Below are 56,522 nucleotides of genomic sequence, written 5' to 3'. Positions count from 1 at the left end.
CCCGACCGACATGACGCACTTCGTCAAACAGGCGGTCGGCGTCTTCGCCACGTCCGAGGCCGCCGGCCGGGCGTATCACCGCGTCGTCGACCGGACCGTCGGCTGCAACGGCCAGACCAGCGCGATGCACCTCGACAACGGCGCCACCCAGGTGTGGAGCTTCACGGGCGGGCCCGCCGGTGCCGACCAGGCCGACTGGGTCAAACAGGAAGTCGGAGCCGACCGGCGCTGCTTCGTCACCACCCGGCTGCGCGAGAACGTCCTGCTGCAGGCCAAGGTGTGCCAATCGGGCAACGGCGGACCCGCCGTCAACGTGCTCGCCGGCGCGATCCAGAACACCCTGGGCCAGTAACGCTGCGGGTCCCGGCGGGCACGTCATAGGTGTGTCACGCCGCGGACGGGGAAATTGTCGGTGCGTTCTGGAAGATAAAAGGGAAGACTCGTCTTCGCAGATCGTCAACGATGGAAAGAGGGCGGCTCATATGGCCCGCACCATGCCGTGCGACGTTTCCGCCGGCGACACCCTGGCCAGCGCCGAAGCCGCCGCCGAACGCCTCGTCGGCAGCTGTCTGGTCGACGGGCCCGTCGGCGGAGTCGGCCTCGAGGTCGAGGCGCACTGCTTCGTTCTGGCCGATCCCGCGCGCCGTCCCGGTTGGGATGAGCTGACTGCGACGATCGCGACTCTTCCCCGTCTGCCCGGCGGCAGCGTGGTCACCGTGGAGCCCGGCGGCGCGGTCGAGCTGTCAGGGCCGCCGGCGGCCGACCCCGCCGCCGCGATCGCGGCGATGCGTTCGGATCGCGCGGCGCTGCGCACGGCATTCCGCCGGGAGGGCCTGGGTCTGGTGCTCCTCGGTGCCGACCCGCTGCGGCCGCCCCAGCGGGTCAACCCCGGCGGCCGCTACCAGGCCATGGAGACGTTCTTCTCGACCAGCGGCACCGGGGAGGCGGGTGCGGCGATGATGACGTCGACGGCGTCGATCCAGGTCAACCTCGAGGCGGGTCCGCGTTCCCAGTGGGCGGACCGGGTCCGGCTGGCCCATGCGCTCGGTCCGACCATGGTCGCCGTCGCGGCGAATTCGCCGGTGCTGGCGGGCGCCTTCACCGGCTGGCAGTCCAGCCGTCAGCGGGTGTGGTCGCAGCTGGACTCGGCGCGCTGCGGGCCCGTGCTGGGCGCCAGCGGGGACGATCCGGCCAGCGACTGGGCGCGTTACGCCCTGCGGGCACCGGTCATGCTGGTGCACACCCCCGACCCGGAACCGGTCACCGAATGGGTGCCGTTCGCGGACTGGGCCGACGGTCGGGTGCTGCTCGGCGGCCGACGGCCCACCAAAGCCGACCTGGACTACCACCTGACCACGCTGTTTCCCCCGGTGCGTCCCCGCGGGTTCCTGGAGATCCGCTATCTGGACAGCGTGCCGGACGAACTGTGGCCCGCGGTGGCGTGGACACTTGCGACACTTCTCGACGATCCGATCGCGGCTGACATCGCGGCCGAAGCCACCGAGGAGGTCGCGACGGCGTGGGATCGCGCGGCCCGTGTGGGCCTGGCTGATCGTCATCTGCACGCGGCCGCGCTCACCTGTGTGACCGCCGCCGCCGAACGGGCGCCGTCGGAGGTGGCGGAGTCCGTGGAGATGCTGGTGCGTGCGGTCGAGCGAGGCCGCTGTGCCGCCGACGACGTCGCCGACCGCGTGGTGGCGACCGGCATCGCCGGAGCGATCACCCACCTGGCAGAAGGAGAACTGTGACCGCGCGCGAGGTGCTCGCCGAGGAATTGATCACCGCCCGCGACCGAACCCTGCGGTTGGTCGACTTCGACGACGCCGAGGTGCGCCGCCAGTACGACCCGTTGATGAGCCCGCTGGTCTGGGACCTCGCCCACATCGGCCAGCAGGAAGAGCTGTGGCTGCTGCGGGGCGGCAACCCCGACCGGCCGGGGATGCTGTCGCGCCAGGTCGACCAGCTCTATGACGCGTTCGTGCATTCCCGGGCCAGCCGGGTCGACCTGCCGCTGCTGCCGCCCGCCGACGCCCGCGCGTACTGCGCCACGGTGCGCAACAAGGTTCTCGACGCGCTGGATGCGCTGCCCGACGATCATCCCGAGGCCTTCACGTTCGCAATGGTGGCCAGCCACGAGAACCAGCACGACGAGACCATGCTGCAGGCGCTGAACCTGCGCTCAGGTGCGCCGCTGCTCGACCGTGGCTGCGCGCTGCCCGAAGGCCGCGCCGGGCTGGCCGGGACATGGGTCGAGGTGCCCGCGGGTGAGTTCGTGCTCGGCGTCGACCCGGCCACCGAGCCCTTCTCGCTGGACAACGAGCGGCCCGCGCACACCGTCGACGTTCCCGCGTTCCGCATCGGCCGGGTCCCCGTCACCAACGCCGAATGGCAACAGTTCATCGACGACGGCGGATACGACGAGCGTCGCTGGTGGACGGATGCCGGGTGGGCCCATCGGCAGCAGGCCGGGCTGACCGCGCCGCAATTCTGGAACACCGGCACTCTGGCCGGTACCCGCACCCGCTTCGGCCACGTCGAGGACATCCCCGCCGACGAGCCCGTTCAGCACGTCGACTTCCACGAAGCGCAGGCCTACGCGGCGTGGTCCGGTGCCCGCCTGCCCACGGAGGTCGAATGGGAGAAGGCGTGCGCATGGGACCCTGCGGCCGGTCGGCGCCGGCGCTACCCCTGGGGATCGCACGCGCCGTCTGCCGAGCGGGTCAACCTCGGGGGCACCGCGCTGCGGCCGGCTCCGGTCGGCGCATACCCCGGCGGTGCGTCGGCCTACGGCGCCGAACAGATGCTGGGTGACGTGTGGGAGTGGACCACCTCGACGTTGCGGCCGTGGCCGGGGTTCACGCCGATGGTGTACGAGCAGTACTCGTCCCCGTTCTTCGACGGGATCACCTCGGGGGAGTACCGCGTCCTGCGCGGCGGCTCCTGGGCGGTGGCGCCCGGAATCCTGCGGCCGAGCTTCCGCAACTGGGATCATCCGATCCGCCGACAGATCTTCTCGGGCGTGCGGTTGGCCTGGGATGTGTAGGCACCTGGCCTGGTTGGGCGGCCCGGTCACGCTGGCGTCGCTGATGCTCGACCCGCCGTCCGGGCTGCTGGTGCAGTCCTATGCGCCGCGCCGGCAGAAACACGGACTGATGAACGCAGACGGTTGGGGCGCAGGGTTTTTCGACGGTGGGCAGCCCCGACGGTGGCGCAGCGCCGCACCGCTGTGGGGTGATGCGTCGTTCGCGTCGGTGGCGCCTGCGCTGAGAAGTTCCTGCGTGGTCGCCGCGGTGCGCTCGGCCAGCGTCGGGATGCCGATCGAGCCCTCGGCGGCGGCGCCATTCACCGACGGCACCTGGCTGCTCTCGCACAACGGGGTGGTCGATCGCGCAGTCCTGCCGTTGTCCTCGCACGCCGAATCGACAAACGACAGCGCTCTGCTGGCCGCGCTGATCTTCGATCGGGGACTCGACCGGCTCGGCGACACCGTGGCCTCGGTGGCCGCCGACGATCCCAACGCCCGGTTGAACATCTTGGCCGGCAACGGTTCTGCCCTGCTGGCCACCACGTGGGGCGACACCCTGTCGGTACTGCGCCGCCCCGACGGCGTGGTGGTGGCCAGCGAACCCTACGACGACGACCCGGCGTGGCAGGAGATCCCCGATCGCCACCTCGTGTCGGTGACCGGCAACGGGATCGACGCTCGGGTCGACCTCACCCCGCTGAAAGGATCGTGATGACGTTCTCGCTGGAGAACTACCTGGCCGCCGACGCCGCCGAGGCGGCCTTGCGTCGCGATGTCCGCGACGGATTGACCGGTGCGCCGAAGTCGTTGCCGCCCAAGTGGTTCTACGACTCGGTGGGCAGCGACCTGTTCGACCAGATCACCCGGCTGCCCGAGTACTACCCGACGCGTGCGGAAGCGCAGATCCTCGCGGCGCGCGCCGCGGAGATCGCGGCCGCCTCCGGCGCCGACACCCTGGTCGAACTGGGCAGCGGCACGTCGGAGAAGACCCGCCGACTACTCGACGCGATGCGCGAGCGCGGCGCACTGCGCAGATTCATCCCGTTCGACGTCGACGCGACGGTGCTCGAGGCGGCGGGCGCCGCGATCGCCGACGAATACCCGGGCATCGAGATCGCCGCGGTGTGCGGGGATTTCGAGGAGCATCTGGGCAAGATCCCGGCCGCCGGCCGCCGCCTGATCGCGTTCCTGGGTTCCACCATCGGCAACCTCACCGCCGGCCCCCGTGCCGAATTCCTGTCGTCGGTGGCGGCGATGATGCAGCCGGGCGACACCCTGCTGCTGGGCACCGATCTGGTCAAGGACACCGAGCGGCTGGTGCGCGCCTACGACGACGCCGCCGGGGTGACGGCCCGGTTCAACCTGAACGTGCTCGCCGTCGTGAACCGGGAACTGGGTGCGGATTTCGACGCCACCGCATTCACCCATGTGGCCCGCTGGAACCCCGACGAGGAGCGCATCGAGATGTGGCTGCGGTCGGCTCGCGCGCAGCGCGTGAGCATCCCGGCGCTCGGCCTGACAGTCGACTTCGCCGACGGCGAGGAGATGCTCACCGAAGTGTCGTGCAAGTTCCGGCCCGCGGGCGTGGACGCCGAACTCCGCGCGGCCGGCCTGACCCGCACACAGTGGTGGACCGATGAGGCAGGCGACTTCGGCCTGTCGTTGGCGGTCAAGTGACACTCGCGCAGGAGTGGCGGGCCGCGCGCCCCCCGGCGGCCGGAGTGCACCTGGACAGCGCCGCATGCTCGCGTCAGAGTGTCGCGGCCCTCGAGGCGGCGGCACGACACGCGCAGCACGAAGCCGAGGTCGGCGGCTATGTCGCTGCCGTCGCGGCGGCCCCGGTGCTGGCCGCGGGCCGCGCCGCGGTGCGAGCGATGGCCGGGATGGCCGACGCCGAGGTGTTCTTCACCACGGGGTCCAACCACGCATTCGACATCCTGCTCGCGGACTGGACCGGTGACCGGGTGATCGCCTGCCTGACCGGCGAATACGGTCCCAACCTCGCGATCATGGCCCGCCACGGCTTCGAGATCCGGGACCTGCCCGTCGACGGTTTCGGTCGGCTCGACCTCGACGCCGTCGGCGCGGCGCTCTCCAACGATCCGCCCGCGCTGGTGCACCTGACGATGCTGGGCAGCCACAGCGGGGTGGTCCAGCCGGCGCTCGAACTGGCCGGTGCGTGCCGCAGCCAGGGGTTGCCGCTGATCGTGGACGCGGCACAAGGTTTCGCGCACCTCGACTGCACGGACATCGGCGCTGATGCGATCTACACGTCGTCGCGCAAATGGTCGGCCGGGCCGCGCGGCGTGGGTGTGCTGGCCACCCGCCCCGGGTTGCTGTCGGACGGCACGCAGCAGCGGATCGCGCACGCTGAAGCCAGCGTCGCCTCGCACGTCGGTTTGTCGGTGGCGCTCGGCGAGCACCTCGCCGCAGGCCCGGCGGACATCCAGGCCCGGCTGCGCGAGGTGGGGGCTCAGACCCGCCGCGCGCTGACCGACGTCGCGGGCTGGCACGTACGGGAGAACGTCGACGAACCGAGCGCGATCACGACGCTGACCCCGCCCGACGTCGTCGACGCCGCAGCGGTGCGGGAGGAGCTGATCGCCGAGCACCGCATCCTGACCACGTTCGTCGGCGTCGAGCGCGCGCCGAAGGAGTTGACCCGTCCCGCCCTGCGCGTCTCGCCGCACGTCGACGTGACCGACGACGACCTGGCGATCCTGGCCTCCGCATTGGCGGTCGTGACCAGGGTGTGACGCGGGGCACTTCTGGTTATCCCTGCTTCACCATCACTGGAGGGGGATGCCGAGCATGACCGCCACCGACGCCGACGAATCCGGACCGCAGAGAACAGAGAAGCCGGAGAAGAAGCGCGACCGCACGCACTGGCTCTACCTCATGGTGATCGCCGCGGTCATCGCCGGCGTCGTCGTCGGCCTGGTGGCGCCCGAGGTGGCCGGATCGCTCGGCGTGCTGGGGGAGCTGTTCGTCAAGCTGATCAAGATGATGATCGTCCCGGTCATCTTCTGCACCGTCGTCCTGGGCATCGGCAAGGTGAAGGCCGCGACCGCGGTGGGCAAGGTCGGCGGGCTCGCCATCGCCTACTTCTTGGTGATGTCCACGGTGGCGCTGGCCATCGGCCTCGTGGTCGGCAACATCATCAGTCCCGGCACCGGGCTCAATGTGCCCAACGACCCCGGCAAGGGTGTCGAGCTGGCCGGTGAGGCCGAATCTGCCGGCGGCACAATGGACTTCATCGCCAACATCATCCCGTCGACGTTGTTCTCGTCGGTGACCGAGGGCAACGTGCTGCAGGCGCTGTTCGTGGCGCTGCTCGTCGGTTTCGGTATCCAGTCGCTGGGCACCGCGGGGGAGCCGTTGCTGCGCGGCATCGAGGCGCTGCAGAAGCTGGTGTTCAAGATCCTGATCGGCGTGCTCTGGCTCGCGCCGATCGGTGCCTTCGGCGCGATCGCGGCCGTGGTGGGCGACACCGGCTTCGAGGCGGTGATCCAGCTGGGCGTGCTGATGGCGGCCTTCTACCTGACCTGCGTGATCTTCGTCTTCGGGGTGCTCGGCGCCCTGTTGTGGACCGTGGCGCGGGTGTCGGTGTTCAAGCTCGCCCGGTACCTGGCCCGCGAATATCTGCTGATCGTCGCGACGTCGTCGTCTGAATCGGCGCTGCCGCGGCTGATCGCGAAGATGGAGCACGCCGGGGTCAAACCCGCGACCGTCGGCATCGTCGTGCCCACCGGCTACTCCTTCAACCTCGACGGCACCGCGATCTACCTGACCATGGCGTCGCTGTTCATCGCCGACGCCCTGGGCGACCCGCTGTCCATCCCCGAACAACTCGGCTTGCTCGCGTTCATGATCGTCGCCTCCAAGGGTGCCGCCGGCGTCAGCGGCGCCGGGCTGGCCACGCTCGCGGCCGGGCTGCAGAGCCACCGACCCGAACTGCTCGACGGCGTCGGGATCATCGTCGGCATCGACCGGTTCATGTCCGAGGCGCGCGCGTTGACCAACTTCTCCGGCAACGCCGTCGCCACCCTGCTGGTCGGGCACTGGACGCACAGCGTCGACGAGGAGCGGCTGCGCGACGTCCTCGACGGCCACCGCCCGTTCGACGAATCCACGATGGTCGACGACCACGACACCAGCGACCGGCCCAAGGAGACCTCTCCGACCGGGTAGGTAGGGCCCTGCCCGCCCGTCCGCACTTGCGCTGCCCGACGATTCGGTTGTGCCCGGCAAGTGTTCTGTCGGTCACATCTGCCGTGCCATGGTGGTCCCCGACACCACCGGCAGCACCGCAGAGAGGACCCCGCCATGAAGGTCGAAGATCTTCTGAAGCCCTTCCCCATCAAGGAGTTTCACCCGTTCCCCCGCGCCATGATGGGGCCCGGCGCGCATGAGATGGTCGGCCCGGAGGCCCTCAAGATGGGTTTCAAGCGGGTCCTGCTGATGAGCTCGGGCCTGCGCGGCACCGACATCGTGCACAACATGGCCGAGTCGCTGAAATGGCACGGCCTCGAGGTCGTCGTCTACGACAAGGTGGAGTCCAACCCCAAGGACTACAACGTCATGGACTCGGTGAAGCTCTACCAGGAGAACGAGTGCGACAGCTTCATCTCCATCGGCGGCGGTTCCACCCACGACGCGTGCAAGGGCGCCCGCATCTCGATCGCCCATGACGGCCGCAACGTCAACGACTTCGAGGGCTTCAACAAGAGCGAGAACCCGAAGAACCCGCCGCACATCGCGATCTCCACCACCGCGGGCACCGGCTCGGAGACCTCGTGGGCCTACGTCATCACCGACACCACCACCGATCCCGACAACCCGCACAAGTACGTGGCATTCGACGATGCGTCGGTGGCGACGCTGGCCGTCGACGACCCGGTGCTGTACTACGAATGCCCGACCGACTACACCGCGCAGTGCGGCTTCGACGTGCTCGCGCACGCCTCGGAACCCTATGTGTCACGGCTCAACTTCGAACCGTCGCTGGGCAACGCGATCCGCGCGATCAAGCTGACCGCCGAGAACCTGCGCGAAGCCACCTGGAACGGAACGGATCTCAAGGGCCGTGAGGGCATGATGTACGCCCAGTACATCGCCGCGCAGGCGTTCAACTCCGGTGGCCTCGGCATCATCCACTCGATCTCGCACGCGGTGAGCGCGTTCTACGACACCCACCACGGCCTCAACAACGCGATCGCGCTGCCCCGGGTGTGGGCGTTCAACATGCCGGTGGCCTACAAGCGCTTCGCCGACATCGCCCAGGCGATGGGCGTGGACACCTACGGCATGACCGACGTGCAGGCCGCCGACGCCGCACTGGCCGCGGCGATCCGCCTGCTGCGCGACGTCAACATCATCGAGCGCTTCGTCGACGTCAAGCAGGACAGCTACTCGAAGAACCGGCTGGGCAAGGGCCCCACCAAGTTCTACGAGAACGCACCGGTGATCAAGGGCGACGAGGCCGACGTCGACCGCATCACCAACCACGTCCTCGGTGATGCCTGCACGCCGGGCAACGCCAAGGAGTGCACGTTCGACACCGTGCGCCCGGTGGTCGAGCACTGCATGACCGGCAGCCTCGACGAGCTGCTGCCGTAACGATGTTCGCGACCGTGGAGGAGGTGCGCGAGGCGCTCGCCGGGCAGGGTTACATCGCCGACGAGCGCCTGGCCACCACCGTGTTCTTGCAGATCCGCCTGGACAAGCCGCTGCTGATCGAGGGGCCCGCCGGGGTCGGCAAGACCGAATTGGCCAAGATGCTGGCGGCTGCGACTGGCCGCCGGCTGCTGCGCCTGCAGTGCTACGAAGGCCAGGACGAGACCAAGGCGCTCTACGAATGGGATTACGGCAAGCAGCTGCTGTACACCCAGATCCTTCGCGAGAAGATCGGGCAGCTGGTGGCCGATGCGACGGATCTCGACGAGGCCGTCGAGCGCATCGGTACCCAGGAGAGCGTGTTCTTCTCCGATCGCTTCCTGGCGCCGCGCCCCCTGCTGGAGGCGGTCCGGTCCGACGAACCGGTGGTACTGCTGATCGACGAGATCGACCGCGCCGACGAGGCATTGGAGGCGGTCCTGCTCGAACTGCTCGGCGAATATCAGGTTTCGGTTCCCGAACTGGGCACCTTCACCGCCACCCACGTGCCCTACGTGATCCTCACGTCGAACAACACCCGGGATCTCGCGGCAGCGCTCAAGAGGCGGTGCCTTCACCTGTTCCTCGACTATCCGGCCGCCGAGCGGGAACTGCAGATCGTGCAGTCGAAGAACACCGGCCTGTCCGACGCGCTGGCCACCCAGCTCGTCGATGTCGTGCGCGGGTTGCGGGACCTGGAACTTCGCAAGGCGCCCAGCATCTCCGAGACCATCGACTGGGCCCGCACGCTGGCCGTCCTGGGTGTCGACGAGCTGACCGCCCAGGTGCTCTCGGACACCGTGTCGGTGGTGGTCAAATACGACAAGGACGTCCGCAAGGCACTCGATGCGCTGCCGCGGCTGGTCGACCCGAACGCGAAAGTACCGGAGCACCATCACCATTCGCACGGTCATCCGCACGGGCACGACCACCGTCACGACCACGATCACCATGATCACGGCGGCGACGGTCGGACCGCCCGGCTGGCCAAGGACAAACCCGGCCGCTTCACGGACGGCTACTACGGCACGCCCAAGAAGTCGGAGCAGTCGGAGACGACCCTGCTGGGCCGACGCCGCGCCCTGTAGTCATGGAAGCCACGCTGCACCGCTTCGTCCGACTCCTACGCCTGGGCGGCGTACGGGTCTCGATCCCCGAGGCGACCGACGCGATGCGGTGCGCTGCGCAACCCGGGGTGCTGTCCTCCCGGGCCGTGCTGCGCACCGCACTGCGCGTCGCGCTGATCAAGGACGAGCGCGACGGGCCGGTCTTCGACGAGATCTTCGATGCGTTCTTCCACCTCGTGCGGGTGGGTGACGACGCCTCCGGGCACGGGCACTCCCACGCCCACGACGACCTCGTCGACACCGGCGAGCTCGAATCCTTCACGCTCTCAGAGCAACCCAGCGACACCCCGGAGCAGGGTCACGAGCACGGGAAGCCATCGAGCATCCGCGACTACTTCAAACAGGAGGACCTCGCCCAGCGCTACAACATGCACCAGGAGGCCAACAAGATCGACCTGGCCGCCTTGACCGACGAGATCGCGTTCAGCGATCAGGCCCGCACGGGCGCCGATGACGCCTACCGGGTGCAGCTGTCCACCGACCGGCTGAGCGGTGCGCCCACCGTCGGCACGCTCTCGACGTCGGCCGGTACCCCCGTGGACGCGGAGCTGACCATCGCCCAGCAGGAGGCCCTACTCGGTTGGCTGGACGGCGAATTCGGTACCCAGGACGGGGACCAAGGTGACGCCGCGGCGATGCGCAGGCGGCTGGCAGGGGTCCTGGAGAATCTGCCGCAGGCACTGAGGCGTCACCTGGAGGCGCTACTGGCGCTGGAAACCGCGATCGTCGAGACGCGGGAGCGGCGCGAAGCCCGGGTGGACCGGATCGGGGAGGCCGAACGCGCCGACCTCGAGGACTCGCTGCGCCGGCTCGCCCGCACCCTGCACGGCGCGCTGACCCACCGGCGCCGGATCGCGGCCGCGGGGCGCGTCGACTCCGGCCAGACCATGCGCCGCAACATGCGCTTCGACGGGGTGCCGTTCATGCCGGTGACCGTGCGGCGCGCCGAGGACCGGCCCCGGCTGGTCGTACTGGCCGACGTGAGCCTGTCGGTGCGAGCCACGTCGCGGTTCACCCTGAGCCTCGTGCACGGACTGCAGGACCTGTTCACCCAGGTCCGATCGTTCGTGTTCGTCGCCGACATCGCCGAGACCACAGAACTGTTCCGCGAGCTGCCCGACGATCGAGCCCTCGGGCAGATCTTCGGCGGCGATGTCGTCGACACGGCGGCGAACTCCGACTACGGCGCCGTGTTCGGCGAGTTCCTGGCCGAGCACTCGTCGGCCGTGACCCGGCGCACCACGGTGCTGGTGCTCGGAGACGGTCGCACCAACGGCCGCGATCCCAACCTGGCCGCGTTCGAGGAGATCACCCGCCGCGCGCGCGAAACCGTGTGGCTCACCCCGGAGCCGCGCTACTCGTGGGGTCTGGGCAGCTGCGATCTGCCCCGGTACGCCGAGTTCTGCGACCGGGTGCGGGTGGTGGCCGACCTGACGGGTCTGGAAAGCGCCGCCCACGATTTCGCGGCGGAAGCGGTCGGCAGGTGACCTGCGGGTCGTACCCTGGAAACGCCCGGTCACAGCACGTGACCGGCGCGAGGGTTGGCGAGGCGAGAAGGTGACGACAGGACACACGCACACGGCGGTGGAGTCACGCCTGCTGAAGTTCCACGCCCCGGAGATCGTGTTCGGGGTGTCCTCGATGGTCGAGGCCGCGCACGCGGCGATGCGGCTCGGGGCGATGCGGCCGATGCTGGTGACCGACCCCGGCCTCATCGAGGCCGGCTGGGCCGACGAGATGGTCGGACACCTCGCCGACCAGGGCATCGCGACCCGGCTGTGGCACGACCTGACGCCCAACCCCAAGGACCACGAGATCGCCGCGGGGTTCGAGCGCTACGCCGAGTCCGGCTGCGACGTGCTGGTGGCCGTCGGTGGCGGATCGGTGATAGACGCCGCCAAAGGCGTGGCGATCCTGGCCGCCAACGGCGGGAACATCCTCGACTACGAGGGTGTGGACAAGGCCGAGATGCCGATTCCGCCACTGGTGGTGGTGCCGTCCACGTCCGGCACCGGCGCCGACGTCTCGCAGTTCTGCATCGTCACAGACACCACCCGCAACACCAAGATCACGATCCTCGGCAGGGCGCTGGTGCCCGACATCACGGTGATCGATCCGCGGCTGCTCACCACGATGCCGGACTGGCTCAACGCGGCCACCGGTCTGGACGCCCTCACCCACGGCATCGAGGCGTTCGTCTCCCTGGGCCACAACCAGCTCACCGACCACCACGCGCTGCGCGCCGTGCAGATGGTGACCGACAACCTGGCCCACACCCTGGCGCGCCCGGACGAGATGCCGGCGCGTGTGCACATGGCCCAGGCCGCGCTGGAAGCGGGCCTGGCGTTCACCAACGCGATCCTCGGCGCCACGCACGCGATGAGCCATCAGGTGGGCGGGCTGCTCGACCTGCCGCACGGTGTCGTCAACGGTGTGCTGCTGCCGCACGTGATCCGGTTCAACGCCGAAACCGACCCCGAGCCGTACAAGACCATCGCGACGTTCCTCGGGGTGGCCGATCACGGCATGCCTGCCGCCGAAGCAGCACTCGCGCTGGCCGACCGCATCGACAGGCTGGCCCGCGACGTCGGAGTGCCCCGCGGGCTCGCCGAACTCGGTGTGCGGCACGAAGATCTGCCCCGGCTGGCGACGACCGCGCTGTCCGACGCGTGTATGAGCACCAATCCGCGGCCCGCGGATGTGGCGCAGATGCAGGCGTTGTTCCAGGCGGCGATGTGAGATGACGGCCGCCGACGCCGGCCAACCCGATCTGGCCAGGCTCACCGGCCTACGCTCGGGCAAGGGTCGCTTCTACTCCGAGTTGCGCGTCACCGCAGCGCGATTGGACCGGGTCATCGCGGCCCTGGACACCATCTCCCGCGCTCTGGTCCAGACGATCGACGGTCCGGAGAAGCTCGTGCGTGCGGTGGCCGAGGCGGCGCGAGCCACGCTGGACGCCGACTGGGTGCTGCTGGCCCTGGCCGACGGCGCGCTACCCGAAGCTAGTGTGCGACATCTGATCCTGGATTCCGCGGGCGTGGCCTACGCCTTCGAAGGCCTCTGCGACGCCACCGATCCGGGTGCGGCGCTGCCGGATGCGGTCCTCAACCGACTCAACGACATCCTGCGCGGACAGCTGGCCGCGTTCCGGTTGCCGGTGATGGAGAGCCGGCATGCCCACGTACCGATCGAGTTGGACGGCACGGTGATCGGGGCATTCGCGGCATGGACCTCGCCGCACCGGACCCTCGACGGCACCGATGCGATGGTGATGCGCATCCTCGCCGGTCAGACCGCGGTGGCGCTGCAGAATTCGGCGCTGTTCACCAAATCGGTGACGCTCTTGGAGCAGTCCGAGGCGCGCAACGCCGAACTGCTGGCCACCCAGCGCGAACTCGGAGCCGTCCAGCGCCACCAGGTCCTCAACTCCGAACGTCACCGTATCGCCCGCGAACTGCACGACAGCGTCGCGCAGACGGTGCTCTCGGCCGGAATGCAGATCGAAGTTTGCCGCAGTGAGATCGCCGAGCAGTCAACCGAACTCGCGGGGCGGCTCGATCTGGCCAAGGAGCTCACCCGCTCAGCCACCGAACAGCTGCGCTCGGCGATCTATGCGTTGAACCAGCCCGCCGACGCGCAGCGGTCCAGCCTGGCCGCAATGCTGGGGCAGCTCGCCACCGTGCACATGCCCGAGGATCTCCGGGTGAGCCTGCGCGTCGACGGGCACGCACGGGAGCTGCCCAGCGATGTCGAGCACGCCCTGCTGCGCATCGCGGGGGAGGCGCTGTTCAACACCGCGATGCACGGCAACGCCACCCGTGCCATCGTGCGGCTCACGTACCGCGCGGACGCGGTGTCACTCTCGATCGCCGACGACGGCACGGGCGATCCCCACAAGATCCGGCTCATGCTGAGGATGGCGGAGGCCGCCGATGTCGACGGCCGCCACCGCGGTCTGGCCAACATGGCCGCCCGCGCGACCGGACACGGCGGCGGCTTCGATGTGCACCGATCCCGCCTCGGCGGGGTCCGCGTCGTGGCTCGCATCCCGTATCGCGCAGCAGTTCTCGAAGAAAGTGGGATGCCATGACACCCATCAGGCTGGTCCTCGTCGACGACCACGCGATCCTGCGCCAAGGTCTGCGGTCGGTGCTCGAACGCGCCGACGACCTCGTGGTCGTCGGCGAGGCGGCCTCGGAGGCCGAGGCCGAAGCGGTTGTGCGCGCCACCTCGCCCGACGTCGTGCTGCTCGACCTCAAACTCTCGGCGGGCTCGGAGTTCGAAGGACTGACGCTGTGCGGCAAGCTCTCCGCCGCCTATCCCGGCCTGGGCCTGCTGATCCTCACCACATTCCTCGACGAGGACCTGGTGGTGCGCGCCGTCCATGCCGGCGCCCGCGGCTACGTCGTCAAGGACGTCGACACCACCGAGCTGGTCCGCGCGATCCGCGCGATCTCCGCCGGGGACAGCGCGTTCGACTCGCGCAGCGCCGCGGCGGTGGTCCGCTCCCTGTCGGGCCGCGGTGAACCCAAGGCGCAGCTGACCGACCGGGAGGTCGAGGTGTTGCGGCTGCTGGCGGCGGGGCTGTCCAACAACAAGATCGGCGAGAAGCTCTACATCTCTGCGACGACGGCGAAGTTCCACGTCAGCAACATCATGCGCAAGCTCGAGGTGAGCAGACGGGCCGAGGCGGTGTACGCCGCGAGCAAGCGGGGCCTGATCTAACGGTCGAGGATCAGCCAGCCGCCGTGGAACTCGAAGGTGCGTGCGGAGATTCCGCGATGGCGGCGCATCAGGTCGTCGGCCAGACCCTGCATGCGTGAGCGGTCGAAGCGCTGCAGGTGTCCGTAGCAGGCGCGTGGCTCGTCTTCGAAGGGGACGGCGATCACCACCCGGCGGCGCGCCAGGCGCAGCGCCTCGTCGCAGACCGCGATCATCACCGCGTCCGGGAGATGTTCGATCAGGTGCAGCACGGTGACGGTGTCTGCGCTGCCCGACGGCAGCGGCACGGCTGTCGCATCGCAGGCCAGCGTGGTCAGCGGACGCTGTAGCCGTGGGCTCACGGCGGCGAGGAGTCGCATGGTCGAGGCGCTGAGATCGGTTGCGGTGACCTCGATGTGGCGGGCCATGCGCAGGGGAAAGAAGCCGAAACACGATCCCAGATCGAGCAATCGGGTGCCGAGCACCTGCGCCTGCGCTTCGGCGTGGATGGGCCCGAAGGCAGTGGCACCGCGGTCGAGGGCAGCCAGCGAATTGCGATAGAACCGCAGCCAGGATGCCACGCTGCCGTCGACGGTCGAGCGGACCACCCCGGTGAAGACCAGCTCGAACTCCGCCTGTCCGCGCAGTACCTCGGTGTCGACGAGGTGCTCGGTCAGCAGCGAGGTCAGCGCGTCGGACAGCTCCGCGGGACCCAGATCGTGCTCGACACTGAGCAGTTCGTCACGCCGCTGCACACAGAACCTGCCCGCGCACACCGTTGCCGCGCTGCGGTGGGGTCGGTGCGGGCCCCGCCGGCGACTGACCCGGATGCCGTGGCTGCTCCACAGGCCCCGGGGCGACGGTGCTAGCGGATCGAGTTGAGCTGCTTGCATATTCGCTGACGCTAGGAGATGGTGGGCGGTGCTCGCGTGCCCCGATCGGGTGCGATGTGCGGGCCGCCCGGGTGGGTGGGTACTGTCCGATCGGCGAGTTCTGGCGCCTCGGTCGGGCTTCTACCGTGGACGGCACCGAGATGCAGAGGAGTCACCATGGCCGCCTGGTTCGAGACAGTCGCCGACGCGCAACGACGAGCCCGGAAGCGACTGCCACCCAGCGTGTACAGCGCACTCGTCGCCGGTTCCGAGAAGGGCGTCACGGTATCGGACAACACGGCGGCGTTCGCCGAGCTGGGATTCGCACCGCACGTGGCCGGCCTGTCCGGTAAGCGTGACGTGGCGACCACGGTGATGGGACAGGCGATCTCGCTTCCCGTGCTGATCTCTCCGACCGGCGTACAGGCGGTCCATCCGGACGGCGAGGTGGCGGTGGCCCGCGCGGCGGCCGCCCGCGGCACCGCGATCGGTCTGTCGTCGTTCGCGAGCAAGCCGATCGAGGAGGTCACGCTCGCCAACCCGGCCACGTTCTTCCAGATGTACTGGACCGGCGGCCGGGACAAGCTGCTGGCCCGCATGGAGCGAGCGCGCCGCGCGGGCGCGGCGGGCCTGATCATCACCACCGACTGGTCCTTCTCCAACGGCAGAGACTGGGGCAGCCCGGCCATCCCGGAACGGATGGACCTCAAGGCGATGCTGCGCTTCGCTCCCGAAGGGCTCCGCAGGCCGCGGTGGCTTCTCGAGTTCGCGAAGACGGGACGGGTGCCGGACCTGACCGCGCCCAACCTCGCCGACGGCGGCGCCGCGCCGACCTTCTTCGGCGCCTACGGCGAATGGATGCAGACGCCGCTGCCGACCTGGGACGACATCGCCTGGCTGCGGGAACAGTGGGGCGGGCCCTTCATGCTCAAGGGCGTGATGCGCGTCGACGACGCCCGGCGCGCCGTCGACGCCGGCGTCACCGCGATCTCGGTGTCCAACCACGGCGGCAACAACCTGGACGGCACCCCGGCAGCGATCCGTGCGCTGCCCGCCATCGCCGAGGCGGTCGGCGACCAGCTGGAGATCGTGCTCGACGGCGGCATCCGTCGCGGGTCCGACGTCGTCAAGGCCGTCGCCCTCGGCGCGCGGGCGGTGATGATCGGGCGCGCGTACCTGTGGGGGCTGGCCGCCGGCGGGCAGGCCGGCGTCGAGAACGTCCTCGACATCTTGCGCGGCGGAATCGATTCCGCGCTACTCGGCCTCGGGTTGTCGTCCATTCAAGAACTGCAGCCCGCCAGTGTCATTGTGCCAGAGGGCTTTCGGCGCGACCTCGGAGTGTAGCGGGGGTCTGCCGGAGACTACTGCGACTTGTGTGCGGTGAGCAGGAACGCGCTCATCTTCGCGCGTCCCTTGTCGTCACGCGCATGCGGCGGCAGGGGGACCTCGGCAGGCATCTTCGCGTGGATGAAGGCCGGTCGCACCTCGTCGATCTCCCAGTATCTGCCGACCACCTCGCGCAGCTCGTCCTCGGTGACCTCGTTGGGCTTCTGGTCGACGTCGGGCGGGAACGCACCCGCGGCGAACACCAGGATGAAGTAGTTCGCCCCCGGCGCTGCGGCGCGGTGCACCGATCGCACGTACCCGTCGCGGCCGTCGACGGGCAAGGAGTGGAACAGCGTCGAGTCCATCACCGTGGAGAACCGGCCGTCGAAGCCGGTGATGTTCGTGATGTCCGCGGCCAGGAACGTCGCCCCGGTCAGGCCGCGGTCCTGCGCCGCCGCCGTCGCAGCGGCGACCGCGGTCGGGGAGAGGTCGATCCCGGTCACGGTGTAGCCCTGGGCCGCCAGCGCCAGCGACAACTCGGCGTGCCCGCAGCCGGCGTCGAGCACCTCACTGCGGACCTTGCCCGCCGCGATCAGAGCGGCGAGTTCGGGCTGCGGTTCACCGATGTTCCAGGGCGGCTCGCCGCCGAAGTCGGTCTCGCCCCGATACGCGCTGTCCCAGTCCATGTTATGGAGGTTGTCGGCCATGAGCGCCAAGGTACGCGTCGTGCGGGAAGTTTCGACCGGCCTCGCGGCTTGAAGAAGGAGACAGGTTCACCGAATCCGGTTCACCGACGGACGGACACACCATGACGATCAGGCCCCTGAGCATCCCCCGCGGTTCCTTCGATCTCGCAGGACTGCTGCACCTGCCCGACGACCAGCGCCCGGGCCCGGCTGTCGTCCTGTCGACGCCCGGCAGCAGCGTGAAGGAACAGATCGGCGCCAATTATGCGTCCCGATTGGCGGCCAGGGGCGTCGCCGCCCTCGTGTTCGACCCGGCGTACCAGGGTGAGAGCGGTGGCACGCCGCGCGACCTCGAGGATCCGTACCGGCGCGGCGAGGACATCTCGTTCGCCATCGACGCGCTCCAGCAGGTGCCCGGCATCGATGCCGATCGCATCGGAGTGCTCGGCATCTGCGCCGGCGGCGGCTACGCCGTGCACACGGCCCGCACCGACCACCGCATCCGCGCGATCGGCACCGTGGTCGCCGGCAACATGGGCGACAGCTGGCGGTCGCCCGCATTCTCTCCCGACGGTCCGGCGGCGGCGCTGGACCGTCTGGCGGCGGAGCGCACCCGCGAAGTCCGGACCGGCCGCCTCGAGCGGCTCACCTGGCTGCCCGACACCGCGGAAGACGCTGTCGCCGCGGGCATCACCGACATCGACAACACCCAGGCGATCGAGTACTACCGGACGCCGCGGGGCGGTCACCCGCGGTCGACCAATCGACGGCTGGCCCGGGGCGACACCCTGCTGATCGGGTACGACGCGTTCCACCTCGTGGATCAGTTGCTGACCCAGCCGCTGCAGGTCATCCTGGCTGGACGCCGAGGCGTGACGGGGTCCTACGAGGCGGGCATGAAACTCTGGCAGCTCGCCCCGAATCCGGTCGACCTGATGGTGATCGAGGGCGCCGGCCACTACGAGATGTACGACGTGGCCGAATACGTCGATCAAGCGGTCGACCGGCTGGCCGACTTCTACCGCGAGCACCTACCCGCCACGTGACCTGCCCGAGCCGCTAGGTCGGCACCTCCCAGGTGTGCACCGGATCGTTGGTGTGCATGTGTTCGCAGTACAGGCGCAGCATCTCGGCCAGCGCCGCGGGCCGGCTCAGGCCGCGGTCCTGCAGCGCTGCCACCGCGGCGGTCTGCCAGACCGCGCCGTTGCGGCCCGACTTGGCGCGCCCCTCGATCACCCCGAGGTAGCGGTCCCGCACCTCGGCGGCCACCTCCCAGCGACGCAATCCCTCATCGGCCAACGGCAGCAGGTGGCGCAGCACCAGTTCGTCCGGGGTGACCTCGCCGGCGCCCGGCCAGTAGAGGCGGGCATCCAGCCCGTGCTGGGCGGCGGCCTCGAAATTCGCCCGGGCCGTGGCGAAACTGAGCTTGGTCCACAGGGGGCGATCCTCTTCGGACAGTGCTCGCAGCGCGCCGTAGTAGAACGCGGCGTTGGCCATCATGTCGACCACCGTGGGTCCCGCGGGCAGCACCCGGTTCTCGACCCGAAGGTGCGGACGACCCGCCACGACGTCGTAGACGGGGCGGTTCCAGCGGTAGATGGTGCCGTTGTGCAGCCGCAGCTCCGACAGCGTCGGCGTGCGGCCGGCGGCGAGTTCGGCAACCGGATCCTCGTCGGACAGCTCGGGCAGCAGCGACGGGAAGTACCTCACGTTCTCCTCGAACAGGTCGAATATCGAGGTGATCCAGCGTTCCCCGAACCACACCCGCGGCCGCACACCCTGGGTCTTCAACTCGTCGGGGCGCGTGTCGGTGGCCTGGGCGAAGAGTTCGATGCGCGTCTCGGCCCACAGCCGGTGGCCGAAGAAGAACGGTGAGTTGGCGCCCAGGGCGAGCTGCGGCCCGGCCAGCACCTGCGCGGCGTTCCAGTTGTCGGCGAAGTCGCCGGGGGAGACCTGCAGATGCAATTGCATGCTGGTGCAGGCGGATTCGGGTGCGATCGACGCGGTCTGCAGGCTCAGGCGTTCCGGACCGGCGATGTCGATGTCGATGTCCTCACCGCGCGCGGTGAAGATCGAGTCGTTGAGTGCCTGGTAGCGGGTCGACTCGCTCATCCAGTGGCCGGCCAGGTGCTGGGGCATCAACGTCGGCAGGATGCCGACCATCACGATGTGCGAGCCGTCGGTGTTGGCCTTGGCCTCCGCGGCGTTCAGGCTGGCCCGCACCTCGGCCTCCAGGTCGAGCCCGGCGCGGCCGGGCAGCCGGCGCGGCGGCACGTTGAACTCGATGTTGTAGGCGCCGAGTTCGGTCTGGTAGGCGGGATCGGCGATCGCGGCGAGCACCTCGGAGTTGGTCATCGCCGGCTGGTAGTCACCGTCGACCAGGTTGCACTCGATCTCCATGCCGGTCAGCGGCTTCTCGAAGTCGAAGCTGGACTGCGCCAGCATCGTCTCGAACACGTCGAGGCACAGCTGCACCTTGCGTCGGTACTCGCGGCGGTGCTCGCGAGTGAACTCGGTCTGTGTCAGTTCCTCGCCCACGACAGCCATTCAACGCCATCGCCGGCGGTCGGGCGGGACAGTTGGCCGGTAAGGTCGCTCCTGCGGCACAGGGGGAGGAATCGACGTCGGTGAGTTCGAGTGTCAGCTTCGCGCTGCTCGGGCCGTTCCACATGACCGTGGGAGGCGCGGCGGTCCCGCTGGGCACGCCGAAGCAGCGGGCCGTGCTGGCCGTCCTGGTGCTGCACCGCAATCGGGCCCTGCCCGCCGAGATGCTGATCGACGCCGTCTGGGGTGAGCAGGCCCCGGCCGAGGCCCGCGCCAGTCTGCACGCCTACGTCTCCAACCTGCGCCGTCTGCTGCGCACCTCCGGCGTGGACGACCGCCGGCTCCTGGAGAAGACCTCCGGGGGCTACCGGGTGCACGTCGACGATCGAGACGTGGATCTGGACCGGTTCATCGCGGCCCGGACGGCAGGTCTGGAGTCGGCCGCGGCGGGACAGTTCGAGGATGCGAGTGCGCACCTGTCGGACGCGCTGGCCCAGTGGCAGGGTGACTTCCTCGCCGACCTGCGGGGCTTCCCGTTCGTACAGACCTTCGAGGTGGCCCTGTCGGAAGACAGGATCTCGGCGCACACCGTCCGAGCCCAGTCCGAGATCGCTTGCGGCAGAGCCGAGTCGGTGATCGGTGAACTCGAGGAGTTGGTCGCCCGCCACCCCTACCGGGAGCCGCTGTGGGCCCAGTTGATGACGGCGTACTACCTCACGCAGCGTCAATCCGACGCCCTGGACGCGTATCGCCGGCTGAAAGCGGTGCTGGCCGAGGAACTCGGCATCGACCCGGCGCCCGAACTGCGCGATCTGCATGCCGTGATCCTGGCGCAGGGGCCCCTGAACGTGGGACCGTCGATCAGGAAGACCGCCGCCGACACCATGGTGGCCACCGTCAACCGCTTGATGTCGGCGTCGCAGGCCGGCGCCGCGCGGCTACGCACGCCGGCGGGCCGGACGTATCCGCTGACCCATGCCGTCACCCGGATCGGCCGGCATTCCGACAACGACATCGTGCTCGGCGACCCGCGCGTCAGCCGCCATCACGCGGTCATCATCGGCTCGGGCACCGGGTTCGTGATCATCGACGCCGGGTCGGCCAACGGGATCCACCGGAACGGAGGACGGGTCCAAGGCAGCGCGGAGCTCTCCGACGGCGACCGGCTCGGGATCGGCGACGGCGAGTTCGTCTTCGAACACGACACCTGAGATCACGCGACCGCCCGGCCGCCGGGTCGTCCCAAGATTTTTCCAAGCCCGTCCCGTGATCGTTGTCTCACTCGTCGCGGACACCGGGACGGCACGGTCGACAATCCGGCCGCGCCACCGATCGGGGGACGGCACGACCGGTGCCCGACGAGCAGGCCGCTGATGCGAGGGGACTCATGCGGCCGCCCGGCCGGGTCCGGGGTCTTCGGCGGAGTACGTGCGCCGAGACTCCGGGTCCGGCCACCCGGTCAGCCGAGGACGGCGCGCGCCCGTACCACGTCGGGCAGGGTGCAGTCCGCGGGAAGCCGGTTCAGTGCGTCGGCGAGCTGGGGACGGGCAGGCTCGCCGCGGAGGTCGACGTCGTCGAGGGCGGCCCGGAGCTCGTAGAGCGGCGCCCCCTGGTGTCGGGCGAGCGCCATCGCCACTCCCAGATCCGCGGCGCTGGTGTCGGGGTCGGTGTGCGTCTTGGCGCGCGCCCGCAACAACTCCGCGTCGAAGAAGTGCATCTGGGTGTCCTCGGCGATCTGCAGCGCTGCATCGATGCGGTCGCGGGCGTCGTCTAGCCGGCCGGCCGCGATCAGCAGTTGGCCGATCACGCAGTCGTATTGGGTTTGATAGGCGTACAGCCCGAGGGATCGCCAGAAGTCGGTGAACCCGGTGAGCGCATCGATCTGCGCCGACAGCTCGTGCGCGGGCCGGGCTGCGCGCAATGACATCTCGGCCGCGACGGTGGCCTGCCCCAGCGTCGAGCCCAGCGCGTGCCAGAAGTCGATGCCGTAGCGCTCGGCCCGCTCGACCATGTCGGACACCACCCGCTCGGCGCGATCGAGGTCGCCGCTCTCCCGGCGCAGCCAGATCTCGATGTGGTTGGCGTACGCCTGGTTGTAGGGACCCCACGGGAACGCCAGTTCGTCCCCCCGATTCTCGGCCTTCGCCATCGCGAGTTCCGCGGCCGCCTGCTCACCTCGCAGCACGTGGTAGATCGAGAGGTGCTCGTAGGCCAGCGCGACCACGTCCCAGGGGATGAACCACAGCTCCTGCATGCTGTTCTGACCCTCGGCGTCGAAGCCGGCGCTGGCCTCCTCGAAATACCTACGCGCCTGGTCGAATTCGCCGCGCAGGAACATCACCATGCCCTGCACGCAGGCGATGGCCGGGTTCCACACCCGGCGCCGCTCGTCGGGAGTCTCCTGCAGCGCCTCCGCCAGCTGGTGTGCGCGGCGCAGATCGGATTTGTTGATGTAGTAGCTGCTCACCGCGAGCAGCGTCCCGATCACCTGATCGTCGTGCAGATCCGAACCGACGATCTGCAGGCTTCGCTCCAGATCCTCAGCCACTGAAGGGCTTTGGTAACCCTCGGCGGTGGAGGTGAGGAACCCGCGCTCGAGCCGCGGCTCGATCTCCAGGCGGTCGCGATCACGCCCGGGCGGGCAGAGCTCCAGCTGGGCCAGCGACCGCGTCAGGTACGTGCGGGCTTCCTCCAGCGCACCGCGCCGGCGTGCGGTGGCCGACGCCTCGCGATACGCCCCGGCGGCGTCGGCGTGCCGCTCGGCCTGCTCGTAGTGCGCGGCGACCAGACGCCAGTCCGGCTCCCCGGCCGCGCCGGCGACCAGGACGTCGGCGGTCCGGCCGTGCAACGCCCGGCGCACGCTCGGCGGCGCCAGTTCAGCGGCCACCTCCCGCAGCAGCTCGTGGCGGAACTTCCACACGTCGGGCCCGTGCGGCTCGAACACCTTGGCGTCCTCGAGCTCGTCGATCACGTCGTCGACCTTGTCCTCGCTCAGCGCCGACACCGCGATGAGCAGGGAACGATCCACCTGTCTGCCGATCACCGCCGCCGCCTCGACGACCGGCACGACATCGGGGACGGCGAGCAGCCTGGCGAACAGCGGCTCGTAGAGAGAATCGGGCACGGTGGAAGCTGCTGCGCCCGAGTCGGATTCGAGTCCGTTGACCACCTGCTCGATGTAGTACGGCACACCGCCGCAGCGCGCCCGCACCGCCGCACACTGCTCGGGCGCGATCCGCGGATCGAGGGCCAACACCAGCTCGTCGGTCTGTTCGTCGGACAGCGGCGACAGGTCGAAGACCTTGGCGGGCCACTGCTCACCGAGCCAACTGCCTTCGCGACCGGTGATCACCACCAGCAGCCGGCCGTCGGTCGCCGCGAGCACACTGCCCAGCAGGTCGAGCGTGGACCTGTCGAACCAATGGACGTCCTCGGCCAGGAGCAGCCCGGGCCGGCCGCCGAACACGGCGAACAGATAGTTCTTCATGGCCGCCGCGATGAGTTCGGCCAGTTTGCGGCCCTCCGCTTGCGGTGGCGCATAGCCGAGAGCGGCATCGAGACCCAGAATCGGTGCGAGCAAACCGATCTCGGTCCCCGGGTCGAGGCCCAGCGCGAGCAGTTCGGCCTCCAGCAGGTGCAGGCGGCGGACCGGCTCGGTGACCCGGGTGATGCCGCAGCGGCGCTCCAGCAGCAGTCGCGCCGGATGCAGGCCCACGTCGGCGTGCACGGGGGAGCCGACGAGTTCGATGGCCGTGGCGTTGTCCCGGGTCACCAGCTCGGTGGCCGCCGCGGCGAGCCGGCTCTTGCCGATGCCCGCCTCGCCGCGGAACACCACAGCCGGCACCGTCAGCGTGCCCGCCTGTGCGCGCCGCCAACTCTTCTCCAACCGGCTGAACTCGCGGTCCCGTCCCACCAGCGGACCCATCGGTGCGGTCGTGGTGTAGGCGCGCTCGCCGAGGACGCGGAACGGATTGAGCACCTCCGCCGAGCCTGGCATCGCCGCCGACGGCATCCGTTCCAGATCGAACGCGTTGCGCACCAATGGTTCCACCGAGTGCGACACCGCCACCCCGCCGGTCGGCGCCAGGGCCGACACCTGCGCGGCGAGGCTGACCGCCAGGCCGTACACGTCGTCCTGGTCGCTGTCGAGATAGACCGGCCCGCGGTGCACACCGATGCGGACGTCGACACCCGCACCGAATCGGCGCCTCGCCTGCTCGCTGAGCCGTTCCACGTCGCGCGCGATGTCGAGCCCCGCCTGGACCGCGCGGCGCACGTCGTCGTCATGGGCGTTCGGATAACCGAACACCACCAGCAGGCCGTCGGCCTTGGAGGAGGCGACGTGACCCTCGTAGCGGTCGGCGACCTGCCGCACGAGGTCGCGGAAACGGCTGACCAGGAGGCGGTGGGTCTCCGGCTCCACACGCAGCGCCAGCTCGGTGGCATCGACGAGGTCGGCCGAGATCATGGTCAGGCGGCGGATCTCGCCCCGATCGGTGGGCGCTCGCAACAGGTCCTCGGCCTCGGCGTTGCGGTGGTCGACGGCCAGGACCTGGTCGGCCAGCGCGGACGCCTTGACCCGGTCACCGCTGTTGACGGCGGCGACCGCCCGGTCCAGGAGATCGTCGATGGAGTCGCCCGTGCGCGTGAGGTCCAGGCCGCCCTCGCTCGTCTCCTGCCCGCCGGGCTCACCGCCCAGAAGCGTCGCGGCCATGTCGCCGTCCGCGCCGGGCGGGTTCGCCGTCACCGACACCCGCACCGGGGTGGACGCGGCGCTGTCGAGCGCGCGGCTCGCCGCTTCGGCGAGCTCCAGCGCGGTCTGGTACCGATCGTCGGGGTTCTTGGCCATGCCTGTGGCGATGACGGCGTCGAACGCGGCCGGGATGTACGGGGTCATCGTCGACGGCATCGGCGGTGGCGCGGTCAGATGCGCCATCATCTGCTCCTCGACACTCTGGCCGGGGAACGGTGTCCTGCCCGTCAGGCATTGCGCCAGAACGCATGTCAGCGAGTACACATCGGACCGCACGTCGCTGATCCCGTTGCGGAACCGTTCGGGCGCCATGTACGGCAGGGTGCCGACGATGTGCGCGGAGTTGGTCAGGCCGGTGTCGGTCACGGCCCGTGCCACGCCGAAATCGATCAGGTAGGCGAAGTCGTAACGGGCGATGAGGATGTTGGACGGCTTGACGTCGCGGTGCACCAGCCCGGCCTGATGCGCGGCGTCGAGCGCCATCGCGACCTGCTCGACGATCACCACCGCCCGGCCCGGGACGAGCACCCCACTGCCGAGCAACGTCTGCAGGTCACAGCCGTCGATCAGCCGCATGTCCACGTACAGCCGACCGTCCACCTCGCCGTAGTTGTGGATCGGCACCACGTGGGGCTCGGTCAGTCGGGCGGCGGCGTGCGCCTCACGGCGGAAGCGCTGCAGGTAGAGCTCGTCCTCGGCCCACTGGGCGGGCAGCAGTTTGAGCGCCACCACGCGGTCGGTCACCGTGTCGTGGGCGCGCCACACCTCGCCCATGCCGCCACGGCCCAGCACCTCGATCAACCGGTACCGACCGAAGGGAGTCCCCTCCATCGAACCTCCCCCCGCACAACCAGCAACCCCCGCGATGCTGTCACATTATGCCGCCTCGGTCGGAGCGCGACCGGTTCGGCGCAGCTTGTCGAGGGCGTCGCGACCGTGGCTCAGGCGCCTGCCGACGGTCCTCGCGAGGCCAGCATCACCTGCGGGCTGAGGCAGCCGCCGCGCAGTTCCACACGCATGTCCGGATCGGCGTGACGGGCGAGTGCGCGCAGCGCCGACGGGCTGTAGGTCCGCAGCGAGCTGATCACGCCGTCGTGGGCGAACGGCAGGAACGGTGCCAGCGGCAGCATCGTCGCCAACCGGGCCAGGTGAAGCGGCGTCGGCGGGCGGGGCAGATCGATGATCAGCAGTGTGGTGGCCACGCGGGTGCCCTCGGCGAGGACCCTCGCGGCGGCGGTCGGCGGCAGGTGGTGGAACGCCAGAGCGAACACCGCGAGGTCGTAGGCGCCGTCGGCGGCGTCGAGCGCGGTGGCGTCCATCTGTGCGACGGTGGCGCGGGGGTGCGCGCCGAGCTCGGCTTCGATGGTCGCGACGGATTCGGGTTCGACGTCGGTGACGGTGACGCGGGCCGACGGATGCCATTCGAGCAGCCGGCGCGACAAGGCACCATGGCCCGCCCCCAGCTCGAGGATGCGCGGGTCGGGGACGTCGGCGACCTGCTCGAGCGCGATCGTGGCGAATCGGTCGTGATTGCCGAACACGTCGCCGGTCCAGTCCAGCGCGCGGATCACGCTGCGCTTGACCTTCGGGTCGACGTCATCGCGGTCCAGGTACTCCTGGCGGTCGGTCTCCAGCAGGCGGTCCAGGCAGGAGGCCTTCGGACCGCCGCGTGGCATGTTCACCAGGCCCGCCGGCGGGGCGGGGCGGTTCAGGGCCCCACCTGGAACGGCACGACAGGCGGCAGGCCGCCACCGGGCATGGTGAACAGTTCGGGCATCTGCGGGCGCTCCGTGGGAACCTTCGCGCCGTCGCGGTACACGAGCGTGCCGGTGTAGACGCCGTTGTCGTAATCGTCGTAGTAGAAGCTGCCTGCGATGATGTACTGGCATTCGGCACGGGTCGCGGTCACGGGCACGAAGACGCCGCCGTACTCGGGAGACTCGCACCCGGCCCGGGGATCGGCGGGTGGGGGAGCGGGCTGAGCGAGCGCGGGCCCGCTGAACAGGAGCGGCGCGGCCGCAGCGGTGGCGATGAGACCGGCGAAACCGTAGCGGCGGGATCGAGCGTTGATGAGCGGCACCTTTCCGTCGCGTCTTCGCACTCTAGCGCGACCCGGCGGGGCGTTCGGTCGATCAGCTCGGTCTGGTGGTCCATCATGGACCGATGGCCGACTTCGTCGCTGCAATCGACCAGGGCACCACCAGCACCCGGTGCATGATCTTCGACCATGACGGCGCCGAGGTGGGTCGTCACCAACTCGAACACGAACAGATCCTGCCCCGGGCCGGCTGGGTCGAACACAACCCCGTGGAGATCTGGGAGCGCACCGGCTCGGTGCTGGCGACGGCACTGAACAAGACGAACCTGTCGACCGGCGACCTCGCGGCGCTCGGGATCACCAACCAGCGTGAGACCTCACTGGTCTGGAACCGCAAAACAGGACGGCCTTACCACAATGCGATCGTCTGGCAGGACACCCGGACCGACCGCATCGCCTCGGCCATGGACCGCGACGAGCGCGGTGACATCATCCGCCGCAAGGCCGGGCTGCCGCCGGCCACCTACTTCGCCGGCGGCAAGGTGCAGTGGATCCTCGACAACGTCGACGGGGTGCGGGAGGACGCCGAGAAGGGCGACGCGATCTTCGGCACCACGGACACCTGGGTGCTGTGGAACCTCACCGGTGGGCACCGCGGCGGAGTGCACGTCACCGACGTCACCAACGCCAGTCGCACGATGCTGATGAACCTGGAGACACTCGACTGGGACGACGAGTTGCTGTCGTTCTTCGGGATTCCGCGTCAGATGCTGCCCGAGATCCGGCCGTCGTCGGTGACCGAACCGTTCGGCACCACCCGTGACACCGGCCCGGCCGACGGCGAGATCCCGATCACCGGCATCCTGGGCGACCAGCAGGCGGCGATGGTCGGGCAGGTCTGCCTCGCCGAAGGCGAAGCCAAGAACACCTATGGCACAGGCAATTTCCTGCTCCTCAACACCGGGGAGAAGATCGTCCGCTCCGACAACGGGCTACTGACCACGGTCTGCTACCAGTTCGGTGACTCGAAACCCGTGTACGCCCTGGAGGGTTCGATCGCGGTGACCGGTTCGGCCGTGCAGTGGCTGCGCGACCAACTCGGCATCATCAGCGGCGCCTCGCAGAGCGAGTCTCTCGCCCGTCAAGTCGAAGACAACGGTGGCGTGTACTTCGTGCCGGCGTTCTCGGGTCTCTTCGCGCCGTACTGGCGTTCGGATGCGCGCGGCGCGATCGTCGGGCTCTCCCGCTACAACACCAACGCACATGTGGCGCGCGCGACGCTCGAGGCGATCTGCTACCAGAGCCGCGACGTCGTCGACGCGATGGAGGCCGACTCCGGCGTGCACCTCGAGGTACTCAAGGTCGACGGCGGCATCACGGCCAACGACCTGTGCATGCAGATCCAGGCCGACGTGCTCGGCGTCGACGTCGTCAAGCCCGTCGTCGCCGAGACCACCGCGCTGGGCGCGGCCTATGCCGCCGGGCTGGGCGTCGGGTTCTGGGACGGCGCCGACGACCTGCGCGCGAATTGGCAAGAGGACAAGCGCTGGTCGCCGGACTGGTCCGACGACCAGCGCACCGAGGGATACGCGGGCTGGCAGAAGGCCGTCTCGCGCACACTGGACTGGGTGGACGTGGACTAGCTGCGCTAGTTGTCGCCGGCCGCGACCAGCGAGCGCAGCGTGACGTCCGGGTTCTCCCGCGCCACGTTCTCCAGCCGCCACTTCGTGGAGAACACCGCCAGCAGAACGCCGTCGGTGCGGGTGAACACCTCGACCGAGGCCAGCTTCTGCAGCACCTCGGCGCCCTCGTCGTCGGTGATTCGAGCGACCGTGTAGCTCAACGGTTCCAGCGTGATCGGGGCGCCGAATTCGGCGGCCATCCGGTGGCTTGCCACCTCGAACTGCATCGGCCCGACCGCGGCGAGCACCGGCGCCTGCTCGCCGCGCCGGTCCGAGCGCAGCACCTGCACCACGCCCTCCTGGTCCAGCTGCTCGATGCCTTTGCGGAACTGCTTGTGCTTGCTCGGATCCTTGCCGCGCGCGACCGAGAAATATTCGGGGGAGAAGCTCGGAATCGGCGGATACACCACGGGCACTTCGGAATACAGCGTGTCGCCGGGGCGCAGGGCTTGAGCGTTCGCGAGACCGATGACATCGCCGGGCCACGCGGTGTCCAGCGTGGAGCGCTGCTGACCGAACACCGTCTGCGCGTACTTGGTGACGAACGGCTTGCCCGTCGACGCGTGGGTGAGCACGTCACCGCGTTCGAAGGTGCCCGAACACACTCGCGCATAAGCGATCCGGTCCCGGTGCGCCGAATCCATGCCGGCCTGCACCTTGAACACGAACGCGCTGAACGGGGCCGTCGCCTCGCGCCGGTTGCCGTCGGCGTCGAGCGCGCCCGCCGGTGGCGGGGCGAGTTCGGACAGCACGTCGAGTAGCTGGTTCACCCCGAAATTGAGGGCCGCGGAGGTGAACAGCACCGGGCTCGACGTGCAGTCCCGGAAGGTCTCGGGATCGAAATCGGCGTCGTCGGCACTGAGCAGCTCCGACTCCTCGACCGCGGTGTCCCAGTCCACGCCCGCGGCGTCGTGCGCCTGCTCGGCGGCGATGTGCTCCTCAGGCGCGGCGGTCGCGCCGCCCGCGGTCCGGGTGAAGCGAATGTAGGTACCGGTGCGCCGGTCCAAGACACCCTTGAAGTCGCCGGCGATGCCGACGGGCCATGTCAGCGGCGTCGGCTTGAGTCCGATGCGGGTCTGGATCTCGTCGATCAACTCCAGTGCGTGCCGGCCCGGACGGTCCCACTTGTTGATCACCGTGATGATCGGGATGCGGCGGTGACGGCACACCTGGAACAGCTTGAGTGTCTGCGGTTCCAGACCCTTGGCCGCGTCGATCAGCATGACCGCCGAGTCGACGGCGGTCAGCACGCGGTAGGTGTCCTCGGAGAAGTCGGCGTGGCCCGGGGTGTCGAGCAGGTTGATCACGCAGGTGTCCCCGGTCTTGGTGACGTAGGGGAACTGCAGCGCCGTCGAGGTGATCGAGATGCCGCGTGCCTTCTCCATCTCCATCCAGTCCGAGACGGTGGAGCGGCGGCCGGCCTTGCCGTGGATGGCACCGGCCTCGGTGATGGCTTTGGCGTGCAGAACCAGCGCTTCGGTCAGGGTGGACTTGCCGGCGTCGGGGTGACTGATGACGGCGAAGGTCCGTCTGCGCTGCGCCTCCGCCGACAACTGGTCGGGTCGAGACCCGGCGGTACTGGTCGTCATGATGACGTCGATGGTATTGCCGCCGGCGGCGAAACGAAGAATCCCCGGCCCGGCCTCACACGGCGGCGTCGAGCGCCTGCTTGGTCTCCTCGTCGAGCTCGATGTCGGCGACCGCGGTGTTCTCCTCCAGGTGCGCCACCGACGAAGTCCCCGGGATCAGCAGAACGTTGGGGGCGACGCTCAGCGTCCAGGCCAATGCGATCTGCGCCGGGGTGCGGCCCAGCTTCTCCGCTTCGGCCCGCACCGCGGGATGCCCGAGCACGGGGTTGTCGGCGGTGAAAGCCGACCCCAGCGGGAAGAACGGTACGAACGAGATGCCCCGTTCGGTGCACAGGTCGAGCAGCGGCTGGGACGTGCGGTCGACGAGGTTGTAGGCGTTCTGCACGGTGACGATGTCGGTCTTGTCCAACGCGATCCGCAGGTGCTCTTCGGACACGCTGCTCAACCCGATGCCCTCGATCAGGCCCTCGTCGCGGGCGGCGATCATCGCGTCGAGCTGGCGGGGGAACAGCTCGGCGTCGACCGGTCCGACGCTGTTGGGATCCCCGGAGTGGATGCGCAGGTTGACCGCCGCGATGCGGTCGGTGCCCAGGGTCTCGAGATTCTGCTCGATGTCGGCACGCAGCTCGTCGGGCTGCTGGGCAGAGTTCCAGTTGCCCGCCTCGTCGCGGCGCGCGCCGACCTTGCTGACCAGGGCCAGGTTCTCCGGGTACGGGTGCAACGCCTCGCGGATCAGCTCGTTGGCGACCTTCGGACCGTAGAACTCGGCGGTGTCGATGTGGTTGATGCCCAGTTCCAAGGCGCGTCTGAGGACTCTGATCGCCTCGTCGTGGTCCCGGGGCGGGCCCATCACGCCCGGTCCGGGCAGCTGCATGGCACCGAATCCGACGCGGCCGACGACGTGGTGGGCGAGGCTGAAAGTCTGCATGGTGACTAGTGACGCAGAACCGGCGCGGTTTCATCCCGAGTTCGGGAAAGAAACCGCGCCGGTCTCGGCACTCAGATGGCGCGCTCAGTCCTCGCTGAGGACCTGATAGATCTCCCGGCGCGCATTGTTGACGATCTCGACGATGCGCTGCTGCTGCTCACCGGTGGCGGCGTGCGCTGACTGCGCGACCGCGCCCATCAGCTGGCCGATGGCGGTGCGCAGGCCCATCGCGGCCGGATCGGCACCCGAGGTGATCTCGTCCCACGGCGGGGTCTCGATCTTCTCGGCGGCCGCGCGACCCTCGTCGGTCAGCTCGAAGAGCTTCTTGCTGCCTTCGCTCTCGGTCGCCACCAGTAGACCTTCGTCGACCAGCAGCTGCAGCGTGGGATACACCGAACCGGGGCTCGGCTTCCACAGTTGCTGGCTGCGCGCGTCGATCTCCTGGATCATCTCGTAGCCGTGCATCGGCCGCTCCGCGAGCAGAGCGAGGATCGCCGCGCGCACATCGCCGCGTCGGCCGCGACCGCCACCGCGGCGTCCGCCGCCGCGCCCGCCGGCGCCGAAGCCGAACGGCCCCGGACCGAAACCCGGGCCGAAGCCCGGGCCGAACCCGGGGCCGGGGGCGAAGGGGCCGAATCCGAAGCCGGCCTGGCCCCGGTGATCACGCACGTGCTCGCGGAGGTGGTCACGGAACTCGCGTCGCGCCTGGCGCCGATGCTCGTGCAGCGCGCGGCGGTCGTGGGGACGGAACCCGAAATCAGGACCGAAACTCGGGCCGGGCTCGGGAGGGGTGAATGGGGTGTTCATGTCGTGTCCTTACGTCGTGGGGAGCGCGGTGGTGCGCTCCGATGCATTGACGATATATCGGAAACTATCGCGATGCAACGGTCACTTTCTGAGATGAGGTGGCAGGCTGGTCGGATGACCGACACCGACAGCGAGGCGCCCGTCGACGTGTTCCGCACCGGCAACTACGCGCCCGTGCCCGACGAACTCACCGCTTTCGACCTGCCCGTCGAGGGCGCCATTCCCCCTGAGCTGACGGGCTGGTACCTGCGCAACGGCCCCAACCCGCGCGCCGACGGCGGGCACTGGTTCACCGGGGACGGCATGGTGCACGGTGTGCGCATCGAAGGCGGCCGGGCGGCCTGGTATCGCAACCGCTGGGTGCGCACCGAGAGCTTCGAGGAGCCGTTCGGCGTCTACAACCCCGACGGCAGCCGCAACCTGCGCTCCAGCGTCGCCAACACCCACGTCGTCAACCACGCGGGCAAGACTCTGGCGCTCGTGGAATCCTCCCTGCCCTACGAGATCACCAACGACCTGCGCACCGTCGGCGCCTACGACTTCGGCGGCAAGCTCGTCGACGCGATGACCGCCCACCCGAAGATCTGCCCGACCACCGGCGAACTCCACTTCTTCGGCTACGGAAATCTGCTCGGCCCCAACGTGACCTACCACCGTGCCGACGCCTCCGGTGACCTGGTGATCAACCGCCCCGTCGAGGTGCCCGCGATGACGATGATGCACGACTTCGCGTTGACCGCCGATCACGTTGTCTTCATGGATCTTCCGGTGGTGTTCAATCTGGAAGCGGCGATGCGGGGCAGTATGCCGTTCCGCTGGGACGACGATTACGGAGCTCGGTTGGGTGTCCTGCGGCGTGACGATCCGTTCGGTCCGATCCGGTGGTTCGACATCGACCCGTGCTACGTGTTCCACGTCGTCAACGCCCACGACACCGCCGACGGACTGGTCCTGCAAGCGGTGAGATATGCCGAATTATGGCGCGAGAGCAGTGATTTCGGGCCGAAGGCGGTGATGTGGACGTGGACGATCGACATGCTGCGCGGCACCGTCACCGAGGCGCAGCTCGACGACAGGGCCGTGGAGTTCCCGCGGATCGACGACCGGCTGGTGACGCTGCCGGCCCGGTACTCGGTGACGGTGGCCGGGGCGAGCCTGGTCCGTCACGACCTCGTCACCGGCGCCGCGCAGGAGCACCGATTCGGCACCGCAGCCTCACCCGGAGGTCCGGGCGAGGCGGTGTTCGTGCCCGCCGACGGTCCGGCCGACGAGAGCAGCGGTTGGTACCTGGCCTATGTGTACGACGCCGAGCGAGACGGCAGTGATCTGGTCATCATCGACGCCGCCGACTTCACCGGTCAGCCGATCGCGAGAATTGGACTGCCGCAACGGGTTCCCCACGGATTCCACGGCAACTGGATCCCTGGCTGAGTCAGCTCGCGGCCGCGCGGTGCTGCTGCGGGCTCACACCGTGCACGCGCTTGAACGCGGTGCTCAGCGCGAACGGGCTGCCGTAGCCGACCTGGTGGGCCACCGCGGCGACCGTGGCGCCGGAGCGCAGCAGATCGGCGGCCAGTGCGAGCCGCCACCCGGTCAGAAACGCCATCGGTGGCTCGCCGACCAGATCGGTGAACCGGCGGGCGAACGCAGCCCGTGAACTCCCGACCGCGGTGGCCAATCGCGCGACCGTCCAGGGGTGAGAAGGGTTGCGGTACATCAATTTCAGGGCGGGCCCGATCATCGCGTCATGCTCGGCCCGCCACCACGTCGGCGCTGCGTCGCTGCGGTCGAACCAGGTGCGAACCGCGGAGATCAGCAGGAGATCGAGCAGCCGGTCCAGATACGCTTCCTGGCCGGGCCCGTCGCGTCCGGCCTCGTCCGAGAGCAACGTCACCAGCGACGCGTCGGCGGCCACCACGGCCACCGGTGGCAACGCGTCGAGCAGTCGGGCGCTGACCATGCTGTGGCCCTCGTAGGCTCCGATCACCGACCGGCAGGCGCCGGTGCCACTGTTGCCCCACGTGCGCACCCCCAGCGACATCTCGAAACGCAGGTCGTCCCCGGACACCGTCGTGCAGAGCTGGCCGGGATGGATGACGATCGTCGGCCGGGTGTCGGCGTCGTCGGCGAAGACGTAGGGCTGCGTGCCGCGGGTCAGTGCCAGGTGGCCGGCGGTCAGGTCGATCGGCCGGCAGTCGGCGGGGACGATCACCGCGCGGCCGTGCGTCTGGCAGACGACGGTCAACGGCGCCTCGTCGCACACGCGCATCGCCCACGGCGGGTCCAGCCGCATCCGCAGCACGAAGGCGCCTCGGGCGCGGATACCGTCCAGCAGGCCGGCGAGAGCGTCCATGGAGTCACGGTAGACGCGCGATGATGTTTCTGCGTGTTTCGGCTATGGATCGTCTTGCAGAAGTCGGGTGGACTGGACCCCATGACCATCAGTGCCCTGACCGTCGTCTCGTCCGCCTCCGCGCTGGCCAGCGCCGCGGCGGGCGGCATGATGCTCGTGTTCTCGACATTCGTGATGGCCGGCCTCGACCGCGCCGGCCCGCAGAACGCCGTCGCGGCGATGAGGGGCATCAACGGCGCGGCGCAGACCAGTGGGATGTTCCTTCTCTCGTACTTCGGTGCCGCGCTGCTGGCGCTCGCGATGGGGGTGACGGCGGTGGTGGCCTCGCCGCCCGGTCGTGGGTGGCTCGTGGCCGGTGCCGTGCTCGGGGTGGCGGGAGCGGTGGTCACGGTCGTGGCCAACGTGCCGTTGAACGACGGGCTCGACGCAGCCGCCGCCACGCCTGATGTGTGGCAGACCTACCTGGTGAGTTGGACCTCGTGGAATCACGTGCGCACGGTCACGAGCCTGGTGGCCGCGGTGCTGACGATGGTCGGCGTGGTGCGTCAGTAGGGGTTCGGCGCGGGCGGCTGCAGGCGCTGCACGGCCCGGCGATGCCGCTCGGCGAGCACCGCGGCGAGCACCTGGCCGGCCGGCGTGCCCGGCGGGGGCGGCGGGGAGACCTGTGCGACCACCTCACCGGTGATGCGGCCGGCCATCTCGTCGCGCACCCGGGGATCGAGCTGGTGCGCGCGACTCAGGTACTGCCTTGCCATCTCGGCGGTTTCGGGCCGCAGTGCGGACAGCTCGAGCGCCGACGCCCAGGGTGCGAGCTGCGGCGGCATCATCGGGGGCGGTGCCATCCGGGGGCCGCGTTCGGTGATCACGACCGTGCCGGCGAAGATGTCGCCGATCCGCTTGCCCTGCGGCGAGACCAGACTGCAGATCACCGCGGGTCCACCGGTCAGCATCCAGATTTCCAGCACTCCGGACAGCGCGCGAAACAACGCCTGGCGGAACCGTTCTGGACTGCCGTCGTCGCTAACCACGCGCAACCCCATCGCCATCTTGCCGAGCGACCTGCCCCGGGTCGCGGTCTCGAAGATCAACGGATACCCCACCAGGGTGAGCACGGTGAACACGATGAGCACCGCATCGGAGAGCGCGGAATCCCACTGCGAGAGCGTCAATGCCCACAGCAGTACACCGAGAACGTAGAAGATGACCACGACCACGACATCGATCACCGTCGACACGACGCGCACCGGCAAATGGGCGATCTGGATGTCGAGGACGACCGCGTCACCGGTCACCACCTGCGGGCTGGCCATGCTGCCACGCTACTAAAGTCGGCGGGGTGGATGTCGACGCGTTCGTGCTGGCGCACCGGCCGGCCTGGGATCGCCTCGACCATCTGGTGAAGCGGCGCAGGCGGCTCACCGGTGCCGAAGCCGACGAACTGGTGGAGCTCTACCAGCGGGTGTCGACGCACCTGTCGATGGTGCGGTCATCGTCGGCGGACGCGGTGCTCGTCGGCAAGCTCTCCAGCCTGGTGGCACGGGCACGCTCCGTCGTCACATCCGCGCACGCCCCGCTGTGGCGGGAGTTCGTGCGCTTCTGGACGGTGTCGTTCCCCGTCGTCGCGTATCGCTCCTGGCGGTGGTGGGCGGGTACCGCGATCGCGTTCTTCGCCGTGTCGGCGGTGTTGGCGGTATGGGTCGCCGGCACCCCCGAGGTGCAGGCCACGATCGGCACACCGCGGGAGATCGAGCAGCTGGTCAACACGGAGTTCGCGGCCTACTACAGCGAGCACCCGGCGGCGTCGTTCGCGTTCAGCGTCTGGACCAACAACGCGTGGATCGCCGCGCAGTGCGTGGTCGCGGCGATCCTGCTCGGAATCCCCATCCCGTACATCCTCTTTCAGAACGCGCTCAACTTCGGGGTGCTCGCGGGCGTGATGTTCGGCGCCGGCCGCGGCGACGTCTTCCTCGGGCTGATCACCCCGCACGGGTTGATCGAACTGACCGCGGTGTTCCTGGCGGCGGCCGCGGGCATGCGGCTGGGCTGGTCGGTGGTGGCGCCGGGGGACCGGCCGCGTGCGCAGGTGCTCGCCGAACAAGGCCGGGCGGTGATCTCGGTGGCGATCGGGCTGGTCGCGGTGCTGGCGATCGCGGGGCTGATCGAGGCCTTCGTCACGCCGTCGCCGCTGCCCACGTTCCTGCGGATCGCGATCGGGGTGGCCGCGGAGGCCTGCTTCCTCGGCTATGTCGGGTACTTCGGGCGTCGCGCTGTGCGCCGCGGCGAGACCGGGGACATCGACGACGCACCCGACTACGTCCCGACGGGCTGAGTGTGTTCCGGCGAGCAGACTTTGTTCCGGCGAGCAGACTTTGTTCCGGCGAGCAGACTTTGTTCCGGCGAGCAGACGCGAACTCGAGCTCTTTTGGGCGTGTCTCACGCGAGTTTGCGACTGTTCGCGGGGATGTGGCGGTCCAGATGTGCGGCGATCCGCTCGACGAGTTTCCGGGGATACATCCGCACGTCGGCGGCCACGATCGGAATGACCGTCCACCCGAGCTGTTGAATCGCGGCAAAACGTGCACGATCGCGGAGCATCTCGAGCCGTCCGGCGTGCCATTCGACACTCTCGTACTCCGCAACCACACCGGCGTCGGGCCAGGCGAAATCGACGCGCCAATTGTCGATCTGGTACTGCAACTCCGGCAGGGGGAGACTGCCGTCGATCATCACCAGGCGGGCCTCGCTCTCCATCGGCGATTCGGCGCGGCCGTCGGCGACGGGTGCCAGCGCGCGCACCGCGACGATGCCGCGGCGGCCTTTCTGCTCGGTGATCGCTTGCTCGATCTCGCGGGGCGTGCACCATCCCGAGTGCAGGGCCGCGTCGAGAGTGGCCAGTGCGCGGGGCCGGGGCAGCATGCGAGCGGTCTCGACCGCGGTCCATGCCGGAGCGGTCGCGAGCCTGCCGTCGACACGCTTCAGCGGTGCGCCTAGACGCTGGTGCACCATCAGACCGAGGGTCGGCCGCAGGCGAATGCCGGGGTCGAGCACATGCAGCGTCGTGGTGCCCTCGGTGTCGAAGCCGTAGAGCGCGGCCGCGGTCCCCAGGCATGCGACAGCGGGCTGACCCAGGTGGTGATCGAGTACGGCGAGTCGGCCCGCGCGGTCGGGGAGCGCCCTGCCGTACATGCCATGCCGAACGCGGATGAGTTCACCCCGCTTCGCCAGGTGATCGAGCCGGCCGCGGGTGATGACGGTGAGAAGCGTTGCGGTGTCGACGAAATCTCCGTGGCGAATGAACAGGTCCGCGAGCGCCGGTTGCATGCCGCGATCGTGCGGCCGGCACGACGGGGGTGTGGCGCACCAATCGGTGCATCTGGGGATGAATGCGTGTCTGGGGATGAATTTCTCCCGGCGAGCAGACACGAACTCGAGCCGACACGCCGCGGAAAAGCTCGAGTTTGTGTCTGCTCGCCGAAAGAGGGTGAGCCCTACAGGCGGCCGGTGGCCTTCATCGCCAGGTAGTGATCGGCCAGCGCCGGCGCCAGGTCCTCCGGCGGTGCGTCGACGACGTCGACACCGCGGCTGCGCAACCGCGATGCGATGTCGCGCCGCTCGCCTCGGGCCCGCTCGGCCGCCGCGGCGTCGTACACCTCGACCGCATCCGCCCGACCCGCCGCGAGCGCGTCGACCCGCGGGTCGGACACCGCAGCCAGCAGCACCTGATGCTTGGCCGTCAGCTGCCCGAGCACACCCATCAGCCCCTCGTCGATCGCGGCGGCGTTCAGATCCGTCAACAGCACGACCAGCGCCCGCCGCCGCACCCGCCGCAGCACCGCCGCCACCATCGCGCGCGCGTCGGACTCCACCAGCGCCGGCTCCAACGGCGCCATCGCCTCGACGAGCCGAGCCAGCAGCTCGCTGCGCGACGCGGTGAACACACCGGCCCGGGTGACGCGATCGTGTGCCAGGAAGTCGACATGATCACCTGCGCGAGACGCCAGCGCCGCCAGCAGCAGCGCGGCATCCATCGACCAGTCCAGCCGCGGCCAGCCGACCGGCTCGGCCGCCGCGGGATCGACACCGACGCGGCCCGCCGACGTCCGCCCGGTGTCCAGCACGATCACCACCCGCCGATCCCGCTCGGGACGCCACGTGCGCACCACCACGTCGGCGCGCCGGGCAGTCGCACGCCAGTCGATCGACCGGACGTCGTCGCCGACGACGTACTCGCGCAGCGAATCGAACTCGCTGCCCTGGCCGCGGATCAACGCCGGTGTCGCACCCTCGAGTTCGCGCAAGCGCGCGAGCCGCGACGGCAGATGCTTGCGTGAGAGGAACGGCGGCAGGACGCGGACGTCGCCCTCGACGCGGTGCGAGCCCTGCCGGCCCGCCAGCCCCAGCGGGCCGAGCGAGCGGGCGGTGACGGGACCGGACACCTGATCGCCGCGACGAACCGGGTTCAGCGTCGTGGTCACCGAAACCTGCGCTCCGACAGCAAGATCGATCGCGTGGGTGCGTGGTGTCGCGGCCGCGCTGGGCGCCCAGGCGTCCCGCACCACCCCCCGGAAGCGGGACCGCCCACGGTTGGTGATGCGCAGGGTCGTCTCGACCGGCTGGCCGAGCCGCGCCGATCGAGTCCCGCTGCGCATGAACTCGAGTGCGCGCGGGTTGCCCGCCAGCGCGACGTCGACGAGTACGGCGGCGCACAACAGAGCCGACAAGGCCACGAAAGTCAGTGCAGGAGAGGGTGACAACCCGACCGGCACTGCGCACACCGCCGCGACCAGCCCCGTGCGCCCGGTCAGGATCACCAGCGGGGTACCGGTACCGCGGAGAGGATGCCCTCGAGAACACCGTCGGCGCTGGCACCTTCCAGCTCGGCTTCCGGTCGCAGAGCCACCCGGTGCCGCAGCGTCGGGCGAGCCATCGCCTTCACGTCGTCGGGGGTCACGTAGCTGCGGCCCGACAGCCACGCCCAGGACCGGGCCGTGGCCATCAGCGCCGTGGCCCCGCGTGGCGACACCCCCAACTTCAACGACGGGGAATGCCTTGTGGCGCCGACGATGTCGACGATGTAGCCGAGCACCTCGTCGGCGACGAGCACTCGCCGGACCGCCTCCCGGCCCGCGGCCAACTCCGCCGGTCCCGCGACGGCCCGCACGGCGGACAGATCCCGCGGATCGAACCCGCGGGCGTGGCGATCCAGGATCGCGATCTCCTGATCCCGGGGCGGCAGCGGGATGTCGAGCTTGAGCAGGAACCGGTCCAGCTGCGCTTCGGGCAGTTGATAGGTGCCCTCGTACTCGATCGGGTTCTGTGTCGCGGCCACGATGAACGGGTCGGGCAGCGCTCGTGGATCGCCGTCGACGCTGACCTGGCGCTCCTCCATCGCCTCCAACAGGGCGGCCTGCGTCTTGGGTGGCGTGCGGTTGACCTCGTCGGCCAGAAGCAGATTCGTGAACACGGGACCGGCGCGGAAGGTGAACTCGGCCGTGCGGGCGTCGTAGACCAGCGAACCGGTGACGTCACCGGGCATCAGGTCCGGCGTGAACTGAACCCGCTTGAACTCCAGTTGCAACGCCGCCGCCAAGGTGCGCACCAGCAGCGTCTTCGCGACGCCAGGAACCCCCTCGAGCAGGACGTGGCCGCGGCACAGCAGCGCGACCACGAGACCGCTGACCACCGCGTCCTGGCCGACGACGACCTTGCCGATCTCGGTGCGCAGAGCCATCAGCGCAGCGCGGGCCCCCTGCTCGGAGTGGTCTGTGGTGCTCGGCTGTGTCACGACTGCGCGACCTGCCTTTCGATGTCGTCGAGTGCGCGGGCCAGAGCCACCAGCTCGGTGTCGTCCTCCGGTGGCTGCCCGTACAGGATATGGGCGAGGGCCTGCGGGTCCTGTCCGCAGCGTCGGGCCAGGGCCGCGACGACGGCCCCCGGGACGGCGTCGGGTCGCAGGCCCAGCCGGGGCAGCAGACGTTGTCGGGTCGAGGTGCGCAGCGCGTCGGCCGCGCGATCGCGTGCGCGCCGCGACCGATACAGCCGGCCACGGCCCTCCACGGTCTCCGAGGCGCGCACGACCACCGGCAGAGGTTCGGCCACCAACGGGCCCACGCGCCGGCCGCGCCACAGCGCCAACAGGGCGACGGCCACGACGAGCTGAAGCACCATCCAGACGACCTGATCGGGGATCAGGTCGATGATGTCGGCATCGCCCGTCGAGGCGGTGCCCTCGCCGCGTTGCGGCGCATACCAGATCACCGTGTTGCGCGTACCGGTCAGATTCATCGCCAGCGCGGCGTTGCCCTCCTCGAGCAGACCGGAATTCGTCAGGAAGCTCGCGTCGCCGAGCACGGTGACGGTTCGTCCCGCGTCGTCGTATCGGGCCAGCGCTCCGCCGTAACAGCGGGTCACCGGGGTGGGCCCGGTCGGTTCGAAGGTGTCGGACACCCCGAACTGGACGGACCCTGCGCGCTGCGCTTCGCGCAGATCGCATCCCGGTGTCAGGCCGCCGAATTCGGTCGCGTCACTGCTGCGCACCGCCGGCGCCAGCGCCTCGCGGGTCTTGCCGATCGGCGCCAGGAGAAGCCGGTCGCCGGGCAGAGCCGCGAGCCGGCGCAGCTGGTCGTCGTCGTAGAGCCAGAACGTCTGGCCTGCGACCAGCAGCGTGTCCGGGCGCGCGGCGCGCTCGACGTCGGCCACCGAGTCGGCGACGACGACGTCGATTCCGTTGTCGCGCAGCAGAGCGATCAACGCCCGGGTACCGTCGGGGGACGTCGACGTGGGCTCGAGGGGTCCGCCGGGACGAGGCGATGTCAGCCAGGTGCTCAGTGTCGCGATCGCGACGATGGCGACGAGCGCGAGCAGGACCCAGCGCCAGGTCTTCCATCGCTGCCCGAGCGTGGGGCCGATCGCGGTGGTCATCGCACCGGGGCCCAGGGAGGCTGCGCCGGAGGTGCCTGCGCCGCGGTGGCCGCCGGCCGCCGGCCCAGCGCATCGTCGAGGGCACTCACCATCCGATACTGCTCTTCGGTGCCGGCCACGTCACCGTAGCTGACGTCGTTGAAAACACCTGCGGCGGAATCGAAGTGGGAGGCCAATTCGGGTAGCGAGCGTCCCGCGGCCTGGGCCAGTTCGGTGGCCGTCCGGCCGGGTGCCGCGCCCAGCACCTCGTCGTCCTCCAGCTGCCGGGCCACCGCACGCAACCGGTGCTGGATCGCCGGGGTCCATTCACCGTGTGCCGCATGACGTTGCGCGGTGGCCCGGTGTTCGGCGGCGCTGAGGACGTGACCGGCGAACAGCGCGTCGGTCTCGGTTGTGCTGGTGCGCTTGGCTCGTCGCGCGATTCGGATCACGACCAGGACAGCGACGATGCTCAGCAGTACCAGGATCGTCACCGTCACCCAGCCACCCGGCAGCGATGCCGCTTCGGCGGTGATGCGGTACAGCAGGCGATCCAGCCAGGCGAGGAACTGGTCGGTCAGCGACGGCCGGGGATAGATCGCTTTTGACAGTTCGTTCTGTGCCGCGTCCCGGGCTGCGTCGCGGTCGATGTCGATCGGGGCCACGTCACCGCCGGCCGGTCAACCACAGATCGTCGGTGGAGTGCGGCGCTGTCGGCGTCTGCACGGCGCCGGTCTGCAGCACGAGGTCGAACGCCTCGGCGCGGATGCGGCGATCGGTGTACTGCAGCACCACGATTCCCGCGTTGAACGGGCCGGTGATGATCTGCCCGATCGCGCCGCCGACGGCGATGATGACCAGCGCGACCATCGCCGCGGACACGCTGCCCCCGGTGCTCAGCAGGACCTGCCCGCCGAAGCTGAACGGGATCGCGACGGCACCGGCGACCAGCTGCGCGACCAGGACCGCGAGCAGGCGGATGCCCAGCACGCGCCAGAAGTCACCGCGGATCAAGGCGAACGACCGCTTGACTGCCGAGACGATGTCGCGGCGCTCCAGCACGATGGCGGCCGGGGTGAACGACAGCATCGTCCCGACGTAGAAGAGCCCGGCCACCAGCGCCAGACCCAGCGGCACGGCGACCGCGAAGGCCGCCCACCCGTTGACGAACACCCCGACCGAGACGACGATCGCCACGACGATGCCGATGGCCACCACCGCGCCGATCGCCTCGAGCACCGTGAAGCCGAGCAAGGCCCACAACCTCGGCTTCAGCCGGTGCCATGCCTCGGCGATCGTGATGTCCGCGCCGAAGATCGCCCGGCCGATGACCACGGTGAGCAATCCGCTCAGCAGAATCGTCGAGAGCGCGGTCGCCACTGCAGCGGTGAAACTCGACAGCAGTGAGGCGATGCCCGCGCCGGTCTCGAACATCGTGGCGCCGGTGGCGGCGCTGTCGATCGCCTGCTCCACGTCGCCGCTCAGGGCCAGCGGCCACAACGACAGGATGAGGGCCACCACCTGCGCGGCGACCACCACGATCGTCGTCAATCCCAGCGTGGCCTTGGGGTTGGCCCGCATGTACGCGAATGCCCCGTTGAACATGTCCGACAGCGTCAGCGGCCGCAGCGGCACGATGCCCGGACGCAGCACGGGTGGCGGGCCCCAGCCCGACGGTCCGAAGCCCGGCGGCGGCCCGTAGCCCGGCGGGGGACCGTACCCGGGCGGCGGGCCGTAACCCGGCGGCGGGCCGTAACCCGGAGGTGGACCCCACCCCGGAGGGGGACCGTACCCGGGTGGTGGGCCGGCAGGAGTGTTCCAGCCCGGGGCCGCCCCGTAGCCGCCGGCGTCGTAGGTCATGATCACCATCTTGTCGAGCGTGCCGGGTCTTGACAACGCGGCCCCCCGCCCGCGCGGCTCGTTTCGGCACGGGCGTCCCGGGTACTCCCGCGGCATGACCCGTTTCGGCTACACCCTGATGACCGAGCAGAGTGGACCCAAAGACCTTGTCCGCTATGCAGTTTCGGCAGAGCAGGCCGGTTTCGACTTCGAAGTCTCCAGCGACCACTATTTCCCCTGGCTGGCCTCGCAGGGCCACGCGCCGTATGCCTGGACGGTGCTCGGCGCGGTGGCGCATGCGACCGAACGTGTCGAGTTGATGACGTATGTGACCTGTCCGACGATCCGGTATCACCCGGCGGTCGTCGCGCAGAAGGCTGCCACGCTGCAGATCCTGGCCGACGGCCGCTTCACCCTCGGCGTCGGCTCCGGGGAGAACCTCAACGAGCACATCGTCGGGCAGCGCTGGCCGACCGTCGCGCGCCGTCAGGACATGTTGCGCGAGGCGATCCAGATCATCCGGGAACTGCACACCGGTGAGCTCGTCGACTGGAAAGGCGAGTATTTCGAGGTCGATTCGGCTCGGATCTGGGATGTGCCCGAGGTACCGGTGCCGATCGCTGCGGCCGTCTCCGGAGACCGCTCGGTGGAGAACTTCGCCCCGCTGGCCGACCATCTGATCGCCGTCGAGCCGAACAAGGACCTCGTCGACGCCTGGCACGACGCCCGTCGCGCCACCGGATTGCCCGGCGACGTGCGGGTGATCGGACAGATCCCGATCAGCTGGGACCCCGACCGTGACGCCGCGATCGAACGGGCCCACGACCAGTTCCGCTGGTTCGCGGGCGGTTGGGCGGTCAACGCCGACCTGCCCACCACGATGGGCTTCGACGGGGCCACCCAGTTCGTCCGTCCGGAGGACACCGCGGACTCGATCCCGTGCGGACCCGACCTCGACGCGATCGTCGACGCCGTCTCCGAGTACTGGAAAGCCGGGTTCACCGACATCGCGCTGGTCCAGGTGGGCGGCGACACCCAGGACGCATTCCTGAGCGAGGCGGCGGGGCCCCTGCTCGAGAAACTGCGCACTGCGGCGGCGTGAGGAGGCAACGATGACACGCGGTAGCGGAATCTACGACGATGACGAGGGTTCGACGGCCGACCGGGCGCGCGACACCGAGAAGGACCCGGACCGCGACACTCCGGACGTCGACAAGGACAGCGGAGAGCCGACCGCCTAGCGCGTCGCGACAGGATCGTGGCGGCGTTTGGTCTCCAGCCGGTACCACGTCCACCAGAACAGCAACGCCGACCCGATCGACCCCGCCGCGGCCAGCCACTGCGAGCTGAGGAACAACCGCCACGCCGTCGGCTCGTCCTCGACGTGGGCTGCCACTGCGTGCAGCATCTGGACCCCGCCCAGCCCCAGGCAGGCTGCCCCGATGACGCCCACCGCGACGACGAACACGGTGCGCAGGACGAAGCGTTGCGGGCTGGGGGACACCACCGCGCGAATCCGGCCGGTGCGCGAGAGCAGCAGCGCGGCCAGGCACGCCACCGCCAGCGCCACCGCGTCCGCGGCCAGTGTGTCCGAGAGCCGGTGCGCCTGGATGATCACCGTGTAGGCCCCGATGCCGACCGCCCACGTCAACGTCAGGAACATCGCGATGCCGCGGAACCGGTAGGGCATCACGATCATCGTCGCGAACAACAGGCACATCGCGGCTGTGGTGTGCCCGCTGGGCAGCGTGTTCTCCGCGAATTGTCCGTCGATCGCGGTCAGGTCGGGCCGGGACAACACGTGGTACTTCAGGATCTGCGTGACCGCCTGGCCGCCGAGGATCACCCCCACCCCGGCCACCGCGAGCCACACCTGGCGACGCAGCAGGCCGATCGCGGCGACGAGCACGGTGGCGGCGATCTGCGAACCCACCGTGATGGTGTGAAACGCCCGCAGGGCGACCCGGTGCAGCTCGGGGTCGACCTGATCGGCACCGCGCAGCGCCGCGTCCTCGAGCCGCTGACCCAGCGTGGTCTGGACGGCCAGCAGATACACCGCGACGAGGACCAGGAGCGCCACGACCAGCACGACGGCCCACTGCCGGCGCGCCCGCCGCAGCCGGTCGTCGCCGACGTCGGCGATCCGCCGTCGTGCCCTCGTCACCGGCCATCCCCCTGTCGGCTCGACCCCAGAGACAGGAAACGCCCAAACCGGCAATCGGTTTGGGCGTCTTGCTGTCGGGGTGGCGGGATTCGAACCCACGACCTCTTCGTCCCGAACGAAGCACGCTACCAAGCTGCGCCACACCCCGTGTGAAGCCACGACAGCGTATCGCACGGCCCTGGGGTGAAGCCAAACGCATGACACGCCGCGGGATGGAATGGGTATGTCAGTGGCGTTGTGCACACTGACGAACAGCGACAATCGAAACGAGGCAGGTCATGACCGGATTGGGTGCATCGCTCTACCTGGGCTTCTTCGCGCTGGCAGCGCTGTGGCTGTTCCTGACCTCCGACGGGCCCCTGTCGCCGCTGTCGCGGCGGTCACAGGATCACGGCCAGCGGCCGGACCGTTCGAACTCGGCCAGCACCTCGGCGGGTTCCGACGGGTCGAGTCCGTGGCTGATGAGCCACTCGTCGCGAAAGTAGGTCTCGGCGTAGCGTTCGCCGCCGTCGCACAGAAGGGTCACGACCGAGCCCGACCGGCCGGCCTCGGCCATCTCACACAGCAGCTGGAAGGCACCCCAGACGTTCGTCCCCGTCGACGGGCCCACCCGGCGGTTCAGGACCCGGCTGACGTGGTGCGCGGTGGCCACCGATGCCGCGTCGGGCACCGTCATCATCCGGTCGACCACTCCCGGCAGGAACGACGGCTCCACCCGGGGCCGGCCGATGCCCTCGATGCGGGAGGACTTCTCGGTCACCACCTGCGGGTCGTCGCGCACGAATGACGGATAGAACGCGGAGTTCTCCGGATCGACGACGCACAGCCGGGTCGGATGCCGTCGGTAACGCAGGTAACGGCCGATCGTCGCACTGGTACCGCCCGTACCGGCCCCGACGACGATCCACTCCGGAATCGGGTGGGCTTCGCGCACCATCTGGTCGAAGATCGATTCGGCGATGTTGTTGTTGCCCCGCCAGTCGGTGGCTCGTTCGGCATTGGTGAACTGATCGAGGTAGTGCCCGCCGGTCTCCTCGGCCAACCGCTGCGCCTCGGCATAGACCTGTGCCGACTCGGTGACGAAATGGCAGTGGCCGCCCTGGGATTGGATCAGCGCGACCTTGGTCGCACTGGTGGACGCGGGCATCACCGCGATGAACGGCAGCCCGATCATCGACGCGAAATACGCCTCCGACACCGCCGTCGACCCGGACGAGGCCTCGATCACCGTCGTGCCCTCGCAGATCCACCCGTTGCACAGGGCGTAGAGGAACAGTGAGCGCGCCAGCCGGTGCTTCAGGCTGCCGGTGATGTGGGTGCTCTCGTCCTTCAGATAGAGCGCCAGATCGCAGTCCTGCCCCCACGTCGAGGGCAGCGGGTAGCGCAGCAGGTGGGTGTCAGCGCTGCGGCGGGCATCAGCCTCGATGAGCCGGACTGCGTTGTCGACCCATGAACGGGACCGGTCCTGCGCGGCCGACGAGGCCGGGTCGCTCACCGCGCCGATACGGTCGGATGCGACTGTCCGGCAACACGTCCCGCATCGGAGCCGCCCGTCGGCGCGGCCACCAGCGTCAGCAACGTCGCCTCCGGGCGGCAGCAGAACCGCAGCGGCGCGAACGGCGACGTACCGATGCCTGCCGACACGTGCAGCTGGGTCCGCGCACCCCACCGGGACGGGCCCTTGACCCGCGACCGATCCAGCTCGCAGTTGGTGACGATCGCGCCGTAGAACGGCAGGCACAACTGCCCGCCGTGGGTGTGGCCCGCCATGACGAGCTGGTACCCGTCGGCGGCGAAACGGTCGAGCACCCGCGGCTCAGGCGAGTGCGTCAACCCCAGCGTCAGGTTCGCCGTCGGATCGGCCGCCCCCTCGATGGTCGCGTAGCGGTCCCGCGACAGGTGGGGATCGTCGACGCCGGCCGCAGCGATCCGCAGACCCGCGACGTCGAGATCGCGCCGGGTGTGCGTCAGGTCGAACCAGCCCCGTTCGGTGAACGCGGCGCGCAGGTCCTGCCAGGGCAGCGGTTCGCCGTGGATGCGGTGCCCCGGCTTGGTCAGATAGTTCGCGGGGTTCTTCAGCCGCGGCGCGAAATAGTCGTTGCTGCCGAACACGAACACCCCCGGCACCGACAGCAGGTCACCGAGCGCCTGCACGACCGCCGGAACCGCCTTCGGATGGGCCAGGTTGTCACCCGTGTTGACCACCAGATCCGGCTCCAGACCCGCCAGCTCACGCAGCCAGGCCTGCTTGCGGCGCTGCGTGGGGCGCATGTGGATGTCGCTGATGTGCAACACCTTCAGCGGCGAGGAGCCGGGCGAGAGCACCGGCATCGTCGCCTCGCGCAGCACGAACGCGTTGCGTTCGATCACCGAGGCGTAGGCGATGCCGGCCACGAGCGTGCCGGCCGACACGAGCGTGGTGTTCTTCACGGCGGTCGTCACCTTCGAACCAGCAGAACCAGGCATCATTCCAGCCTACTGCCACCGGCTGTGCCGCGAGTGGTCCGCGCCGATCAGGGCGGTGGCGGCGGCGCGGGTGGCGGCGGAGGTCCGAGCACCGGCACGGTGATCGGCGGCAGACCCGGAATGTTGATCACCGTCTCTCCGACCGGCGGCGGTGGTGCGCCCGGCGGCACGGCCCCTGGCGGAGGCGGCGGCGGAGCCGGGGCGATGCCGTTGGAGATCTGGATCGTGATGATCGACCCCGGGACCGTCTGCCCGGTGGGCGACGTGCCGACGACGGTGCCGTAGGACGACGAGCTGTTCACCGGCGTCGCCTGATCGGCGACCTGGAAACCGGCCTCCCTCAGCCGCGCCCGCGCGGTGTCCTGGCTCATCCCGGCCACGCTGGGAACCCGTGAGCCCGGCGCGCCGTCGACATAGCGCGGATCGGTCGGGGGCAGCGCCACGTCTCCGAAGGTGGTGGCGATCGGTTGCATCGCGGTGAACCAGGTCCGGGCCGGCTCGTTGCCGCCGAACAGGTTGCCGTCCCCGCACTGCCGCAGCGGGAACGAGCACAGTTCACCGGGGCTGTTGGAGTCGTCGTAGATGTAGTTGGCTGCCGCGAGCTGGTTGGTGAACCCGAGGAACGCCGACGAGCGGTGCGCCTCGGTGGTTCCCGTCTTGCCCGACATCGGCAGATTCCAGCCGACCGATCCGGCGGCACCGGCCGCGGTGCCGTTGCCCTGGTCGTCATGGCTCATCGCGTTGGCCAGCGTGTTCGCCAGGCCCTCGGGCACCGCCTGCTCGCACGTCTCCGTCGTCACTGCGACCTCTTCGCCGTGGCGGTCGACGACCTGCGCGATCGGATTGGGCGGGCACCACGTGCCGCCCGACGACAACGTCGCGGCGACGTTGGACAACTCCAGCGCGTTCACCTCGATCGGGCCCAGCGTGAACGAGCCCAGGTTCTGCCGCTTGATGAAATCGGCGAGGCTCTCGTTGCTCTCCGGGTCGTAGTCGCGCGCGGTCCCGGGCAAGGCGTAGGAGCGCAACCCCAGCCGGACGGCCATGTCGACGGCGCGCTGCACTCCGACCTGGGCGATCAGCTTCGCGAACGCGGTGTTGGGCGACGTCGCCAATGCGTCGGTGACGCTCATCTGACCGCGGTAGTTGCCGGCGTTCTGCACGCACCACGTGGCGGGTGGGCAGCCGCGCGCGCCGCCGCTCCCCAGGCCCTTGGCCTCGAACCGCGACGGAGCGTCGAGTGTGGCGTTGATGCCCATCCCCATCTCCAGCGCCGCGGCCGTGGTGAAGACCTTGAACACCGAGCCGGCGCCGTCACCGACCAGCGAGAACGGCTGCGGTTGCATCGTCTCCCCGGCGTCGAGGTTGAGCCCGTAGGTCCGGTTGCTGGCCATCGCGAGCACCGGGTGGGACTCCTTGCCCGGCCGGATCACGCTCATCACGCTGGCCACGCCCTCCAGGTCGGGCGCGGCGATCCCGTCGATCGAGGACTTCACCGTGTTCTGGATGTCCGGGTCGAGCGTCGTCTTGATCAGATAGCCGCCCTTGGCCACCTGGTCCTTGCTGATCCCGGCGCGCGCCAGGTAGTCGAGGGCGTAGTCGCAGAAGAACGCCCGGTCGCCGGCGGCGATGCAGCCGCGGGGGAGCTCCTTGGGCGTCGGCAGGACGCCGAGAGGCTCCTGCTTGGCCGCACGCAGCTCGTCGGCGTGCTCGGGGATGTTCTCGATCATCGTGTCGAGCACCAGGTTGCGCCGCGCCAATGCGCCGTCGGGGTTGGTGTACGGGTTCAGCGTGCTCGTCGACTGGACCATGCCGGCCAGCAGCGCGGCCTGCTGCCAGTTCAACTCCGAGGCGTTGATGCCGAAGTAGGTCTGGGCGGCGTCCTGGATACCGAAGGCGCCGTTGCCGAAGGACACCAGGTTCAGGTAGCGGGTGAGGATCTCCGGTTTGGTGAACGTCTTGTCCAGCGTCAGGGCCATCCGGATCTCGCGCAGCTTGCGGGCCGGGGTGGTCTCGACGGCGGCCCGCTTCTCGGCGTCGGTCTGCGCGAGCACCAGCAGCTGGTAGTTCTTCACGTACTGCTGCTCGAGCGTCGATCCACCGCGGGTGTCGAGGTTGCCCGACAGATATCCCGAGAGCCCCGTCAGCGTGCCCTGCCAGTCCACGCCGTTGTGCTCGGCAAACCGCTTGTCCTCGATCGAGACGATGGCCAGCTTCATCGTGTTGGCGATCTGATCGCTGGGTACCTCGAAGCGCCGCTGGCTGTACAGCCACGCGATGACGTTGCCCTTCGCGTCGACCATGGTCGACACCTGTGGCACCTCGCCCTCGACCAGCTGAGCCGATCCGTTGGCCACCACATCCGAGGCGCGGTTCGACATCAGACCCACGCCGCCGACGACGGGGAACATCAGCCCCGCGGCGATCACGCTGGCCAGAAGTACGCACCAGGCGAGCTTGATCACCGTGACCGCACGCGGCGGCCCGGCCTTGTCCTCCTCCGGCATGGGTTACAGAGTAGCGACGCCCGTCCAGCACACCGAGTTCGAGCGCCTCCTCCTGACTCGTGGCAGGAGCTGACAAACGCCGAGGTCGGGCGCCAGGTCGGGCACTGTACCGGCGTGACGGCACGGTTGTCCCAAAAAAGTGGTCACGAACGTATTGCGCAAAACGCCGGTGACCACCTAAATTGAGCGCACAGTGCGATACAGGTCACACAAGGACCTCGCAGTGTGGCGTAGATCGCACTCAGGCGATCGACGTCGCAGTTTCAGCCGTCTGCGTTGTCGGGGCGCGGCCAGAACGAAGGGGATCGCTGGTGTCAGTTACCAAGCCCGCCGCTCGCAAGACCACGGTCAACACAACTAGCGATTCCATTCTGCACGGCGCAGAGGCAGAAGCCCGTATTGCGTGGGTTTCGCAAGCCCGGTGTCGCCAGACCGATCCCGACGAGCTGTTCGTCCGCGGCGCCGCTCAGCGCAAGGCCGCGGTCATCTGCCGGCATTGCCCGGTGATCGCCGAGTGCGGCGCCGACGCGCTGGACAACCGCGTGGAGTTCGGGGTGTGGGGTGGCATGACCGAGCGTCAGCGCCGCGCCCTGCTCAAGCAGCACCCCGACGTGGTGTCCTGGTCGGACTTCTTCGCCGCTCAGCGCAAACACCGCAGCGCCGGCTAGATCGCGCGGCTTTCAGCTACGTCAAAATTTGCTTTGCTGGTACTTGCCGGTTCAGCGGCCCGACGCCGTCAGGCCGCGGCGGTCTGCCCGGTGATCTGATCCGCGATCGCGCGCAGCGCCTCCAGGTCTGACACGTCGAACGGCAGCGACGGCACACCGACGATCGCCACGTGGGGGTTGGCGCCGGTGAACCGCGACAGCAGACGGACCTCCCGCTTGGCCGTCGAGGCCCGGTCGGCATGTACCCGCAGCACGGCAGCGGTCAACGATCCCGCCTCGGCGGCGTCCAACTCGTCGGCCGCCTTGGTCGCCGCATCGGCGTTCAGATCGCACAGCGTCGGGTGGGTGCGGTTGAGGATCAGACCGGCCAGCGGCATCCGCTCCGAGGACAGCCGGTCGACGAAGAACGACGCCTCCCGCAGCGCGTCGGGTTCGGCCGCGGAGACGACGACGAACTGCGTGCCGCGACGCTTGAGGAGCTCATAGGTCCGGTCGGCCTTCTCCCGGAACCCGCCGAACGTGGCATCCAGCGACTGCACGAATCCCGCTGCGTCAGAGAGCATCCGCGAGCCCAGGATCGTCGACATGCCCTTCATCGCCAGACCCACCGCGCCGGTCACCAGACGGCCGATGCCCCGCCCCGGCGCCAGCAGCAGCCGCCACAGCCGGCTGTCCATGAAGCTGCCCAGCCGCTTCGGCGCGTCGAGGAAGTCCAGCGCGTTGCGCGACGGTGGCGTGTCCACCACGATCAGATCCCACTTGTCCTCTGCCAGAAGCTGTCCCAGCTTCTCCATGGCCATGTACTCCTGCGTGCCCGCCAGCGACGTGGCCACCGTTTGGTAGAACTGGTTGTCCAGGATGGCGTCGGCGCGGTCGGGCCCCGAGTACTGGACGACCATCTCGTCGAACGTCCGACGCATGTCGAGCATCATCGCGTACAGCTCACCCGACACCTCGGGGGCCAGCGGGACCCGCTGGGGAACGTTGCCCAGATCTTTGATGCCGAGCGCCTGAGCGAGCCGCTTGGCCGGGTCGATGGTCAGGACCACGACGGTGCGACCGTACTCGGCGGCACGCAGCGCCATCGCGGCGGCGGTGGTGGTCTTGCCGACGCCGCCTGCGCCGCAGCACACGACGACGCGATTGGCCTTGTCGCGCAGTATCGATCCCATGTCCAGGGTCACCGGAGCGGTGCTCATCATCTGCCTCTCGTCACCGCACGCCCTGCTGGGCGAGCGCTTCGGCCAACTCGTACAGACTGCCCAGATCCACGCCATCGGCCAGGGCGGGGAGGTCGAGGCGCGGGACCTCGAGTTCGGTCAGCTGCTCCGCGCTCTCAGCGCGTGCCGCGATACGCGTCGCGTGCTCGATGGTCTCGGTCAGCAGGCCGGCGAAGTCGTTGTCGGACAACGCGATTCCGGCACTGCTCAATCCCGCGCGGATCGCGTCGGCGTCGATGTCGCCGTCGGCCGCCTTGGTCAGATCATCCGGCGGCAGGTACGCGGGGATGTTGCGGTTGATGATCACCGATCCGATCGGCAACTCCATCTCGCGCAGCTCGGCGATCGCCTCCAGGGTCTCCTGCACCGGCAACGCCTCCAGGAGCGTCACGAGATGGATCGCGGTCATGTCGGAGTGCAACAGCCGCACCACGCCGTCGGCCTGCGAGTGCACCGGCCCACCCTTGGCCAGATCCGACACCGCCTTGGTGACGTCGAGAAAGCGGGCGATCCGGCCCGTCGGCGGTGAGTCGACGACCACCGCGTCGTAGTAGCCGTACTTGCCCTTGGCTTCCTTCGGCGTGCGGGTGACGACCTCTTTGATCTTCCCGGTCAGCAGCACATCACGCAGGCCTGGCGCGATCGTCGTCGCGAACTCGACAGCCCCGATCCGGCGCATGGCCCGCCCCGCCAGCCCCAGGTTGTAGAACATGTCCAGGTACTCCAGGAACGCGGCCTCGGTGTCGATGGCCAGCGCGTTGACCTGACCGCCACCCTCCGCGGTCGCGATCTTGACCTCTTCGTACGGCAGCGGCGGGACATCGAAGAGTTGCGCGATACCTTGGCGCCCTTCGACTTCCACGAGAAGCACCTTGCGGCCGCCGGCGGCCAGCGCCAGCGCCAGGGCGGCGGCGATCGTCGATTTTCCGGTGCCACCTTTGCCACTGACGAAGTGCAGGCGCGCCTCGGCCAGCCGCGCCGGCCAGGTACCGCGGGGTGAGCCCTCTGGTGTGGTTGCCACCACTGCATGCTAGCCATAGCGGTCGGAGGCGCCCGATAAGCTCGGCCGCATGAGCGAATCGACCCGGTGGGAATACGCGACCGTTCCGTTGCTGACGCACGCGACCAAACAGATCCTCGATCAGTGGGGCGAAGACGGCTGGGAGCTGGTCTCGGTGTTGCCGGGCCCGACCGGCGAGCAGCACGTCGCGTATCTGAAGCGCGCCAAGTGAGCCAGCCGATCTGGTCCGAGCGGCTGGCCGAGCTGGGCATCGCCCTGCCCGAGGTCGTCGCGCCACTGGCCGCCTACGTGCCCGCGGTGCGCACGGGCAACCTCGTCTACACCGCGGGGCAGTTGCCCATCGCCGGCGGTGAGCTGGTCGAGACGGGCAAGGTGGGCGCCGAGGTGTCGGTCGAGGACGCCGCGCACCTGGCCCGCCGGTGCGCGCTGAACGCGCTCGCCGCCGTCGACGCCCTCGTCGGGATCGACGCGGTCGTGCGGGTGGTCAAGGTCGTCGGCTTCGTCGCATCCGCACCCGGCTTCGGTGGCCAACCCGTCGTCATCAACGGGGCGTCCGAGCTGTTCGGCGAGATCTTCGGTGACGCCGGTGCGCACGCCCGATCGGCGGTCGGGGTGTCGGAGCTGCCGCGCAATGCACCGGTGGAAGTGGAGCTCATCGTCGAGGTTGCCGAAGGCGACGATTAGGCCGAGGTTCAGTAGATGGAGCACCCCGCGTACGGAATGCTGCGGCCGGTCACCGAGACCGCGTCGGTGCTGCTGTGCGACAACCCGGGGCGCATGACGCTCGACGGCACCAACACATGGGTGCTGCGCGGGCACGGCAGTGACGAGATGGTGGTCGTCGACCCCGGACCCGACGACCGGGACGAACACATCGAACGGCTGGCGGCGCTGGGCCCGATCCCGCTCGTGCTGATCAGCCACCGGCACGAGGACCACACCGGTGGAATCGACCGGCTCGTCGACCTGACCGGCGCCGTGGTGAGGTCCGTCGGCAGCGGCTTCCAGCGCGGCCTCGGGGGAGCGCTGACCGACGGTGAGGTCATCGACGCGGCCGGAGTGCGCATCACGGTGCTGGCCACGCCGGGCCACACTGCGGATTCGCTGTCTTTCCTGCTCGACGACGCCGTGCTGACCGCCGACACCGTGCTGGGGCGCGGTACGACGGTGATCGACTCCGAGGACGGCGATCTCGGCGACTATCTGGAGTCGCTCCTGCGATTGCGTGGTCTCGGCCATCGCACGGTGCTGTCCGGGCACGGGCCCGACCTCGACGACCTGGCCGCGGTCGCCGACGGCTATCTGGCGCATCGACACGAGCGCCTGGAGCAGGTCCGCTGGGCGCTGCGGCATCTCGGGGAGGACGCCACCGCGCGTGCAGTGGTCGAACACGTCTACACCGACGTCGACGAAAAACTCTGGGACGCGGCCGAGTGGAGCGTGCAGGCGCAGCTGGATTACCTGCGCCGGTAGCCAGCTACCTCGCTCGGCGCGCCAGGCGCTCGCTGTCGCTGATCAGCACGCTCTTGCCCTCGAGGCGGATCCATCCGCGGTGCGCGAAGTCGGCGAGCGCCTTGTTCACGGTCTCGCGGGACGCGCCGACGAGCTGGGCGATCTCTTCTTGCGTCAGGTCGTGGGTGACGCGCAGCGCCCCACCTTCCTGCGTGCCGAAGCGCTGAGCCAGCTGCAGCAGCTGCTTGGCCACGCGGCCCGGGACGTCGGTGAAGATGAGGTCCGCCAGGTTGTTGTTGGTGCGGCGCAACCGACGGGCCAGCACCCGCAGGAGCTGCTCGGCGATCTCGGGGCGATCGGCGATCCACGCGCGCAGCGCCTCACGGTCCATCGAGACCGCGCGCACCTCGGTGATGGTGGTCGCGCTCGACGTGCGCGGGCCCGGGTCGAAGATCGACAGCTCACCGAACATGTCCGACGGGCCCATGATGGTCAGCAGATTCTCCCGGCCGTCCGGCGAGCGCCGGCCGATCTTCACCTTGCCGGTGATGATGATGTAGAGCCGGTCGCCGGGCTCGCCCTCGGCGAACACGGTGTGCCCGCGGGGGAAGTCGACAGGCTGGAGCTGCTTGGTCAGCGCGGAAACAGCGCTGGGTTCGACCCCTTGGAAGATTCCGGCCCTGGCCAGGATCTCGTCCACGTTGCCCCTCTTGTAGAAGAAGTTGGTAGTCAGACATGCACGCCGACGTCGGTGACGACGGCCGGATCAGTCTAGAGCCATGCCCTGTCGTGACCAGCCCACGCTACACAGGATTGGCATGTCGGGTCTGCTGAAACCCGTTATTGACGCGGCGCGGCAACGACGCGGTCATCGGCAAACCCGACACCGCCGCCGCCTGCACGGGTGCCGCCGCCACCTCGCGCTCCACGCGTCGCCGGTTCTGGTCGCTGATCGCGGTGTCCAGGCCGTCGCGCACCAGCGCGTCGACGTCGCTGGCCTCGGCCTGGCTCAGGAAATCGGCGACCTCGGCCGCCGAGATGGTCTGCTGGCGCAGCCCGGCCTCCACCTTCTCCAGCCCGAACGTCGCCAGCATCAACAACCCCGGTATCAGCGCGACGAGCAACCATGACACATGCGGAATTAAACACGGCCAATGTCTCGGAGGGATCACGAAAAGCCCTCGTTAACGACCTGACCGGAGCCGCCGTGCCCGTGGTTCTGTCGGGGCTGGTCAGTACGCTGGCGAGGTGACCGCGACCAAACGGGCCAGTGCTGGGGACACCGCCAAATCTGCCGCCAAGTGGGACAGAGAGACCCACCTGGGTCTGGTGCGGCGCGCCCGCCGGATGAACCGCACGCTGGCCGAGGCGTTTCCGCACGTGTACTGCGAGCTCGACTTCACCAATCCTCTCGAGCTCACGGTCGCCACCATCCTGTCCGCGCAGAGCACCGACAAGCGCGTCAACCTGACCACGCCGGCGCTGTTCTCGGTCTACCGCACCGCGCAGGACTACGCCCGAGCCGACCGCGCGCAGCTCGAGGAGCTGATCCGCCCCACCGGGTTCTTCCGCAACAAGGCGTCCGCCCTGATCCGGCTGGGCCAGGAGCTGGTCGAGCGGTTCGACGGCGAGGTGCCCGCCACCCTCGACGAACTGGTCACGCTGCCCGGGGTGGGCCGTAAGACGGCCAACGTCATCCTCGGCAACGCGTTCGACGTCCCCGGGATCACCGTCGACACCCACTTCGGCCGGCTCGCCCGGCGGTGGCGCTGGACCGCCGAACAGGATCCGGTCAAGGTCGAGCACGCGGTCGGCGAGCTGATCGAACGGCGTGAATGGACGCTGCTCAGCCACCGGGTGATCTTCCACGGCAGGCGCGTGTGCCATGCCCGTAAGCCTGCGTGCGGGGTGTGCGTGCTCGCCAAGGACTGCCCCTCCTACGGCACCGGCCCCACCGATCCGCTGGTGGCGGCTCCGCTGGTCAAGGGCCCGGAGACCGAGCACCTGCTGGCACTGGCCGGCCTGTAACGGCCCCGATGAGCACGTCCGCACGCTGGAGCGTCGTGGCGCTGGTGGTCCTCATCGCGCTCGGCGCCGCGCTGTTCAACGAGCTCGGAGACGACCCGACCGGTCCCGCAGCACCCGCGGCACCTGGTGCGGTGTCGCCGCGCGACAAGCGCGACGCCGACACTGCGGACG

At 69.4% G+C, this 56,522-nt stretch carries 53 protein-coding genes and 1 tRNA gene (2 of these 54 cut by a window edge); 28 read left to right on the top strand and 26 right to left on the bottom strand.

The genetic code is table 11. The features are described from left to right. From MHN84_RS10945 to MHN84_RS10885, 13 genes are all read left to right on the top strand, one after another. Positions 1-352 carry the 3' portion of a sensor domain-containing protein gene (locus MHN84_RS10945; RefSeq protein ID WP_241204858.1) on the top strand. It extends 287 nt beyond the left edge of the window, so 352 of the gene's 639 nt are visible here — the last part of the coding sequence; its start codon lies beyond the left edge, outside the window; it ends in the stop codon at positions 350-352. A 130-nt stretch (positions 353-482) separates the two neighbouring features. Next, entirely contained in the window at positions 483-1,748 is a 1,266-nt protein-coding gene (gene egtA, locus MHN84_RS10940; RefSeq protein ID WP_241204659.1) for an ergothioneine biosynthesis glutamate--cysteine ligase EgtA, read from the top strand. After that, positions 1,745-3,043, top strand: a complete 1,299-nt coding sequence (gene egtB / locus MHN84_RS10935) for an ergothioneine biosynthesis protein EgtB (protein ID WP_241204658.1) — start codon at positions 1,745-1,747, stop codon at positions 3,041-3,043. Before egtA ends, egtB begins: the two co-directional genes overlap by 4 nt. Next, positions 3,036-3,737: an ergothioneine biosynthesis protein EgtC gene (gene egtC / locus MHN84_RS10930; RefSeq protein ID WP_241204657.1), complete on the top strand. Its 702-nt coding sequence runs from the start codon at positions 3,036-3,038 to the stop codon at positions 3,735-3,737. The genes egtB and egtC overlap by 8 nt, the downstream gene beginning before the upstream one ends. Then, complete coding sequence (egtD, locus tag MHN84_RS10925) at positions 3,737-4,702, top strand: L-histidine N(alpha)-methyltransferase (protein WP_241204656.1); 966 nt, start codon at positions 3,737-3,739, stop codon at positions 4,700-4,702. Before egtC ends, egtD begins: the two co-directional genes overlap by 1 nt. Next, on the top strand, positions 4,699-5,781 hold the full coding sequence (gene egtE, locus MHN84_RS10920; RefSeq protein WP_241204655.1) for an ergothioneine biosynthesis PLP-dependent enzyme EgtE: 1,083 nt from the start codon (positions 4,699-4,701) through the stop codon (positions 5,779-5,781). The genes egtD and egtE overlap by 4 nt, the downstream gene beginning before the upstream one ends. 55 nt (positions 5,782-5,836) lie before the next feature. Next, a complete protein-coding gene (locus tag MHN84_RS10915; protein WP_241204654.1) occupies positions 5,837-7,216 on the top strand; it encodes a cation:dicarboxylate symporter family transporter in 1,380 nt (459 codons plus the stop codon). Positions 7,217-7,351: 135 nt separating this feature from the next. After that, on the top strand, positions 7,352-8,644 hold the full coding sequence (gene mdo / locus MHN84_RS10910) for an NDMA-dependent methanol dehydrogenase (protein WP_241204653.1): 1,293 nt from the start codon (positions 7,352-7,354) through the stop codon (positions 8,642-8,644). Positions 8,645-8,646: 2 nt separating this feature from the next. Further along, positions 8,647-9,768 (top strand): MoxR family ATPase, encoded by a 1,122-nt coding sequence (locus tag MHN84_RS10905; protein WP_241204652.1) that lies wholly within the window; start codon positions 8,647-8,649, stop codon positions 9,766-9,768. Between the two features lie 2 nt (positions 9,769-9,770). Next, positions 9,771-11,294, top strand: a complete 1,524-nt coding sequence (locus MHN84_RS10900; protein WP_241204651.1) for a VWA domain-containing protein — start codon at positions 9,771-9,773, stop codon at positions 11,292-11,294. Positions 11,295-11,364: 70 nt separating this feature from the next. After that, positions 11,365-12,546, top strand: coding sequence for an iron-containing alcohol dehydrogenase (locus MHN84_RS10895; RefSeq protein ID WP_241204650.1), 1,182 nt, complete (start codon positions 11,365-11,367; stop codon positions 12,544-12,546). Position 12,547: 1 nt separating this feature from the next. Beyond that, positions 12,548-13,897, top strand: a complete 1,350-nt coding sequence (locus MHN84_RS10890) for a sensor histidine kinase (protein ID WP_255730278.1) — start codon at positions 12,548-12,550, stop codon at positions 13,895-13,897. Then, positions 13,894-14,532: a response regulator transcription factor gene (locus MHN84_RS10885; protein ID WP_241204649.1), complete on the top strand. Its 639-nt coding sequence runs from the start codon at positions 13,894-13,896 to the stop codon at positions 14,530-14,532. Before MHN84_RS10890 ends, MHN84_RS10885 begins: the two co-directional genes overlap by 4 nt. Here MHN84_RS10885 and mftM read toward each other — a convergent pair. Continuing rightward, positions 14,529-15,401, bottom strand: coding sequence for a mycofactocin oligosaccharide methyltransferase MftM (gene mftM, locus MHN84_RS10880; protein ID WP_241204648.1), 873 nt, complete (start codon positions 15,399-15,401; stop codon positions 14,529-14,531). The two genes, MHN84_RS10885 and mftM, sit on opposite strands and share 4 nt — an antisense overlap. A 156-nt stretch (positions 15,402-15,557) precedes the next feature. Between mftM and mftD the strand changes: the two genes are divergently transcribed. Continuing rightward, positions 15,558-16,724, top strand: a complete 1,167-nt coding sequence (gene mftD / locus MHN84_RS10875) for a pre-mycofactocin synthase MftD (protein WP_241204647.1) — start codon at positions 15,558-15,560, stop codon at positions 16,722-16,724. A 17-nt stretch (positions 16,725-16,741) separates the two neighbouring features. On the opposite strand, the gene MHN84_RS10870 is transcribed toward mftD, so the two are convergent. Further along, positions 16,742-17,392 carry a methyltransferase domain-containing protein gene (locus tag MHN84_RS10870; protein ID WP_241204856.1) on the bottom strand — a complete coding sequence of 217 codons (651 nt, stop codon included), beginning with the start codon at positions 17,390-17,392 and terminating at the stop codon, positions 16,742-16,744. 122 nt (positions 17,393-17,514) lie between these two features. Here MHN84_RS10870 and MHN84_RS10865 point away from each other — a divergent pair, with 122 nt between their 5' ends. Continuing rightward, the gene (locus MHN84_RS10865) at positions 17,515-18,438 is read left to right on the top strand and encodes an alpha/beta hydrolase (protein WP_241204646.1); all 924 of its coding nucleotides are present in this window, start codon (positions 17,515-17,517) and stop codon (positions 18,436-18,438) included. Between the two features lie 13 nt (positions 18,439-18,451). On the opposite strand, the gene MHN84_RS10860 is transcribed toward MHN84_RS10865, so the two are convergent. Then, positions 18,452-19,939 carry a glutamate--cysteine ligase gene (locus MHN84_RS10860; protein WP_241204645.1) on the bottom strand — a complete coding sequence of 496 codons (1,488 nt, stop codon included), beginning with the start codon at positions 19,937-19,939 and terminating at the stop codon, positions 18,452-18,454. Between the two features lie 122 nt (positions 19,940-20,061). Here MHN84_RS10860 and MHN84_RS10855 point away from each other — a divergent pair, with 122 nt between their 5' ends. Further along, positions 20,062-21,147, top strand: a complete 1,086-nt coding sequence (locus tag MHN84_RS10855; RefSeq protein ID WP_241204855.1) for a BTAD domain-containing putative transcriptional regulator — start codon at positions 20,062-20,064, stop codon at positions 21,145-21,147. A 248-nt stretch (positions 21,148-21,395) separates the two neighbouring features. On the opposite strand, the gene MHN84_RS10850 is transcribed toward MHN84_RS10855, so the two are convergent. The 3 genes from MHN84_RS10850 to MHN84_RS10840 form a co-directional block, all read right to left on the bottom strand. Next, on the bottom strand, positions 21,396-25,520 hold the full coding sequence (locus tag MHN84_RS10850) for a serine/threonine-protein kinase PknK (RefSeq protein ID WP_241204644.1): 4,125 nt from the start codon (positions 25,518-25,520) through the stop codon (positions 21,396-21,398). A 110-nt stretch (positions 25,521-25,630) separates the two neighbouring features. Further along, on the bottom strand, positions 25,631-26,365 hold the full coding sequence (locus MHN84_RS10845) for a class I SAM-dependent methyltransferase (protein ID WP_241204854.1): 735 nt from the start codon (positions 26,363-26,365) through the stop codon (positions 25,631-25,633). Positions 26,366-26,397: 32 nt separating this feature from the next. After that, entirely contained in the window at positions 26,398-26,769 is a 372-nt protein-coding gene (locus tag MHN84_RS10840; RefSeq protein ID WP_241204643.1) for a hypothetical protein, read from the bottom strand. Between the two features lie 83 nt (positions 26,770-26,852). Between MHN84_RS10840 and glpK the strand changes: the two genes are divergently transcribed. Continuing rightward, positions 26,853-28,370, top strand: coding sequence for a glycerol kinase GlpK (glpK, locus tag MHN84_RS10835; RefSeq protein ID WP_241204642.1), 1,518 nt, complete (start codon positions 26,853-26,855; stop codon positions 28,368-28,370). Between the two features lie 5 nt (positions 28,371-28,375). Here the strand turns inward: glpK and MHN84_RS10830 are convergent, their stop codons facing one another. The 3 genes from MHN84_RS10830 to MHN84_RS10820 form a co-directional block, all read right to left on the bottom strand. Next, the gene (locus MHN84_RS10830) at positions 28,376-29,998 is read right to left on the bottom strand and encodes a peptide chain release factor 3 (protein ID WP_241204641.1); all 1,623 of its coding nucleotides are present in this window, start codon (positions 29,996-29,998) and stop codon (positions 28,376-28,378) included. Between the two features lie 55 nt (positions 29,999-30,053). After that, positions 30,054-30,926 (bottom strand): oxidoreductase, encoded by an 873-nt coding sequence (locus tag MHN84_RS10825; RefSeq protein WP_241204640.1) that lies wholly within the window; start codon positions 30,924-30,926, stop codon positions 30,054-30,056. Positions 30,927-31,010: 84 nt separating this feature from the next. Further along, positions 31,011-31,733 carry a PadR family transcriptional regulator gene (locus tag MHN84_RS10820; RefSeq protein ID WP_241204639.1) on the bottom strand — a complete coding sequence of 241 codons (723 nt, stop codon included), beginning with the start codon at positions 31,731-31,733 and terminating at the stop codon, positions 31,011-31,013. A gap of 114 nt (positions 31,734-31,847) precedes the next feature. Here MHN84_RS10820 and MHN84_RS10815 point away from each other — a divergent pair, with 114 nt between their 5' ends. Beyond that, positions 31,848-33,164, top strand: a complete 1,317-nt coding sequence (locus tag MHN84_RS10815; protein ID WP_241204638.1) for a carotenoid oxygenase family protein — start codon at positions 31,848-31,850, stop codon at positions 33,162-33,164. Between the two features lies 1 nt (position 33,165). On the opposite strand, the gene MHN84_RS10810 is transcribed toward MHN84_RS10815, so the two are convergent. Beyond that, a complete protein-coding gene (locus MHN84_RS10810) occupies positions 33,166-34,086 on the bottom strand; it encodes an AraC family transcriptional regulator (protein ID WP_241204637.1) in 921 nt (306 codons plus the stop codon). A gap of 81 nt (positions 34,087-34,167) precedes the next feature. Here MHN84_RS10810 and MHN84_RS10805 point away from each other — a divergent pair, with 81 nt between their 5' ends. Next, positions 34,168-34,638, top strand: coding sequence for an anthrone oxygenase family protein (locus tag MHN84_RS10805; protein WP_241204636.1), 471 nt, complete (start codon positions 34,168-34,170; stop codon positions 34,636-34,638). Here MHN84_RS10805 and MHN84_RS10800 read toward each other — a convergent pair. Continuing rightward, positions 34,632-35,396, bottom strand: coding sequence for an RDD family protein (locus MHN84_RS10800; RefSeq protein WP_241204635.1), 765 nt, complete (start codon positions 35,394-35,396; stop codon positions 34,632-34,634). The genes MHN84_RS10805 and MHN84_RS10800 overlap by 7 nt on opposite strands. 26 nt (positions 35,397-35,422) lie before the next feature. Here MHN84_RS10800 and MHN84_RS10795 point away from each other — a divergent pair, with 26 nt between their 5' ends. Continuing rightward, positions 35,423-36,415, top strand: a complete 993-nt coding sequence (locus MHN84_RS10795) for a stage II sporulation protein M (protein WP_241204634.1) — start codon at positions 35,423-35,425, stop codon at positions 36,413-36,415. 104 nt (positions 36,416-36,519) lie between these two features. Here MHN84_RS10795 and MHN84_RS10790 read toward each other — a convergent pair whose 3' ends face one another. The 6 genes from MHN84_RS10790 to MHN84_RS10765 all read right to left on the bottom strand — a co-directional run bounded on the left by MHN84_RS10790 (position 36,520) and on the right by MHN84_RS10765 (position 42,846). Further along, positions 36,520-37,407, bottom strand: coding sequence for a hypothetical protein (locus tag MHN84_RS10790; protein WP_241204633.1), 888 nt, complete (start codon positions 37,405-37,407; stop codon positions 36,520-36,522). Positions 37,408-37,574: 167 nt separating this feature from the next. Continuing rightward, positions 37,575-38,897, bottom strand: coding sequence for a DUF58 domain-containing protein (locus MHN84_RS10785; protein ID WP_241204632.1), 1,323 nt, complete (start codon positions 38,895-38,897; stop codon positions 37,575-37,577). Next, positions 38,894-39,817, bottom strand: a complete 924-nt coding sequence (locus MHN84_RS10780) for a MoxR family ATPase (RefSeq protein ID WP_241204853.1) — start codon at positions 39,815-39,817, stop codon at positions 38,894-38,896. Before MHN84_RS10780 ends, MHN84_RS10785 begins: the two co-directional genes overlap by 4 nt. A 50-nt stretch (positions 39,818-39,867) precedes the next feature. Further along, entirely contained in the window at positions 39,868-41,007 is a 1,140-nt protein-coding gene (locus tag MHN84_RS10775; RefSeq protein WP_241204631.1) for a DUF4350 domain-containing protein, read from the bottom strand. Then, a complete protein-coding gene (locus MHN84_RS10770; protein WP_241204630.1) occupies positions 41,004-41,651 on the bottom strand; it encodes a DUF4129 domain-containing protein in 648 nt (215 codons plus the stop codon). The genes MHN84_RS10775 and MHN84_RS10770 overlap by 4 nt, the downstream gene beginning before the upstream one ends. A gap of 1 nt (position 41,652) precedes the next feature. Continuing rightward, positions 41,653-42,846 (bottom strand): hypothetical protein, encoded by a 1,194-nt coding sequence (locus MHN84_RS10765; protein ID WP_241204852.1) that lies wholly within the window; start codon positions 42,844-42,846, stop codon positions 41,653-41,655. Positions 42,847-42,940: 94 nt separating this feature from the next. Here MHN84_RS10765 and MHN84_RS10760 point away from each other — a divergent pair, with 94 nt between their 5' ends. Both MHN84_RS10760 and MHN84_RS29670 read left to right on the top strand, forming a co-directional pair. Continuing rightward, on the top strand, positions 42,941-43,927 hold the full coding sequence (locus MHN84_RS10760; RefSeq protein WP_241204629.1) for an LLM class F420-dependent oxidoreductase: 987 nt from the start codon (positions 42,941-42,943) through the stop codon (positions 43,925-43,927). 10 nt (positions 43,928-43,937) lie between these two features. Next, the gene (locus MHN84_RS29670) at positions 43,938-44,066 is read left to right on the top strand and encodes a hypothetical protein (RefSeq protein WP_255730277.1); all 129 of its coding nucleotides are present in this window, start codon (positions 43,938-43,940) and stop codon (positions 44,064-44,066) included. Here the strand turns inward: MHN84_RS29670 and MHN84_RS10755 are convergent. The 5 genes from MHN84_RS10755 to ponA2 all read right to left on the bottom strand — a co-directional run bounded on the left by MHN84_RS10755 (position 44,063) and on the right by ponA2 (position 49,962). After that, positions 44,063-44,989 carry a phosphatase PAP2 family protein gene (locus MHN84_RS10755; RefSeq protein ID WP_241204628.1) on the bottom strand — a complete coding sequence of 309 codons (927 nt, stop codon included), beginning with the start codon at positions 44,987-44,989 and terminating at the stop codon, positions 44,063-44,065. The two genes, MHN84_RS29670 and MHN84_RS10755, sit on opposite strands and share 4 nt — an antisense overlap. 74 nt (positions 44,990-45,063) lie before the next feature. Then, positions 45,064-45,137: transfer RNA gene (locus MHN84_RS10750), tRNA-Pro, on the bottom strand. A gap of 240 nt (positions 45,138-45,377) precedes the next feature. After that, entirely contained in the window at positions 45,378-46,484 is a 1,107-nt protein-coding gene (locus MHN84_RS10745) for a PLP-dependent cysteine synthase family protein (protein WP_241204627.1), read from the bottom strand. Continuing rightward, entirely contained in the window at positions 46,481-47,455 is a 975-nt protein-coding gene (locus tag MHN84_RS10740; protein ID WP_241204626.1) for a metallophosphoesterase, read from the bottom strand. Before MHN84_RS10740 ends, MHN84_RS10745 begins: the two co-directional genes overlap by 4 nt. Positions 47,456-47,502: 47 nt before the next feature. Further along, positions 47,503-49,962, bottom strand: coding sequence for a transglycosylase/D,D-transpeptidase PonA2 (ponA2, locus tag MHN84_RS10735; RefSeq protein ID WP_241204625.1), 2,460 nt, complete (start codon positions 49,960-49,962; stop codon positions 47,503-47,505). Between the two features lie 311 nt (positions 49,963-50,273). On the opposite strand from ponA2, the gene MHN84_RS10730 reads away from it, so the two are divergent. Next, positions 50,274-50,630 carry a WhiB family transcriptional regulator gene (locus MHN84_RS10730; RefSeq protein WP_308192932.1) on the top strand — a complete coding sequence of 119 codons (357 nt, stop codon included), beginning with the start codon at positions 50,274-50,276 and terminating at the stop codon, positions 50,628-50,630. A gap of 68 nt (positions 50,631-50,698) precedes the next feature. Here MHN84_RS10730 and MHN84_RS10725 read toward each other — a convergent pair whose 3' ends face one another. Next, positions 50,699-51,829, bottom strand: a complete 1,131-nt coding sequence (locus MHN84_RS10725) for an ArsA family ATPase (protein WP_241204851.1) — start codon at positions 51,827-51,829, stop codon at positions 50,699-50,701. 13 nt (positions 51,830-51,842) lie between these two features. After that, on the bottom strand, positions 51,843-52,874 hold the full coding sequence (locus MHN84_RS10720) for an ArsA family ATPase (RefSeq protein WP_374238355.1): 1,032 nt from the start codon (positions 52,872-52,874) through the stop codon (positions 51,843-51,845). Between the two features lie 46 nt (positions 52,875-52,920). Between MHN84_RS10720 and MHN84_RS10715 the strand changes: the two genes are divergently transcribed. Genes MHN84_RS10715 through MHN84_RS10705 form a run of 3 tightly spaced genes read left to right on the top strand, consistent with a single transcriptional unit; the run spans position 52,921 to position 54,344 of the window. Next, a complete protein-coding gene (locus MHN84_RS10715; RefSeq protein WP_110798036.1) occupies positions 52,921-53,082 on the top strand; it encodes a DUF4177 domain-containing protein in 162 nt (53 codons plus the stop codon). An 8-nt stretch (positions 53,083-53,090) separates the two neighbouring features. Continuing rightward, entirely contained in the window at positions 53,091-53,555 is a 465-nt protein-coding gene (locus tag MHN84_RS10710; protein WP_241204850.1) for a RidA family protein, read from the top strand. 15 nt (positions 53,556-53,570) lie between these two features. Further along, positions 53,571-54,344, top strand: a complete 774-nt coding sequence (locus tag MHN84_RS10705; protein WP_241204623.1) for an MBL fold metallo-hydrolase — start codon at positions 53,571-53,573, stop codon at positions 54,342-54,344. Between the two features lie 4 nt (positions 54,345-54,348). Here MHN84_RS10705 and crp read toward each other — a convergent pair whose 3' ends face one another. Next, complete coding sequence (crp, locus tag MHN84_RS10700) at positions 54,349-55,023, bottom strand: cAMP-activated global transcriptional regulator CRP (RefSeq protein ID WP_046365140.1); 675 nt, start codon at positions 55,021-55,023, stop codon at positions 54,349-54,351. A gap of 103 nt (positions 55,024-55,126) precedes the next feature. Further along, on the bottom strand, positions 55,127-55,456 hold the full coding sequence (locus tag MHN84_RS10695) for a hypothetical protein (RefSeq protein ID WP_241204622.1): 330 nt from the start codon (positions 55,454-55,456) through the stop codon (positions 55,127-55,129). A 214-nt stretch (positions 55,457-55,670) separates the two neighbouring features. On the opposite strand from MHN84_RS10695, the gene nth reads away from it, so the two are divergent. Together nth and MHN84_RS10685 are read left to right on the top strand one after the other, a co-directional pair. Beyond that, positions 55,671-56,351, top strand: a complete 681-nt coding sequence (gene nth / locus MHN84_RS10690; protein ID WP_241204849.1) for an endonuclease III — start codon at positions 55,671-55,673, stop codon at positions 56,349-56,351. A gap of 8 nt (positions 56,352-56,359) precedes the next feature. Continuing rightward, positions 56,360-56,522, top strand: partial view of a TlpA disulfide reductase family protein gene (locus MHN84_RS10685; RefSeq protein ID WP_241204621.1) — the start only. It continues 491 nt past the right edge of the window; the window shows 163 of its 654 coding nt (coding positions 1-163); it begins with the start codon at positions 56,360-56,362; its stop codon lies off the right edge, out of view.

This window comes from Mycobacterium sp. PSTR-4-N, assembly GCF_022348085.1.
Taxonomy (GTDB): Bacteria; Actinomycetota; Actinomycetes; order Mycobacteriales; family Mycobacteriaceae; genus Mycobacterium.
Note: the sequence above shows the minus strand (reverse complement) of the source record. Positions and strands in the feature narration are given on the sequence as shown.

Bases quoted from the DNA above. Each gene is read 5' to 3' on its own strand.
- egtA (WP_241204659.1), top strand. From the start codon at position 483: ATGGCCCGCACCATGCCGTGCGACGTTTCCGCCGGCGACACCCTGGCC.
- egtC (WP_241204657.1), top strand. From the start codon at position 3,036: ATGTGTAGGCACCTGGCCTGGTTGGGCGGCCCGGTCACGCTGGCGTCG.
- egtD (WP_241204656.1), top strand. From the start codon at position 3,737: ATGACGTTCTCGCTGGAGAACTACCTGGCCGCCGACGCCGCCGAGGCG.
- MHN84_RS10915 (WP_241204654.1), top strand. From the start codon at position 5,837: ATGACCGCCACCGACGCCGACGAATCCGGACCGCAGAGAACAGAGAAG.
- mdo (WP_241204653.1), top strand. From the start codon at position 7,352: ATGAAGGTCGAAGATCTTCTGAAGCCCTTCCCCATCAAGGAGTTTCAC.
- MHN84_RS10905 (WP_241204652.1), top strand. From the start codon at position 8,647: ATGTTCGCGACCGTGGAGGAGGTGCGCGAGGCGCTCGCCGGGCAGGGT.
- MHN84_RS10900 (WP_241204651.1), top strand. From the start codon at position 9,771: ATGGAAGCCACGCTGCACCGCTTCGTCCGACTCCTACGCCTGGGCGGC.
- MHN84_RS10890 (WP_255730278.1), top strand. From the start codon at position 12,548: ATGACGGCCGCCGACGCCGGCCAACCCGATCTGGCCAGGCTCACCGGC.
- MHN84_RS10885 (WP_241204649.1), top strand. From the start codon at position 13,894: ATGACACCCATCAGGCTGGTCCTCGTCGACGACCACGCGATCCTGCGC.
- mftM (WP_241204648.1), bottom strand. From the start codon at position 15,401: ATGCAAGCAGCTCAACTCGATCCGCTAGCACCGTCGCCCCGGGGCCTG.
- mftD (WP_241204647.1), top strand. From the start codon at position 15,558: ATGGCCGCCTGGTTCGAGACAGTCGCCGACGCGCAACGACGAGCCCGG.
- MHN84_RS10870 (WP_241204856.1), bottom strand. From the start codon at position 17,392: ATGGACTGGGACAGCGCGTATCGGGGCGAGACCGACTTCGGCGGCGAG.
- MHN84_RS10865 (WP_241204646.1), top strand. From the start codon at position 17,515: ATGACGATCAGGCCCCTGAGCATCCCCCGCGGTTCCTTCGATCTCGCA.
- MHN84_RS10860 (WP_241204645.1), bottom strand. From the start codon at position 19,939: ATGGCTGTCGTGGGCGAGGAACTGACACAGACCGAGTTCACTCGCGAG.
- MHN84_RS10855 (WP_241204855.1), top strand. From the start codon at position 20,062: ATGACCGTGGGAGGCGCGGCGGTCCCGCTGGGCACGCCGAAGCAGCGG.
- MHN84_RS10850 (WP_241204644.1), bottom strand. From the start codon at position 25,520: ATGGAGGGGACTCCCTTCGGTCGGTACCGGTTGATCGAGGTGCTGGGC.
- MHN84_RS10845 (WP_241204854.1), bottom strand. From the start codon at position 26,365: ATGCCACGCGGCGGTCCGAAGGCCTCCTGCCTGGACCGCCTGCTGGAG.
- glpK (WP_241204642.1), top strand. From the start codon at position 26,853: ATGGCCGACTTCGTCGCTGCAATCGACCAGGGCACCACCAGCACCCGG.
- MHN84_RS10830 (WP_241204641.1), bottom strand. From the start codon at position 29,998: ATGACGACCAGTACCGCCGGGTCTCGACCCGACCAGTTGTCGGCGGAG.
- MHN84_RS10825 (WP_241204640.1), bottom strand. From the start codon at position 30,926: ATGCAGACTTTCAGCCTCGCCCACCACGTCGTCGGCCGCGTCGGATTC.
- MHN84_RS10820 (WP_241204639.1), bottom strand. From the start codon at position 31,733: ATGAACACCCCATTCACCCCTCCCGAGCCCGGCCCGAGTTTCGGTCCT.
- MHN84_RS10815 (WP_241204638.1), top strand. From the start codon at position 31,848: ATGACCGACACCGACAGCGAGGCGCCCGTCGACGTGTTCCGCACCGGC.
- MHN84_RS10810 (WP_241204637.1), bottom strand. From the start codon at position 34,086: ATGGACGCTCTCGCCGGCCTGCTGGACGGTATCCGCGCCCGAGGCGCC.
- MHN84_RS10805 (WP_241204636.1), top strand. From the start codon at position 34,168: ATGACCATCAGTGCCCTGACCGTCGTCTCGTCCGCCTCCGCGCTGGCC.
- MHN84_RS10800 (WP_241204635.1), bottom strand. From the start codon at position 35,396: ATGGCCAGCCCGCAGGTGGTGACCGGTGACGCGGTCGTCCTCGACATC.
- MHN84_RS10790 (WP_241204633.1), bottom strand. From the start codon at position 37,407: ATGCAACCGGCGCTCGCGGACCTGTTCATTCGCCACGGAGATTTCGTC.
- MHN84_RS10780 (WP_241204853.1), bottom strand. From the start codon at position 39,817: ATGGCTCTGCGCACCGAGATCGGCAAGGTCGTCGTCGGCCAGGACGCG.
- MHN84_RS10775 (WP_241204631.1), bottom strand. From the start codon at position 41,007: ATGACCACCGCGATCGGCCCCACGCTCGGGCAGCGATGGAAGACCTGG.
- MHN84_RS10765 (WP_241204852.1), bottom strand. From the start codon at position 42,846: ATGACCTACGACGCCGGCGGCTACGGGGCGGCCCCGGGCTGGAACACT.
- MHN84_RS10760 (WP_241204629.1), top strand. From the start codon at position 42,941: ATGACCCGTTTCGGCTACACCCTGATGACCGAGCAGAGTGGACCCAAA.
- MHN84_RS29670 (WP_255730277.1), top strand. From the start codon at position 43,938: ATGACACGCGGTAGCGGAATCTACGACGATGACGAGGGTTCGACGGCC.
- MHN84_RS10740 (WP_241204626.1), bottom strand. From the start codon at position 47,455: ATGCCTGGTTCTGCTGGTTCGAAGGTGACGACCGCCGTGAAGAACACC.
- ponA2 (WP_241204625.1), bottom strand. From the start codon at position 49,962: ATGCCGGAGGAGGACAAGGCCGGGCCGCCGCGTGCGGTCACGGTGATC.
- MHN84_RS10725 (WP_241204851.1), bottom strand. From the start codon at position 51,829: ATGAGCACCGCTCCGGTGACCCTGGACATGGGATCGATACTGCGCGAC.
- MHN84_RS10715 (WP_110798036.1), top strand. From the start codon at position 52,921: ATGAGCGAATCGACCCGGTGGGAATACGCGACCGTTCCGTTGCTGACG.
- MHN84_RS10705 (WP_241204623.1), top strand. From the start codon at position 53,571: ATGGAGCACCCCGCGTACGGAATGCTGCGGCCGGTCACCGAGACCGCG.
- nth (WP_241204849.1), top strand. From the start codon at position 55,671: ATGAACCGCACGCTGGCCGAGGCGTTTCCGCACGTGTACTGCGAGCTC.